Source organism: Herbaspirillum sp. NPDC101396 (assembly GCF_044767365.1).
Lineage (GTDB): Bacteria > Pseudomonadota > Gammaproteobacteria > Burkholderiales > Burkholderiaceae_D > Herbaspirillum.
Genome location: NZ_JBIWNT010000004.1, coordinates 623,702 through 677,901 on the forward strand (window position 1 = coordinate 623,702; position 54,200 = coordinate 677,901).

General features: G+C 60.9%; 59 protein-coding genes and 1 tRNA gene (2 of these 60 running past the window's edge). 29 read left to right on the forward strand and 31 right to left on the reverse strand.

Annotated elements, in window-relative coordinates; translation table 11 throughout:
- The 3 genes from pmbA to ACIROY_RS16650 all read left to right on the forward strand — a co-directional run.
- Positions 1-387, forward strand: the 3' end of a protein-coding gene (gene pmbA, locus ACIROY_RS16640; protein WP_402276424.1) for a metalloprotease PmbA. It extends 978 nt beyond the left edge of the window; 387 of the gene's 1,365 nt are visible here — the last part of the coding sequence; its start codon lies off the left edge, out of view; the stop codon is at positions 385-387.
- Positions 388-647: 260 nt separating this feature from the next.
- Entirely contained in the window at positions 648-1,412 is a 765-nt protein-coding gene (locus ACIROY_RS16645) for a carbonic anhydrase (RefSeq protein WP_402342507.1), read from the forward strand.
- A 181-nt stretch (positions 1,413-1,593) separates the two neighbouring features.
- Entirely contained in the window at positions 1,594-3,192 is a 1,599-nt protein-coding gene (locus ACIROY_RS16650) for an MDR family MFS transporter (RefSeq protein ID WP_402342510.1), read from the forward strand.
- Positions 3,193-3,269: 77 nt separating this feature from the next.
- Here the strand turns inward: ACIROY_RS16650 and ACIROY_RS16655 are convergent, their stop codons facing one another.
- The 4 genes from ACIROY_RS16655 to puuE all read right to left on the reverse strand — a co-directional run bounded on the left by ACIROY_RS16655 (position 3,270) and on the right by puuE (position 6,128).
- The gene (locus ACIROY_RS16655) at positions 3,270-3,452 is read right to left on the reverse strand and encodes a 4-oxalocrotonate tautomerase (protein ID WP_402276431.1); all 183 of its coding nucleotides are present in this window, start codon (positions 3,450-3,452) and stop codon (positions 3,270-3,272) included.
- A gap of 18 nt (positions 3,453-3,470) precedes the next feature.
- Positions 3,471-4,208, reverse strand: a complete 738-nt coding sequence (locus ACIROY_RS16660) for a class II aldolase/adducin family protein (RefSeq protein WP_402342513.1) — start codon at positions 4,206-4,208, stop codon at positions 3,471-3,473.
- A 64-nt stretch (positions 4,209-4,272) separates the two neighbouring features.
- Positions 4,273-5,118 carry an outer envelope protein gene (locus ACIROY_RS16665; protein WP_402276436.1) on the reverse strand — a complete coding sequence of 282 codons (846 nt, stop codon included), beginning with the start codon at positions 5,116-5,118 and terminating at the stop codon, positions 4,273-4,275.
- A 74-nt stretch (positions 5,119-5,192) separates the two neighbouring features.
- Positions 5,193-6,128, reverse strand: coding sequence for an allantoinase PuuE (gene puuE / locus ACIROY_RS16670; RefSeq protein WP_402276439.1), 936 nt, complete (start codon positions 6,126-6,128; stop codon positions 5,193-5,195).
- 154 nt (positions 6,129-6,282) lie between these two features.
- Between puuE and uraH the strand changes: the two genes are divergently transcribed.
- Entirely contained in the window at positions 6,283-6,636 is a 354-nt protein-coding gene (gene uraH / locus ACIROY_RS16675; RefSeq protein WP_402276443.1) for a hydroxyisourate hydrolase, read from the forward strand.
- Here uraH and ACIROY_RS16680 read toward each other — a convergent pair.
- The 4 genes from ACIROY_RS16680 to ACIROY_RS16695 form a co-directional block, all read right to left on the reverse strand.
- Entirely contained in the window at positions 6,633-6,845 is a 213-nt protein-coding gene (locus tag ACIROY_RS16680; protein ID WP_402342516.1) for a hypothetical protein, read from the reverse strand. The two genes, uraH and ACIROY_RS16680, sit on opposite strands and share 4 nt — an antisense overlap.
- Positions 6,846-6,870: 25 nt before the next feature.
- Positions 6,871-7,161: a hypothetical protein gene (locus ACIROY_RS16685; RefSeq protein WP_402276448.1), complete on the reverse strand. Its 291-nt coding sequence runs from the start codon at positions 7,159-7,161 to the stop codon at positions 6,871-6,873.
- Positions 7,162-7,256: 95 nt separating this feature from the next.
- Positions 7,257-7,817: a carbonate dehydratase gene (locus ACIROY_RS16690; RefSeq protein ID WP_016833314.1), complete on the reverse strand. Its 561-nt coding sequence runs from the start codon at positions 7,815-7,817 to the stop codon at positions 7,257-7,259.
- A 136-nt stretch (positions 7,818-7,953) separates the two neighbouring features.
- On the reverse strand, positions 7,954-8,088 hold the full coding sequence (locus ACIROY_RS16695; protein WP_402276452.1) for a hypothetical protein: 135 nt from the start codon (positions 8,086-8,088) through the stop codon (positions 7,954-7,956).
- Positions 8,089-8,179: 91 nt separating this feature from the next.
- On the opposite strand from ACIROY_RS16695, the gene ACIROY_RS16700 reads away from it, so the two are divergent.
- The 3 genes from ACIROY_RS16700 (at position 8,180) to ACIROY_RS16710 (ending at position 11,889) form a co-directional block, all read left to right on the forward strand.
- Complete coding sequence (locus ACIROY_RS16700) at positions 8,180-8,902, forward strand: DUF4198 domain-containing protein (protein ID WP_402342519.1); 723 nt, start codon at positions 8,180-8,182, stop codon at positions 8,900-8,902.
- 218 nt (positions 8,903-9,120) lie between these two features.
- A complete protein-coding gene (locus ACIROY_RS16705) occupies positions 9,121-9,528 on the forward strand; it encodes a DUF2946 domain-containing protein (RefSeq protein WP_402342522.1) in 408 nt (135 codons plus the stop codon).
- Between the two features lie 102 nt (positions 9,529-9,630).
- Positions 9,631-11,889 carry a TonB-dependent receptor gene (locus tag ACIROY_RS16710; protein ID WP_402342525.1) on the forward strand — a complete coding sequence of 753 codons (2,259 nt, stop codon included), beginning with the start codon at positions 9,631-9,633 and terminating at the stop codon, positions 11,887-11,889.
- Positions 11,890-11,959: 70 nt separating this feature from the next.
- Here ACIROY_RS16710 and ACIROY_RS16715 read toward each other — a convergent pair whose 3' ends face one another.
- Positions 11,960-13,342: an NAD(P)H-dependent oxidoreductase gene (locus ACIROY_RS16715; protein ID WP_402342528.1), complete on the reverse strand. Its 1,383-nt coding sequence runs from the start codon at positions 13,340-13,342 to the stop codon at positions 11,960-11,962.
- A gap of 147 nt (positions 13,343-13,489) precedes the next feature.
- On the opposite strand from ACIROY_RS16715, the gene ACIROY_RS16720 reads away from it, so the two are divergent.
- A complete protein-coding gene (locus ACIROY_RS16720; RefSeq protein WP_402342531.1) occupies positions 13,490-14,455 on the forward strand; it encodes a LysR family transcriptional regulator in 966 nt (321 codons plus the stop codon).
- Positions 14,456-14,478: 23 nt separating this feature from the next.
- Here ACIROY_RS16720 and ACIROY_RS16725 read toward each other — a convergent pair whose 3' ends face one another.
- The 4 genes from ACIROY_RS16725 to ACIROY_RS16740 all read right to left on the reverse strand — a co-directional run bounded on the left by ACIROY_RS16725 (position 14,479) and on the right by ACIROY_RS16740 (position 18,456).
- Positions 14,479-14,667, reverse strand: a complete 189-nt coding sequence (locus tag ACIROY_RS16725; protein ID WP_029363234.1) for a hypothetical protein — start codon at positions 14,665-14,667, stop codon at positions 14,479-14,481.
- A gap of 190 nt (positions 14,668-14,857) precedes the next feature.
- Complete coding sequence (locus ACIROY_RS16730; protein ID WP_402342534.1) at positions 14,858-15,508, reverse strand: DUF1120 domain-containing protein; 651 nt, start codon at positions 15,506-15,508, stop codon at positions 14,858-14,860.
- 228 nt (positions 15,509-15,736) lie between these two features.
- Positions 15,737-17,494 carry a methyl-accepting chemotaxis protein gene (locus ACIROY_RS16735; protein ID WP_402276475.1) on the reverse strand — a complete coding sequence of 586 codons (1,758 nt, stop codon included), beginning with the start codon at positions 17,492-17,494 and terminating at the stop codon, positions 15,737-15,739.
- A gap of 197 nt (positions 17,495-17,691) precedes the next feature.
- Complete coding sequence (locus ACIROY_RS16740; protein WP_402276478.1) at positions 17,692-18,456, reverse strand: YdcF family protein; 765 nt, start codon at positions 18,454-18,456, stop codon at positions 17,692-17,694.
- A 161-nt stretch (positions 18,457-18,617) separates the two neighbouring features.
- On the opposite strand from ACIROY_RS16740, the gene ACIROY_RS16745 reads away from it, so the two are divergent.
- Entirely contained in the window at positions 18,618-19,979 is a 1,362-nt protein-coding gene (locus tag ACIROY_RS16745; RefSeq protein ID WP_402342537.1) for an HdeD family acid-resistance protein, read from the forward strand.
- Positions 19,980-20,347: 368 nt separating this feature from the next.
- Positions 20,348-21,187 carry a lysophospholipase gene (locus tag ACIROY_RS16750; RefSeq protein WP_402276483.1) on the forward strand — a complete coding sequence of 280 codons (840 nt, stop codon included), beginning with the start codon at positions 20,348-20,350 and terminating at the stop codon, positions 21,185-21,187.
- Between the two features lie 660 nt (positions 21,188-21,847).
- On the opposite strand, the gene ACIROY_RS16755 is transcribed toward ACIROY_RS16750, so the two are convergent.
- From ACIROY_RS16755 to ACIROY_RS16765, 3 genes are all read right to left on the reverse strand, one after another.
- A complete protein-coding gene (locus tag ACIROY_RS16755) occupies positions 21,848-23,248 on the reverse strand; it encodes a diguanylate cyclase domain-containing protein (RefSeq protein WP_402342540.1) in 1,401 nt (466 codons plus the stop codon).
- Positions 23,249-23,516: 268 nt separating this feature from the next.
- The gene (locus ACIROY_RS16760) at positions 23,517-23,954 is read right to left on the reverse strand and encodes a hypothetical protein (protein ID WP_402276487.1); all 438 of its coding nucleotides are present in this window, start codon (positions 23,952-23,954) and stop codon (positions 23,517-23,519) included.
- A 119-nt stretch (positions 23,955-24,073) separates the two neighbouring features.
- Positions 24,074-24,745, reverse strand: a complete 672-nt coding sequence (locus ACIROY_RS16765; RefSeq protein ID WP_402342543.1) for a helix-turn-helix transcriptional regulator — start codon at positions 24,743-24,745, stop codon at positions 24,074-24,076.
- Positions 24,746-24,829: 84 nt separating this feature from the next.
- Here ACIROY_RS16765 and ACIROY_RS16770 point away from each other — a divergent pair, with 84 nt between their 5' ends.
- A complete protein-coding gene (locus ACIROY_RS16770) occupies positions 24,830-26,254 on the forward strand; it encodes an MFS transporter (protein WP_402342546.1) in 1,425 nt (474 codons plus the stop codon).
- 51 nt (positions 26,255-26,305) lie between these two features.
- Positions 26,306-26,464 carry a hypothetical protein gene (locus ACIROY_RS16775; RefSeq protein ID WP_233526683.1) on the forward strand — a complete coding sequence of 53 codons (159 nt, stop codon included), beginning with the start codon at positions 26,306-26,308 and terminating at the stop codon, positions 26,462-26,464.
- On the opposite strand, the gene ACIROY_RS16780 is transcribed toward ACIROY_RS16775, so the two are convergent.
- Entirely contained in the window at positions 26,404-26,994 is a 591-nt protein-coding gene (locus ACIROY_RS16780) for an IMPACT family protein (RefSeq protein WP_402342549.1), read from the reverse strand. The genes ACIROY_RS16775 and ACIROY_RS16780 overlap by 61 nt on opposite strands.
- A gap of 17 nt (positions 26,995-27,011) precedes the next feature.
- Positions 27,012-27,899: a hypothetical protein gene (locus tag ACIROY_RS16785; RefSeq protein WP_402276493.1), complete on the reverse strand. Its 888-nt coding sequence runs from the start codon at positions 27,897-27,899 to the stop codon at positions 27,012-27,014.
- Between the two features lie 153 nt (positions 27,900-28,052).
- Between ACIROY_RS16785 and ACIROY_RS16790 the strand changes: the two genes are divergently transcribed.
- Positions 28,053-28,694: a LysE family translocator gene (locus tag ACIROY_RS16790; RefSeq protein ID WP_402276496.1), complete on the forward strand. Its 642-nt coding sequence runs from the start codon at positions 28,053-28,055 to the stop codon at positions 28,692-28,694.
- 7 nt (positions 28,695-28,701) lie between these two features.
- Here ACIROY_RS16790 and ACIROY_RS16795 read toward each other — a convergent pair whose 3' ends face one another.
- The 3 genes from ACIROY_RS16795 to ACIROY_RS16805 all read right to left on the reverse strand — a co-directional run bounded on the left by ACIROY_RS16795 (position 28,702) and on the right by ACIROY_RS16805 (position 30,701).
- Positions 28,702-29,319 carry a gamma-glutamylcyclotransferase gene (locus tag ACIROY_RS16795; RefSeq protein ID WP_402342552.1) on the reverse strand — a complete coding sequence of 206 codons (618 nt, stop codon included), beginning with the start codon at positions 29,317-29,319 and terminating at the stop codon, positions 28,702-28,704.
- A gap of 153 nt (positions 29,320-29,472) precedes the next feature.
- Positions 29,473-29,625, reverse strand: coding sequence for a hypothetical protein (locus ACIROY_RS16800; protein ID WP_167321460.1), 153 nt, complete (start codon positions 29,623-29,625; stop codon positions 29,473-29,475).
- 209 nt (positions 29,626-29,834) lie between these two features.
- A complete protein-coding gene (locus ACIROY_RS16805; RefSeq protein WP_402276501.1) occupies positions 29,835-30,701 on the reverse strand; it encodes a LysR family transcriptional regulator in 867 nt (288 codons plus the stop codon).
- Between the two features lie 119 nt (positions 30,702-30,820).
- Here ACIROY_RS16805 and bla point away from each other — a divergent pair, with 119 nt between their 5' ends.
- The 6 genes from bla to ACIROY_RS16835 all read left to right on the forward strand — a co-directional run bounded on the left by bla (position 30,821) and on the right by ACIROY_RS16835 (position 38,933).
- Positions 30,821-31,726 (forward strand): class A beta-lactamase, encoded by a 906-nt coding sequence (gene bla, locus ACIROY_RS16810; protein ID WP_402276503.1) that lies wholly within the window; start codon positions 30,821-30,823, stop codon positions 31,724-31,726.
- 303 nt (positions 31,727-32,029) lie between these two features.
- Complete coding sequence (locus ACIROY_RS16815) at positions 32,030-33,643, forward strand: methyl-accepting chemotaxis protein (protein ID WP_116435191.1); 1,614 nt, start codon at positions 32,030-32,032, stop codon at positions 33,641-33,643.
- A gap of 426 nt (positions 33,644-34,069) precedes the next feature.
- Positions 34,070-35,404, forward strand: coding sequence for an MFS family transporter (locus ACIROY_RS16820; RefSeq protein ID WP_402342556.1), 1,335 nt, complete (start codon positions 34,070-34,072; stop codon positions 35,402-35,404).
- Positions 35,405-35,496: 92 nt separating this feature from the next.
- On the forward strand, positions 35,497-37,302 hold the full coding sequence (locus ACIROY_RS16825) for an ATP-binding protein (RefSeq protein ID WP_402342559.1): 1,806 nt from the start codon (positions 35,497-35,499) through the stop codon (positions 37,300-37,302).
- A 22-nt stretch (positions 37,303-37,324) separates the two neighbouring features.
- A complete protein-coding gene (locus ACIROY_RS16830; protein ID WP_402342562.1) occupies positions 37,325-38,659 on the forward strand; it encodes a sigma-54-dependent transcriptional regulator in 1,335 nt (444 codons plus the stop codon).
- Between the two features lie 133 nt (positions 38,660-38,792).
- Complete coding sequence (locus tag ACIROY_RS16835; protein ID WP_016833343.1) at positions 38,793-38,933, forward strand: hypothetical protein; 141 nt, start codon at positions 38,793-38,795, stop codon at positions 38,931-38,933.
- A gap of 35 nt (positions 38,934-38,968) precedes the next feature.
- Here ACIROY_RS16835 and ACIROY_RS16840 read toward each other — a convergent pair whose 3' ends face one another.
- Positions 38,969-39,424 (reverse strand): hypothetical protein, encoded by a 456-nt coding sequence (locus tag ACIROY_RS16840; protein ID WP_402276517.1) that lies wholly within the window; start codon positions 39,422-39,424, stop codon positions 38,969-38,971.
- A gap of 122 nt (positions 39,425-39,546) precedes the next feature.
- On the opposite strand from ACIROY_RS16840, the gene ACIROY_RS16845 reads away from it, so the two are divergent.
- On the forward strand, positions 39,547-40,578 hold the full coding sequence (locus ACIROY_RS16845) for a dienelactone hydrolase family protein (RefSeq protein WP_402276519.1): 1,032 nt from the start codon (positions 39,547-39,549) through the stop codon (positions 40,576-40,578).
- A gap of 16 nt (positions 40,579-40,594) precedes the next feature.
- Here ACIROY_RS16845 and ACIROY_RS16850 read toward each other — a convergent pair whose 3' ends face one another.
- Complete coding sequence (locus ACIROY_RS16850; RefSeq protein WP_402342565.1) at positions 40,595-41,254, reverse strand: thiopurine S-methyltransferase; 660 nt, start codon at positions 41,252-41,254, stop codon at positions 40,595-40,597.
- Between the two features lie 123 nt (positions 41,255-41,377).
- On the opposite strand from ACIROY_RS16850, the gene ACIROY_RS16855 reads away from it, so the two are divergent.
- Positions 41,378-41,812 carry a hypothetical protein gene (locus ACIROY_RS16855; RefSeq protein ID WP_402276523.1) on the forward strand — a complete coding sequence of 145 codons (435 nt, stop codon included), beginning with the start codon at positions 41,378-41,380 and terminating at the stop codon, positions 41,810-41,812.
- Positions 41,813-41,916: 104 nt separating this feature from the next.
- Here the strand turns inward: ACIROY_RS16855 and ACIROY_RS16860 are convergent, their stop codons facing one another.
- The 3 genes from ACIROY_RS16860 to ACIROY_RS16870 all read right to left on the reverse strand — a co-directional run bounded on the left by ACIROY_RS16860 (position 41,917) and on the right by ACIROY_RS16870 (position 43,477).
- Positions 41,917-42,186, reverse strand: a complete 270-nt coding sequence (locus ACIROY_RS16860) for a hypothetical protein (RefSeq protein WP_402342568.1) — start codon at positions 42,184-42,186, stop codon at positions 41,917-41,919.
- Positions 42,187-42,413: 227 nt separating this feature from the next.
- Positions 42,414-42,489, reverse strand: a tRNA-Lys gene (locus ACIROY_RS16865).
- 151 nt (positions 42,490-42,640) lie between these two features.
- Complete coding sequence (locus tag ACIROY_RS16870) at positions 42,641-43,477, reverse strand: spermidine synthase (RefSeq protein ID WP_402342571.1); 837 nt, start codon at positions 43,475-43,477, stop codon at positions 42,641-42,643.
- 92 nt (positions 43,478-43,569) lie between these two features.
- On the opposite strand from ACIROY_RS16870, the gene ACIROY_RS16875 reads away from it, so the two are divergent.
- Together ACIROY_RS16875 and ACIROY_RS16880 are read left to right on the forward strand one after the other, a co-directional pair.
- A complete protein-coding gene (locus ACIROY_RS16875) occupies positions 43,570-43,758 on the forward strand; it encodes a hypothetical protein (protein WP_402276723.1) in 189 nt (62 codons plus the stop codon).
- A 91-nt stretch (positions 43,759-43,849) separates the two neighbouring features.
- Positions 43,850-44,545, forward strand: coding sequence for a mobilization protein (locus tag ACIROY_RS16880; protein ID WP_402342574.1), 696 nt, complete (start codon positions 43,850-43,852; stop codon positions 44,543-44,545).
- A gap of 56 nt (positions 44,546-44,601) precedes the next feature.
- Here the strand turns inward: ACIROY_RS16880 and ACIROY_RS16885 are convergent, their stop codons facing one another.
- Positions 44,602-45,087 carry a DNA-deoxyinosine glycosylase gene (locus ACIROY_RS16885; protein WP_402276728.1) on the reverse strand — a complete coding sequence of 162 codons (486 nt, stop codon included), beginning with the start codon at positions 45,085-45,087 and terminating at the stop codon, positions 44,602-44,604.
- A 158-nt stretch (positions 45,088-45,245) separates the two neighbouring features.
- On the opposite strand from ACIROY_RS16885, the gene ACIROY_RS16890 reads away from it, so the two are divergent.
- From ACIROY_RS16890 to ACIROY_RS16900, 3 genes are all read left to right on the forward strand, one after another.
- Complete coding sequence (locus ACIROY_RS16890; RefSeq protein ID WP_402276730.1) at positions 45,246-45,995, forward strand: SDR family oxidoreductase; 750 nt, start codon at positions 45,246-45,248, stop codon at positions 45,993-45,995.
- Positions 45,996-46,023: 28 nt separating this feature from the next.
- Positions 46,024-46,467, forward strand: coding sequence for a DUF962 domain-containing protein (locus ACIROY_RS16895; RefSeq protein ID WP_402276733.1), 444 nt, complete (start codon positions 46,024-46,026; stop codon positions 46,465-46,467).
- Positions 46,468-46,633: 166 nt separating this feature from the next.
- On the forward strand, positions 46,634-47,086 hold the full coding sequence (locus tag ACIROY_RS16900) for a hypothetical protein (RefSeq protein WP_265215479.1): 453 nt from the start codon (positions 46,634-46,636) through the stop codon (positions 47,084-47,086).
- Positions 47,087-47,181: 95 nt separating this feature from the next.
- Here the strand turns inward: ACIROY_RS16900 and ACIROY_RS16905 are convergent, their stop codons facing one another.
- The 4 genes from ACIROY_RS16905 to htpG form a co-directional block, all read right to left on the reverse strand.
- On the reverse strand, positions 47,182-47,796 hold the full coding sequence (locus ACIROY_RS16905) for a GNAT family N-acetyltransferase (RefSeq protein WP_402342577.1): 615 nt from the start codon (positions 47,794-47,796) through the stop codon (positions 47,182-47,184).
- On the reverse strand, positions 47,786-48,292 hold the full coding sequence (locus ACIROY_RS16910) for an FUSC family protein (RefSeq protein ID WP_402276739.1): 507 nt from the start codon (positions 48,290-48,292) through the stop codon (positions 47,786-47,788). Before ACIROY_RS16910 ends, ACIROY_RS16905 begins: the two co-directional genes overlap by 11 nt.
- A gap of 82 nt (positions 48,293-48,374) precedes the next feature.
- The gene (locus tag ACIROY_RS16915) at positions 48,375-48,761 is read right to left on the reverse strand and encodes a DUF1090 domain-containing protein (protein ID WP_402276742.1); all 387 of its coding nucleotides are present in this window, start codon (positions 48,759-48,761) and stop codon (positions 48,375-48,377) included.
- Between the two features lie 162 nt (positions 48,762-48,923).
- The gene (gene htpG / locus ACIROY_RS16920) at positions 48,924-50,837 is read right to left on the reverse strand and encodes a molecular chaperone HtpG (protein ID WP_402276745.1); all 1,914 of its coding nucleotides are present in this window, start codon (positions 50,835-50,837) and stop codon (positions 48,924-48,926) included.
- A 642-nt stretch (positions 50,838-51,479) separates the two neighbouring features.
- Here htpG and ACIROY_RS16925 point away from each other — a divergent pair.
- From ACIROY_RS16925 to ACIROY_RS16935, 3 genes are all read left to right on the forward strand, one after another.
- A complete protein-coding gene (locus ACIROY_RS16925) occupies positions 51,480-53,018 on the forward strand; it encodes a TolC family protein (RefSeq protein WP_402276748.1) in 1,539 nt (512 codons plus the stop codon).
- Between the two features lie 17 nt (positions 53,019-53,035).
- Positions 53,036-53,818 carry a cell envelope biogenesis protein OmpA gene (locus tag ACIROY_RS16930; RefSeq protein ID WP_402276751.1) on the forward strand — a complete coding sequence of 261 codons (783 nt, stop codon included), beginning with the start codon at positions 53,036-53,038 and terminating at the stop codon, positions 53,816-53,818.
- A gap of 74 nt (positions 53,819-53,892) precedes the next feature.
- Positions 53,893-54,200, forward strand: the start of a protein-coding gene (locus tag ACIROY_RS16935; protein ID WP_402277001.1) for an HlyD family type I secretion periplasmic adaptor subunit. Its footprint extends 994 nt past the window's final position; only the first 308 of its 1,302 coding nucleotides appear in the window; it begins with the start codon at positions 53,893-53,895; the stop codon falls past the right edge of the window.

Genomic DNA, 54,200 nt, shown 5'->3' on the forward strand with positions numbered 1-54,200 from the left:
TATTTCCTGTCGACCTATTCCGCGCGCAAACTGGGCATGGAAACCACCGGCAACTCCGGCGGCTCGCACAACCTGTCGATCACTTCGTCGCTGACCACCGCATCCGACAACTTCAAGGGCATGCTCAAGAAACTCCATACCGGCCTGCTGGTGACGGAGCTGATGGGGCAGGGCGTGAACTACGTGACCGGCGATTATTCGCGCGGCGCGTCGGGCTACTGGGTCGAGAAGGGCGTGATCCAGTATCCGGTGGAAGAGATCACCATCGCCGGCAACATGAAAGACATGCTGCGCCAGATCGTCGCCATCGGTAACGACACCCTGATCCGCGGCACCAAGGAAACCGGCTCCATCCTGCTGGAAAGCATGACCATCGCGGGCGACTGATAGCGCCTTGGCTCTTGCATATCTCTCCTCGTACAGCCGCCTGATTTTTCGTCAGGCGGCTCGTCAGACACTCCGGTTATCAGCTTCCTGATAGCGACTCTCTCCCTACTTTTCTCAGCGTTGCCACAACGATAAAGACGTCGTTCGATTTCGAACAGGCCGTTGTATATCGGTTAATCCTCCTGACGCGACGTGTTTCGTACAAGCGCGCGACTAAAATTTCGGCCTCAGTGACGAACAACATGGGACCGAGGATTTTCATGAAATCAAAGATTTTTGCTGGGGCCGACAAGGCGTTGCCTGCGATGCTGTTATTGACGATCATGCTGGCCGGCGCTACGCCGGATGCGATGTCAGAAGGCACGCACTTTGACTATGCGCATCAGGCAGCGTGGAAAGAAGTGCACGGCGACCGCCAGTCGCCGGTTGCACTTGATTCGAACAACGCGATGCCGGATTTCGACGACGATGAAGACGACAGCATCAAGATAGCGCGCACGATCAGAGACGCCATCGTGGTGGACAACTCACACACGATACAAATCAACGTATTGCCGGGAAATTTTGCAAGCATTCGCGGGCGCCGCTTTCAACTGCAGCAGTTCCACTTCCACACACCGGCCGAGCATGTAATCGACGGCAAGCGATATCCGCTGGAGCTGCATCTGGTCTACCGCGCCAAAAACGGTCGCCTTGCAGTGATCGGCGTCCCGTTTCAGAAAGGCGCCGCCAACCCCGCGTTTGGCGCCATCATGCGACGCGTCGTACGGGCAGGGCAGGCGGAACCGATGCCGGAGTTTGACATCAGCCCCTTGTTGCCGGCAGACCTGAGTTACTTTCACTATCTCGGTTCGCTGACCACACCACCGCTGACCGAGAATGCGGAGTGGCATGTGCTGTCGCAGCCGGTCACCTTGTCGTCAGCCCAACTGGAAGATTTTCATCGCTACTACTCGGGCAACAGCCGTGATCTGCAGCCGCTGAAGGGTCGCGAAGTTCTTTATCACCGCGAGGTGAAGCGCTGATGCCGGCATCGTTGCCAAGACATTCTGCAGGGTACGTCCGCAATTGATAGAATGACGGTTCAGTCACTTCAGGCTGGCGCCTGTGATGAATGTGGTCGTGCACGACAAGTAATCATTTTCAGGTGCTTGTCGTTTCGCCAACATCAACATCTGCAAGCCCCGGCCAAACGATTTTCCCAACATGTCTCCACACAAAGAAGCCGCGCATTCGAGCGGTCAAGTCTTGCCTTTCCGCGAATCCCTGATGGCCACGCTCGGCATCTGCTTCGTCATCATGCTGGTGGCGCTGGACCAGACCATCGTCGGCACCGCCTTGCCGACCATCGTCGCCGAGCTCAAGGGCTTCGACCTGTACGCCTGGGTGGCGACGTCGTATCTGCTGACGTCGGTGATCACCGTGCCAATCTTCGGCCGGCTTGGCGATTATTTCGGCCGCAAGCCGTTTCTGATCGCTTCCATCATCATCTTCGTGATTGCGTCAATGCTGTGCGGCATGGCCGACAGCATGCTGTTCCTGGTGCTGGCGCGCGGCCTGCAAGGCATCGGCGGCGGCATGCTGGTTGGCACTGCGTTCGCCTCGGCGGCCGATCTGTTCCCCGATCCGCACATCCGCCTGCGCTGGCAGATCATCCTCAGTGCGGCCTACGGCATTGCAACTTCGGTGGGCCCATCGCTGGGCGGCTTCCTGACACAGTCGCTGGGCTGGCGCTGGACCTTCTACGTCAATTTGCCGGTGGGCCTGGTGTCGCTGTTCTTTGCGATGCGCTACATCCCCCACATCCGTCATCACAAGCACGCCGGCAAGGTTCGCCTTGACTGGGTGGGTGCGCTGCTGATTTCAGTGGCGCTGGGCAGTCTGCAACTGCTGGTGGAGCTCTTCCCCAAGCGCGGCCTGACCGGCGGCATGCTGGCGTTGCTGGTGGTTGCTATCGGCGCGTTTTACGCGTTGTGGAAATGGGAGCGCCAGGTCGAGCAACCGATCCTGCCGTTCGAGATGTTCAAGGATCCGGCGCTCTCCAGCCTGTTCCTGCTGTCGGTGCTGGCGGGCTTTTCGATGTTCTCGATGCTGATGTATGCGCCGCTGCTGTTTCAGGGCGGCTTCGGCATGTCGCCGCGCGAAGCCGGCTTGCTGATCACGCCGCTGGTGGCCTGTATCACCGTGGCGAGCATCGTCAACGGTCGCATCGTCACGCGCATTCCCAATCCCAACATGATGATGTACGTCGGCTTCGTGCTGATCGCGCTGTCCTGCCTGGGCATCGTGCTGTCGCAGCGCAATACGCCGACCGGTTTCATGCTGGCGACGATGCTGGCCGGCGGCTTCGGCCTCGGGCTGGTGCTGCCCAACCTGACCGTGTTCGCACAGCAGGCGGCCAGCCGCGAGCATCTCGGCATCGCCACCGCCTTGCTGCAGTCGCTGCGCATGATCGGCGGCATGCTCGGCACCGCCGTGACTGGCACGCTGGTCACGCAGATGTACGGCAGCGGCGTCGAGCGCGCGCTGGAAACCGATCACGCAGCACAATGGCTGGCCGAATTCAAGGACCCGGAAATCCTCGTCAACCACGATATCCAGTCGACCCTGCTGGCGCAAATGCTGCAAGCAGGGCATAACGGATCGGCCTTGCTGGACGCTGCCCGCGATGCACTGGTCGGCGCGATCCACATGGGCATTGCGCTGGCGGTCGTGTCGGCGCTGATCGGCTTGTGGATGGTGCGGCGGGTGCCGCTGATTCGCTTCACGCCGAATGAAAAGGTGGAGACGGTGCTGTCCGAATAGAACGATTTCAGGATTCGCAAAAAGAAAAACGGCGTGCACATCCAGCACGCCGTTTTTCTATTTCTGCAGTGTCGTGGTCAGTCCGACCACAGCTTGCCGGCGGTCGCCCAGTTTTCCTTGCGTACATCCTGAATGATGATATCGACCGATTCGGGACTGCATTGCAGCGTCTTGCAGGTGACCTCTGTAATCGCTTTCACGAGTTCGCGTTTCTGTTCGATGCTGCGACCTTCGAACAACTGGATGTTGAATGTGGGCATGTCGTCTCCTCAGTAAAATCAATTCTTGTAGGATGCGTCGATCGCATCCAGCTTGCGCAGCAACGCCGGCCATTCGAGCAGGCCTTCCGGGCTGCCGTCGCCAAGCAGTTGCCGGTGCGTCGTGCGGCAGATATCCGTCGCCGGCATGTGCAGCGCCTGCCCGCCGGCTTGCGCCAGCAGCTGGATGCGGCACGCTTTGTCCAGCGTATCCATCAGCACGTAGGCCTCGGCGACGGTGCGTCCGCACACCAGACTGCCGTGATTGCGCAGCAGCAGCGCCGGCAAATCGGCCAGGCGTTCAATCAGACGGGTCTGCTCGGCCGGCGTCAGCGCCAGCCCTTCGTAATCGTGGCAGGCGATGGCCTCGTAGAAGCGCAGCGCGTGTTGCGACAGCGGCAGCAAGCCCTGCGGCTGGGCGCTGACGGCCACCGCATGATCATTGTGCAGATGCATGACGCACAGTGCATCCGGGCGCGCCGCGTGCACCGCACCGTGGATGGCGAAGCCGCTGACGTTGATGCGATAGGGGCTGTCTCCAACGATGGCGCCGTGGCGGTCGACCTTGACCAGGTTCGAGGCGCAGACTTCATCGAAGCGCAAGCCGAAGGGATTGAGCAGGAAGTGGCCGGGCTCGTCCGGCACGGTGGCCGAGATGTGCGTATAGATCACATCGTCCCAACCCTGCAGCGCGCACAGGCGATAGCAGGCGGCGAGGTCCAGGCGGGTCTGCCATTCGTTGCGGCTGATGTCGGTCATGGGCAATCGGGTGTGTAATGAAAAAGGGGACGCAAATGCGTCCCCCGGTATGTTACACGCAGACTCAGAAGTGATATTCCGCGCGCAGCATCGGCGTCTTGGCGAGCGAGCCCGGCACCGTCGAACGGTTGCCGAACTTGTTGCGCCAGTACTGATATTCCACGCCGACGCGGAAGGTGTTCTTGCCCATGCCCAGCGGTGTGCCGACGTCGTACATGATCTGGCCATCGAAGTTTAGCTCCGGGCTGGTGCTGTTGCCGAACTCGTCCTTGCCCTTGGCGGCGATGTAGTTCAGGTAGCCTTCGAACGCGAAGCCGCTGGTGCCGAACGGAATGCCCCAGGCGGCGTTGAACATCGGATGGGTGTCGTAGGAGTAGCGGTTGGCGATGCCGACCGGCTTGTTGCTTTCCCATAGCGCGAAGATGCTCAGGTTGAGGAAGCCCGGCACGTCCATCATCAGCGTCGGACCGGCGACCCACATGCGCTTCTTGGAGCCGTAGCCCGGATCGTTCTTGGTGTTGAGGTCAACACCCAGCGTGAAGCCGACGCCGCGCGCCGGGCCGAACGCCAGATCCTTGCCGCTGATCTTGCCGATGTCGAGCGTGTGGCGATAAGTCAGATAGGCTTCCTGTGCATTGCTGTCCTTGTTGTCGGACATGAGGAAGTCGACGTTGAGGAAATTGGTGCCGTACTTGTAGCCGCTGGCATGGGTGAAGTTGATGATGTTCTTGCTGATGTCCTGCGTGTTGAACGGCTCTGCGAACTTGGTGCCGTAGCGGTAGCCGATGGAATTGTCGCTCCAGTCGGCGCCGTGTGCGTGCTGCACGGCGGCCAACGCCGACAGTCCGATCAGGCCGGCTGCGAGATGTTTGCCCAGTGGCGTGCGCACGATTGCGTTTGCTTGCTGCATGGTGTCTCCTCCATTGAATGGTTATGTGTACTGCTGTTTTTTATAGTGTTCCGTGGAGCCGCCACGGCGGTAGATCAAACTTTGAACGGATGAGTGGCGCGCCAATGGTCGGCGATGTCGATGCGGCGCGTGATCCAGACCTTGTCGTGCTTCTGTACATAATCGAGGAAACGCGCCAGCGCCGCTGCGCGCGCCGGCCGGCCGACGATACGGCAGTGCAGGCCGACCGACAGCATCTTGGGGCGGTCGAGCCCGGACGGGTCACCTTCGGCGTACAGCACGTCGAAGGCGTCCTTCAGATAGTCGAAGAATTGCGTACCGGTGTTGAAACCCTGCGGTGCGGCGAAACGCATGTCGTTGCTGTCGAGCGTGTAGGGAACGATCAGTTGTGGTGTGGCGCCGCGTGTGGTTTGCACCTTGTCCCAATAGGGCAGGTCGTCGGCGTAGCTGTCGGCGTCGTAGGCGATGCCGCCGTGTTCGGCCACCAGACGGCGTGTGTTGGGAGAATCGCGGCCGGTGTACCAGCCCAGCGGCGCGTTGTTGGTGATGTCCTTGATGATCGCTATCGCTTCGGCGATGTGGCGGCGTTCGGTGGCTTCGTCGATGTTTTGATAGCTGATCCAGCGCAGGCCGTGGCAGGCGATTTCGTGACCCAGTTCGAGGAAGGCGGCAGTGGCTTCCGGATTGCGCTGCAGCGCGCGCGCCACGCCGAATATGGTCAGCGGCAGCCGGCGCTCTTCGAACATGCGCAGCAAGCGCCACAGGCCGGCGCGGGAGCCATATTCGTAAAGCGACTCCATGCTCATGTGGCGCGCGGCGAAACTCTGGGCGCCGATGATTTCGGACAGGAAAGTTTCCGAGCCGGCGTCGCCGTCGAGCACGCTGTTCTCCGCCCCTTCTTCGTAGTTGAGTACGAACTGCAATGCGATGCGCGCGCCGTCAGGCCATTGCGCGTGCGGCGGCGTACGGCCGTAACCGGTGAGGTCGCGAGGGTAAGTGGAATCTGTCATGTCTCCTGCCTTGGAATCGTTTTTTGCATCTTCGCCGAATTATGTCTTCAGAATTGATTACAGATATAACGGCGAACGTATATGGACCTGATCTCTGCGGTATATCATTTGCGACTGAAATGATCTACAAAATTTGTCAACGAGAGGAAACACAATGGGAAAACTGAGCACCCACGTCCTGGACGTCACCCAGGGCAAGCCGGGCGTCGGCGTCAAGGTGGCCTTGTTTGCGGTCCGCGGCAACGAGAAGGTCCTGCTGAAAAACGCCGTCACCAACAGCGACGGCCGCTGCGATGCACCGTTGCTGCAAGGCGACGAATTGCTGGCCGGACGCTATGAACTGGTGTTCGGCGCAGGCGATTATTTCGCGGCGCAGGGCGTGCAATTGCCGGCCCCGCGTTTCGTCGATGAAGTGGTGCTGGCCTTCGGCATCGCCGACCCGGCGCAGAATTACCATGTGCCGCTGGTGGTGTCGCCGTGGTCGTATTCGACCTACAGGGGAAGCTAGGAGCGTTGGCCGAAGTCAGCATCCGCTTGCGGACGCTTCTTCAGTAGCAAGCGATGACTTCCCCAGGCGCCGCAACCGCAGACAGCCATCACGATGACCAGCGGCAGCGAGGTGCCGTCGTGCAAGACGCCGATCGCCATCCCCGCCAGCGTGGCGAAGAAGAATTTCAGCGCGCTGATCAATGCCGCTGCCGCTGCTCGCCGGGGCACGGCGCACTTCCGCGCTTTATTTGATTCATGCGGATGCCGAAATTGTCGGCAAGGCTGCGGCGAAGCTGGCTGAATGCCTCAAGGAAAGTGTTGCGCCCCGCAGTTGACCAATCCGTTGTATTTCGGGACGTAGTGCATGGGCATTTTCATCATTTCGTTTTGATGCCATTTTTTTAACGCGCAACGGTCCGCGTGCTTCAGAAATTCGCGTCGCGGCGTTCAAAGACACCGGCAAGTATCCCGGCAGCGCGTTGCTGACCATCGAACATTTCGCAGAACCGGGAATGGAAGTGGCAATCCAGGGTGAGGCAGTCATCGGCGATACCTACCAGGACGCAAAGTAAGTTTCACCGTACAAGACAGACGGCAAGAGCCGTCTGTCTTTTTCTTTTTTGGGCGTTGCAACGGCGCTCAGAATTCGTTCTGCAATTTCTTGTAGCCCTGCACCAGTTCATTGTTGGTGCGCGCCACGTCTTCCGAAAATTCCGACGCCTGCGCCGACACCCGCGGCAAGGCATCGAGATCGGTTTGCGGGCCGATTCGCAGTGTCGACGGGACATAGAAGCCCGGCGGCAGATGGCAACCATCCACCACGGCGTTGTAGCGCACCACGCAACCATCTCCGATCACACAGTTGAACAGTACGCTGTTGAAGCCGATGAAGGCGTCATGGCCGACGGTACAGGGACCGTGCACGATGGCGCGATGTGCGATCGACGTGCGCTCGCCAATGGTCACGGCGCCGCCAGACTTGGAGTGGATCACCACGCCGTCCTGGATGTTGGAGTGAGCGCCGATGACGATGGCGTCCATCTCGCCTTTCTCGTTGACTTCATCGGCTCGGATGACTGCGTAGGGGCCGATGAAAACATTCTCGTGGACGATGACCTTGCCGCACAGGATGGCGGTCTGGTCGACGTAAGCGGATTCGTGGACTTGCGGCATATCGCCGGAGGGATTGCGACGAAGCATGGGGGCTTTCTCCTTGAACTGGCCTTGATGATGCGGGCCGAAATTGAACTGCGGCTACCTGTGCCGGTGGAGGCGGACGGTTTTGCCGGTAAAGAGCGGCGCTCATTGTAGGGGGCTTTTCGGATTCAGGGTTTTGTCAGCTTCTGATATAATGATAATCATTCTCGATAATTAAAATTAACCGAGCCTCAAGCCAGGTTGGCGCCATACAGCGCTTCGCATGATCTCCCGTTTGTTCTTCATCTCCGGCAGGGTTTTGCTCGTTGTTCATCAGTCGATGCTCATTAGTCGATGCGCGCCGGAAGGAGAGAGTTTGTCGTTTTGCATCATAAAAACACCTAGCCCCTGAAAGGAAGCACTACATGAAACTGAAACGTCTCGTCATTCCCGCCTTGCTGTCCACCTTGCTGCTGGCCGCGTCCGCACAGGCTCACCACGTCTGGCTGCAGCAGGACGCCAAGTCCGCCAACCTGTACTTCGGCGAGTTCGGTGAGAACCTGCGCGAAACTTCGCCGGGCCTGCTCGACCGCTTCGTGCAACCGAGCGCCGTGCTGCTGGGCGCCAACGGCGACAAGACGCTGGACGTGAACAAGGGCAAGAACGCCTACGCACTGTCGGGGCGCGCCGGCAAGGGAGAATCCATTGTTGCTGAAGAAGCGCACTATCCCATCCTCGAACGCAAGACCGGCGAAACCGTAACGCGCACCCTGTGGACTCCGGCCGCGCGCCTGGTCACCGACTTCGCCGAACAGGCGCCGCGCCTGACGCTGGACATCGTGACCACCGGCAAGCCGGGAGAATTCAAGCTGGTCTACAAGGGCCAGCCGTTGGCCAAGACCAAGATCAGCATCATCACTTCGGCAGGCTGGGGCAAGGAAGGCCACACCAATGAACAAGGCCTGGTGAACTTCGACCTGCCATGGCAAGGCACCTATGTCGTTGAAGCGCATCACATCGACAAGACCGCCGGCGAACGCGACGGCAAGCCTTACGATGTCGCCAGCTTTGTCACCAGCCTGACCGTGGCGCAGACCAAGGGCATCAAGCCTCTGCCAACCTCGCCGGCCGCAACGCCGAACAAGTAATCCGGGCGATTCGCCCCTGCAAGCTTCCGGGCTTACAGGGGTGCGACAATTTGTCGCACCTGCTTTCATCCGGTCTTGCCGTGGCGGCTTGCATCGTTTGCAGACCGCCACCGGCAAGCCTTTCAAGCCTTTTTCTTCCCGCCGCGTACACCTTGCCGTCGGCCTGAACGCCAGTTCCGGCGCTGCATTGCCGCGCATCTGCGTGCTACATTCGCACGATGGGGAAGCAGACATCGGGCCGTTCGAGCCCATCCATCCGTAGCACAATCACCGCGTGGGCCGCCATTTTGGCGGTGCTGCTGATGGTGCTCGCCCCGACGTTTTCCGCGGCATCGCAAGCGTGGTCGCAGGAGCGCGGCGGTTCGTTCTGGATGGAAATCTGCAGCGCCTTCGGCGACAAGACCGCCAATGAAGCTGATCGCGACACCGGTAAAAACGCCGCTTCTTCCTCGCATTGCCCGTATTGCCTGATGCATGCCGACGCCGTCGCGCCGCCACGGCAACCGATGCTGGCCGAGACCGTCTTCACCATTTCACATTTCCTGCCGCGCCTGTTTTATCGCGCGCCGCAGCCGCTGTTTGCATGGACCGTCGCACTGTCGCGTGCGCCGCCGCCGGCCGTCTGAATTCAGTGGCAACCGCTGACGGTTTGACGGTTGTCTTCCCTGTTCAGTCAACTTGCGCAAGTACGGATCTTGTCCGCGCCTGCGCCGCCGGTCCGGATCAACATGAAAAATACCACTCCGTTTCCTTTCCCTTTGCGGCCTCTGCTGCTGGCGATGATCGCCGCGTGGAGCCCGCTCACCCAGGCTCAATCTCAATCTGAAGGCGCCGCCGCCTTGCCCGAAGTCGTCGTCAAGGAGTCGCGCTCGGTCAGTGAAAAGAACCAGCTGCCGACCACCACCGAAAGCATCACCGCCGCCAAGGCCGCCGACACCGTCAACGCGATGAACGTCGAGGACACGCTCAAGTACCTGCCCAACGTGCTGGTGCGCAAGCGCTACATCGGCGACACGCAGGCGCCGATGTCCACGCGCACCACCGGCATCAACGCCGGCGCGCGCAGCCTGATCTACGCCGACGGCATGCTGCTGTCGGCGCTCGTCAACAACAACAACGGCAACGGTTCGCCGCGCTGGTTCATGGTCGCGCCGGAAGAAGTCGAGCGCATCGACGTGCTGTACGGTCCGTTCGCCGCGCAGTATCCTGGTAATTCCTACGGCGCCGTGACCGAGATCACCACGCGCATGCCCGATCACTTCGAAGCCAGCGTCAAGGCCAATACCGCGTTCCAGGATTTCAGCCAGTACGGCACCAGCAACACTTATCGCGCACAGGAATTGAGCGCCACGCTGGGCAATCGCAGCGGCGACCTGTCGTGGTGGTTCAGCGCCAATCATCTGGACAGCTACAGCCAGCCGTTGGGATATGTGACGGGCACGGCGCCGGCCGGCAGCAGCGGCAGCTATGCGACCCAGGATCGCACGGGGAAAGGTATTGTCGTCCTGGGTGCGTCCGGGCTGACACACACCGTGCAGGACAATGCCAAGCTCAAGCTGGCCTATGATTTTTCGCCGACGCTCACGGCCACTTATACGCTTGGTTTCTGGCAGAACAGGGCTGATGCACATGCCGTCACTTATCTACGCAATGCTGCAGGTGCGCCGGTCTATACCAGTGCCAGCGGATTTTCCAGCAACACCGTCGAGCAAGAGCAGTGGATGCAAAGCCTGTCGGTCCGCAGCAAGACGCAGGGCGTGTTCGACTGGGAAGCAGTCGTGAGCAATTTCTCCATGTCCAAGGATCTGACACGTACGTCGACAGGCCTTTATCCCGCTGCACAAAACGGCGGTGCCGGCACTGTCGCCGACGCCGGCGGCACCGGCTGGAACACGCTCGACCTCAAGGGTGTCTGGCGTCCTGACGGTCTCAAGGGCGCGCACATCGTCAGCTTCGGCGGCCACTACGATCAATACAAACTGGTCAGCCCGACTTACCTGACCGGCAACTGGGTTTCCGGCAGCAACGGCGCCTTGTCGACCGACTCGCGCGGCAAGACCGAGACGTCCGCTGTGTGGGCGCAGGATGTCTGGCGCCTGGCGCAGGACTGGAAGGCGACGTTGGGTGGGCGCTATGAATGGTGGCGCGCCTTCGGCGGCTACAACTATGCGGTGGCCAGCGGCGGCATCAACCAGCCGGAGGTGCGTAACTCCGGCTTCTCGCCGAAGCTGTCGGTGGCGTGGACGCCCGGCGAGCAATGGCAGTTCACCGGCTCGTTTGGTAAGGCCTTGCGTTTCCCGACCGTGGGCGAGCTGTACCAGAACGTACAGGGCAGCGACGGTATCTTCCGCCAGCCCAATCCCAACCTGCAGCCGGAGCGCGTGTTGTCGAGCGAACTGGCGATCGAGCGCGTGCTCGACAAGGGCAAGGTGCGGGTGTCGCTGTTCCAGGAAGACGTCTCGAACGCCCTGATTTCGCAGACCGCGACGCTGGGCACGGTGGTGTCGTCCTATACGCAGAACATCGACAAGACGCGCCAGCGCGGCGTCGAACTGGTGCTGCAAAAAGACGACGCGCTGATCCGCGGACTCGAGATCAACGGCAGCCTGACCTATGTCGATGCGCGTATCCTCGGCAACAGCAGTTTCGTCTCTTCCACCACGACCTCGGTTGGCAAGCGCACGCCTTACGTGCCGGAGTGGCGCGCCACGCTGGTAGGTACTTACCGTCCCGACGACAAATGGGCCTACACGCTGGCCGGACGCTACAGCGGCCGCCTGTACGCCACGGTCGACAACAGCGATGTCAACACGCATACCTACCAGGGCTTCGACAGCTACGTGATTTTTGATGCGCGCGTGCGCTACAAGATCGACAAGCATTGGAGCACCGCCGTCGGCATCGACAACATCACCAACAAGGATTACTTCCTGTTCCATCCGTTTCCGCAGCGGACCTTGTTTGCGGAGCTGAAGTACGACTTCTGATACGTCGTCGCCAAAAGAAAACCGTCGTCCGGTGTCATGCAGGACGACGGTTTTTTCATGCCCATTCAGATCATGCGGCGATGCTGTTGCGCGGCGCCGCCAATCCCATTTCCTTGCGGAACAGGGCTTCCATTTCACGCCGCACCTGGATCGCCTGCACGCTGCTGTCGATGGCGACGTCGCTCCAGCGCACCGCCTGGCCCGCTGCGACCGGACGCTGCAACACGATGTGATGCGCCAGGCCGATCGGCAATGCTTCGGCGTTGAGCGAGTCGGCCGCCGGCATCAGTTTGCCGTAGACCATGTGACCTCCTTCGCCGTCCAGTTTTTCGCCTGGTTTGAGATCGCGCTTGGCGGTGGCGACGGTGTCGCCGCTGAACGCCAGCGTGCTGCCGGTGGCCTGGCCGCGCACGGCGATGTTGGCCACCGAGATGCCGAGCTCGAGGCCGATCAGGTGATACGGTTTGTACATGGTAGCGTAGCGGCCGCTGGCATCGGTCTTGAGTCCGTACTGGGCGAAGCAGTCGCGCACGTAATCGCTCGGCGCTTCGAAGGTCACGTACACGCCCCAGCGCAAATCGCGGAACACCGGACGGCCGTCACGTTCCAGCGAGGACACCACTTCCACCGTGCCCGAGTGCGGCAGAATGCCGCCCGCCGAAGCCGGCTTGAGCAGGTTCGGCAGATCGTCCACGCCGCACGGCGGGAAGGCCAGTCCGTCCGCGCCCGGCGTCAGGCCGCAGGCGTTGGCCACCGCGCCCATTTCCAGCGCCGACTTGGTGCCGTCGAGGAAGGAGTTGAACATCTGCGCATTGAAGTCGCCCGACGCCACCTGCGCCTCGCTGAAACCGTAGTGTCCCCATACCGTATCCGGTGTGGATTGATGGTAGATCGGGAGGTACTTGGTGCCCTTGCCGGCGCACACCACGTCGAAGCCCGAGGTGCGCGCCCAGTCAACCATCTCGGCGATCAGCGCCGGCTGGTCGCCGTAGGCCATCGAATAGATGATGCCGGCTTCGGCCGCACGGCGCGCCAGCAGCGGTCCCGCCAGCGCATCGGCTTCGACGTTGACCATGATGATGTGCTTGCGGTGCTGGCAGCACAGCAATGCGTGGCGGATGCCGGCGGCGGGACTGCCGGTGGCGTCGATGACGATGTCGAGTTGCGGATGCGCGATCATCGCTTCGGCATCGTCCTGCACGAAGGTGCTGCCGTCGCGCAGCGCCTCTTCCCACGAGCGTGCAGCGTGCATGTCGTCCTTCCAGCCGACGCGCGTGAGCGCCTGTTTGGCGCGCGCCGGCGAGAGGTCGGCGATGCCGAGCAGATGCACACCGGGTGTACGGGGGACTTGCGAGAGGAACATCGAACCGAATTTGCCGGCGCCGATCAGGCCGACCCGCACCGGTTTGCCGGCCTGGGCCAGGGCCTTGAGCTGATGGAACATGGTGGACATGCTGTCTCCTTTGTAGGTTTGTCGCCCGCATCAGCAAGAAAAGGAACGTGCAGGCGTAAAAGCAGAAAAAGAGTAGCATTGGGATTTTCCCCGGTAAATGCCGAATATCACACACTTCATGTGCAAAAAATCGCATACGAAAATCCCATGAACAAGTTCGACTGGAACGACCTGCAAGCCTTTCTCGCCGTGGTCCGTGCCGGCCGCCTGACGGTGGCCGCGCGACAGATCGGCATCGATCACTCGACGCTGAGCCGGCGCATCGCCGGGCTGGAGGCATCCCTCGGCGTGGCCTTGTTTGACCGCCGCTCGGCCGGCTATGCGCTGACCGTCGAAGGCGAGCGCCTGGTCCCCGAAGCCGAAGCGATGGAAAGCCTGGCAGTGCGCATCCATGCGCGCCAGGACGATCCGGCACAGGGGCTGACCGGCTCGATACGCATCGGCACGCCGGAAGCCTGGGGCACCTATTTCCTGGCGCCTCAACTGGACCTGCTGGCGCAGCGCCATCCCGAACTGGAGGTGGAACTGATCGCCAACCCGCGCATGTTCAGCTTGTCCAAACGCGAGGCCGATATCGCCATCAGCATGACGCGGCCCGAACAGGGGCGCTTGTACGCGCGCCGCCTCAACGATTACGAACTGGGCATCTACGCTGCACGCGATTACCTGCGCCGCAAGCCCGCCGTTGAAGACAAGTCGCAACTGGAAGCGCATCCCTGGGTCGGTTACGTGGAAGACCTGATGTGGTCGCGCGAGCTGGATTACCTGTCCGAGATTTCACCGGCGCTGCGGCCGCGCATCCGCATCTCCAACATCATCAGCCAGATGGCGGCGGTGGTCGGCGGGGCAGGCCTGGGCGTGCTGCCCTGTTTCATGGCACGGCGCGAGAAGAAACTGGTGCGTCTGTTGCAGCAAGTGAAACTGTATCGTTCCTACTGGCTGATTACGCATGCCGATGCGCGCGACATCGTGCGCGTCAACGTGGTGGCGGATTTCATTGCTGAGCGGGTGGAGGCGGAAGGAGTGTCGTTCTGGACCGACGACGATGGCGGAGTGGCTCGTGATGTCGCTCGGGAAGCGATGTCAAAAAAGAGACGCGGCAAGTCGGGCTAAGGGAAATGACGGCAGGCGGCGCGTCAATTGCTCCTGGCTTTTTCAATCGTGGAGCGGGCGGCTTCCATCAGCGCAGCCGGTTCTTCCGCATCGGAATCGAGGTATTGGTTTTCCAGATTGATTGCCAGATTGCTCATTTTTTCAGCAAGGTCGGCGAGTGCGACGCTGAGTTCGCACATCAGGCTGGACATTGTTTTTGGAGAGTTTGCCATGTCTCTTTCCTTAAACGGATTCGACAGGGCGGACCTGCCGGAACTGCTGGATTTTCACAGACGGTCGACAACTAAACGGCTCAATGCGCTGGGCAATGCTACTGGCTTATTTTAAGCCGATTCCAAGTTTGACTGTGGACTGCGCAAAAAGTGCTTGCAAGAAGCGTGCTTGCAACGCAACTCTGTCGCGTCAAAGATACTTGATCTCGATCGTGGCGGAGCCGTCCAGAGGCACGTCTTGATTCAATGGCAAGTTTTCCGGTTTGTTCAGCACGGCCTGAACATTGATGGTCGCGGCCAGCGTCTTGAGTGCAACCGGTGTCATGCCGCTTTGAGCGAACGAGAAATAAGCGCCGTCGTGATCGAGGTAGCCGGCGTTGCCGCTCCACGAAGCGCCTTTATCCTTGGACGAGATAGCGGAGACCGGTTGGCCGTCGGCCAGCGCGGCGGCGGACAGCATCATGGTGTAGCCACCGACGTTCTTGCCGGCAACACTGCCAAGGCCGAAGTTGTAGGCAGCGTCGGCGCGGATGCTGTCGACCACGCCGTCGATGCGTGAAGAAGCGCGGTTGTCGATCACCACCAGCGCAATCTTGGCGGCGGCGTCACAGGTCACCGACAGGCTGACTTGCTTGACGTCCAGCTTCTTGTATTGGCCGGGTTGCAAGGTCTTGGCCGGGATGGTGCCGTAGTCGGCCACGCCGCTGTTGCCCAGGGTCGGGGTGCAGGCGGAAGGACGGATCACGCCGGTCACGCGCAGTTCCACCGTCGGCGCTGCCTGCACGGCGGCAGTGGCGCACAAGGCGGAGGTCAGGACGATGAGGGCGGCGAGGCGGTTCATGGCGATTGTGGTTTCATGTGAGCGCCTTGTTTCAGCGCGATGTAACCATTCTCGCGATTCACGTCCTCAAATAATATGAGAAAACTCTCAAAAAATGACTGCTTCGACAAGCATGGCGGCATTGTCGCGGTGAAAGAAAATGTGCAGGATCAAGGCATGAAAAAAGGGCTTGCACTGAGATGCAAGCCCTTCGTTTTGCTGCCCGTCACGATGATGCAGGGACGTCCGTCAGAAGGTTTCCCAATCCGAATCGGAATCCGGCATCGTTGGTTTCGATCCTGCCGATTTGGCAGGCGCCGAGGCGATGCGTGGCGCTGCAGCAGGAGCAGTAGCAGCCGCCTTGGGTTTGCCGGCGACGGCAACAGGCCGGACCGGCGCCTTTGCCACCGCAGTACGTACCGGCGCGGCAGCACGCACGATCGGCGCCGCCTGCACGTGAGCGCCATCGAGCTTGAAGCGGCCGACCAGTTGGGCCAGCGTAGCCGCCTGGTCTTGCAGAGACTGCGCGGCAGCGGCGGCTTGTTCCACCAGTGCTGCGTTTTGCTGCGTGCCTTCATCCATCTGGGTAATCGCCTGGCCGACTTCGCCGATGCCGGCGCTTTGTTCCTGGCTGGCCGAACTGATTTCGCCGACGATGTCGGTCACGCGCTTGACGCTGGCGACCACCTCGTTCATGGTTTCACCGGCTTGCTGCACCAGCTTGCTGCCGACGTCGACCTTCGATACCGAATCGTCGATCAGCGTCTTGATTTCCTTGGCCGCAGCGGAAGAGCGTTGCGCCAGGCTGCGCACTTCCGACGCCACCACCGCGAAGCCGCGGCCCTGTTCACCGGCGCGAGCAGCTTCCACCGCCGCGTTCAGCGCCAGGATGTTGGTCTGGAATGCGATGCCGTCAATGACGCTGATGATGTCGACGATCTTGCGCGAGGATTCATTGATCGAGCCCATCGTGTCGACCACCTGGCTGACGACCGCGCCGCCCTGGATCGCGACTTCCGAAGCGGACACCGCCAACTGGTTGGCCTGGCGTGCGTTGTCGGCGTTCTGTTTCACAGTGGAGGTCAGTTCTTCCATTGCCGACGCGGTTTCTTCCAGCGAGCCGGCCTGCTGTTCGGTGCGGCCCGACAGATCCAGATTGCCGCTGGCGATTTCGCTCGATGCGGTGGCGATGGTGTCGGCCGACGACTTGATGTTCGAGATCGTGTGCGTCAGCGAATCGCGCATGCGCTTGAACGCGTACACCAGGCTCGAGGTGTCGCCCGGCGCGGTGTTGATGACCAGCGTCAGGTCGCCGTCGGAAATGCGGTTGGCGATTTCCGCCGCGTCGCCCGGATCGCCGCCGATGGTGCGCAGGATGCTGCGGTTGTTGACCACCACCAGAGCGATCAGAATGATGGCAAAACCGGCGAAGATCGCGATCAGCTGATAGACCGATTGCGTGAACGCCGAATTGACGTCGTCCATGTACACGCCGGTGGTGACGATCCAGTCCCAAGGTTCATAGCGGAACGCATAGGAAGTTTTCGGCACCGGGTCGGGTGAACCGACTTTCGGCCAGATGTAGTTGATGAAGCCGCCCTGCGGCGATGCAGCGGCCTTGGAGATGTTGACGAACACCTGGTTGCCGGCCGGATCCTTGAAGTTGGTCAGGTCCTTGCCGTTCAGCTCCGGTTTGATCGGATGCATGATGGTCACGGCGGACGAATTGGATACCGAGAAATAACCGTCGGTGCCGTAGCGCATCATCTTCACACGCGCCAACGCGGTCTTTTGCGCTTCTTCCTTGCTCATCGTGCCGTTCTTGGCCAGCTCGCCGTATTCCTTGATCGTACTCATGGCGACTTGCGCCACATTGATCAGGTCTTTCTTGCGTTCTTCAAGGCGGATGTTGTGCGCCTGGTAGGCGTTGAAAATTGAAATGGCGAGCAGAGCGATCAGGCTGATGACGAGCGGCGCCCACAGACGTTGTTTGAATGAAAGTTTCATTCCATGGTCTCCAGAGTTTTCTTTGATTAAAGTGGAAATGGTCGGCGTGTCTGCGCATGCCTTGAAAACTTGGATAAAAATACCCGAGTTGTCGTCCGGAATGCTGCCCGGACTGTGTCGTTAACGGCGCGACAACAGGATAACTTTAAACGTGGTAGGAAAAAAGAAAGCCCCGATTAGTGGGGCTTTCCTTGGCCTTATCGGCTCTTGTCAGCAATGCTCCGCAACGCATACCAGAGTGCGCCTATCCATTCGTGCAGCGCGTAGTTGCTGCGTCGCAAGCCTTCGCCACCTGGCAGCCAGTCGTTGAGCGTAAGGCGTTCATTGCTGAAAAAGACCGTCGGCGCTGGGATCACTCCGATGCCTTGTGCGCGAAAGCTGCGCAGCGCGCGCGGCATGTGCATGGCGTCGGTCACCAGCAGCACATGTTGTACCCCCGCGTTGCGCAAGATCGGCGCCGTCAACCGGGCATTGTCGGCGGTGGTGTCGGAGGCCTGCTCCTGCCAGCGCGTAGCGACGCCGAAGTCGTCGCGCAGGCTGCGCGCCATGACAGCCGCTTCGCTTTCAACCGAGCCGTCAGGCTTGCCGCCGGTGACCAGAATCGGCAGGCCGCTGGCGCGATGCAGGCGCACGGCGTATTGCAGACGTGCAAGCGTGATGAAACCGGGTTTGTCCTGATGATCGTAGTCCGGCGCATTTGACAGTCGTGCGCCGCTGAGTACGACGATGGCCTGCGCCGTCGGCGGTATCGATGCCAGCGGCGGCGTCTGCCATTCCAGCGGTGCGACCAGCAGCAGTGCGCCGGCTCGTGTGCTGAAGACCAGCAGCAGGGCCAGCGCCGTCCAGCTCAGCCATATCGCCGCAGGCCGGCGTCGTCGCAACAGCAGCCCGAGCGCGCCCAGCAGCGTCACGTTCAGAGGAAACAGCAGCATCGCGCTGACAAATGTGGAGAAGAGGAGCATGGATGGCACAGAGAGAGAAGACGAAGAAGAGGGAGAAGGCCGTCCATTGTCGTCGATTCTTTCCATTGGGAACAAGTGCGCCGACGACGGTAAAATGGACGCCGGGAAACAGAGGAAACGGGACCGGCCGCAAGGCCGTCATCAGAAATGGGGAACAAAACGTGATACGTCTGGTGTTGTTGTTACTGGGAGCGGATTTTATCCGGCGTTATTGGCATGTACTGGCATTGATCGGATTGGCCTGGGCGGTCGTCGGCGTCAGCCTGTGCATCGATGCGCTGGATGGTGTGCTGGTGTTTCCGTTGACGTTGTTCGGCTGGCTGCTGCTGGTGGAAAGCCTGGCCACGCTGTTCCTGGCGTCGAGTGGCATAGGTGCGCAGAAAACGCTGCGCTACGTCAAAGGCAGTCTGTTCCTGGTGATCGCGCTGCTGATCATTTCGGCCTATCACCACAGCGATATGCTGCTGGCGATGCTGTTCGGCACGGCTTTCACGATCGGCGGCGGCTTGCAGATCATCTCGGCCGCCATCGTGCGTTTTCCACGCTGGCGCATGGCGCTGGCCGGTGGCGTCGGCCAGATCCTGATCGCGATTTTTTTCTTCCAGCCTTACCCTACGCATTACAAAGGCACCGTGCCGTATTGCCTGGGCATGGGACTGATTTTCAGTGGCTGGAGCATGATCTGGCTGGCCAGTCGTTCACGCCGTTTGCCGCGTGATAGTTCATTGTCGCAGCTGGCTTATCGCAACGCCGATTCGGATCGGCCGCTCGATGCCGGCAGCTACGACGGCCAGCTGGCGGTGACGACGCCGGCAGCAATTGCCTCGGCAGCGCCGCTCACGGTGCACGTCTGGACGCCGGCCGGCTCGGCCCGGGAAGCGACGCTGCATCGTCCCATCGTCGATCGCTATATTGCCGCAGTCGACGCCAGCGGCCGCATTTCGACCGGCCACGCAGCGCTGGAGATTGCGCCAAGTCTGTATATCAGCCTGTATCCGGCGGTTGAAATCGATCGGTCACCGGGCGAGTTTTCACGCCTGCTGCGCGCCACGCCGGACAACAACGTGCGGGGCCGCTATCTGACCGACTATCCGTCGGAATCGGCGGCGTGGTGCGAATCGACCGAAAAGATTTCTTTCCGCGATTACGACGTGCGTCACTTGCAGCAGTTCTGGCAGGACTATCGTCGCGAAGAGATCTACAACCTGACTCATCGCAATTGTTCCAGCACCGTCGCGCATGCGCTGGAGGCGGCACTGGAAGGCGTGATCGGCAAGCGCGCCGATCACTGGCTGAGCTTCATCAAGATCCTGTTCTCGCCGGAAGTCTGGGTCGCCGGCCACATCCGCAAGCGCGCCATGACCATGGCGTGGACGCCGGGGCTTATCCTCGACTATGCGCGCGCCTTGCGCGCCGTAGTGCATCCGCGTCCGCTGTCATGGCTGGCCAGCGTGCAACTGGCGATCCGGCGTGTGCGTCGCTCACACCGTCGTCAGGACACCGGAATAGCGGGCCAGGATTGACCACGATAAGCGCGCGATAGCAGCAGGAACCGGCGCCACCGCGACAGGGGAGCTTGTCCTACAAGGCAATCCGGCATCGTCCGATTGGTGGCGCGCAGAGGCGAATTTATTATCTGGTCTCGATACCGGAGTTGGCGGTTAGAAAATATACCAACACCAATTCCCCGAAGCGCTGCATGCGGCGTTTCATCGCCGCCGGGCGATCAGCATATTTCCGCAGATCGCCCGGCGCGCTTGTTTTCCCATCGTGTTTTTCCCATTCTCTTATTGTGTCCCTGCCGTTTCGCCGAAACAGGGCGATGCTGTGCGTTGCCGGTTTTTAGGGCAATATGCAGACGTCCGTGATCCCTTCAAGGAAATGCAGCGCGATGTCCGACAACAATCAAAATACGGGATTTCTCCAGGCCGCCGATGGCGTCAAGCTTTTTTATCGCGAATGGGTGCACCCGCAGCCGCGCGGGGCCATTGTGCTGGTGCACGGACTCGGCGAGCACGGCGCCCGCTACGCCGAACTGACGCGGGTTTTCCATGATGCCGGTTTCTCGGTGCGCATTCACGATCATCGCGGCCATGGTCGTTCAGGAGGTGCGCGCGGTAGCGTGCAGGCGAACGATGATTTTCTTGATGACCTCAAGACCGTGTTCGACGATTTCGCCGCCGTCGCGCAGACCACGCCATTTTTGTTCGGGCACAGCATGGGCGGCCTGGTGGCGGCGCGCTTCGCCACCGGCGGCTGGTCGAAGGTGCGTGGGCTGCTGTTGTCGTCGCCGGCGCTGGCGATCCGGATGTCGGGCTTTCAGAAATTCCTGCTGGCGCTGACCACAAGGATTGCGCCGGGGGTGGCGGTGCCGACCAGCCTGCCGGCGCAGCGCCTGTCGCATGACCAAGCGGTGGTGCGCGACTTCCTCGATGATTCGCTCAACCATGGCAAGGTGTCCGCGCGCGTGGTCAATTTCATGCTGGGGGCGATGGCCTGCGTGCAGCGCGATGCCGGCACATTTACTTCACCGCTGCTGCTGCAGTTTGCCGGCGACGACGCTTTCGTCGATCCGGCAGGCAGCCGTGCTTTCTTCGCCCATGTGCCGCAAGTCGACAAGACGATGCATTGTTACGACGACGCTTTCCACGAGATTTTCAATGAATCCCCGGAACGCCGTTTGCACGCACAAAACGATCTCATTGCATGGTTGGAATCGCACGTGCATTGAACGCTTGCCGCCGGCGTTTTTGCTGCGTTGCGCTACAGGCCGTCCAAGGCGGAAAACTTAACTTCAATTTGCACGTGTAAATTCTCCTCAGGGTTGCCCGCTGGGCAGGTTGGTGAAGCCGCAGCGACTGTCGAAACCCACGAAACCGGGCACACAGGCGCAGCCGGTGATCGCCAGCGCCAGTGCTGTCGCGAGGAGGAGGGTCATGATGCGCGGCATGAGCAGTCTTTCTAAATGGACGGAAGCAAAATGAAGCGTGGAGTGTAAGGCCAAGTCGGCGCGGGCGCCCAGCTCCATAACGACGAAGGGGGCGGTTACTTGAATCGTGCGGGGAAATTGTAAAGACGCGAAAAGAGAGGCTTTTCTTCGGAGAAGAAAAAGCAAAAGGGCGGAAAAATCCGCCCTTTTTTTATTTCAGGCCTGCCTGCGGTGACCCGCAGCAGGCTTGCCGCCATGGATTAGCGTGTCGACGCGAAATAACGTGCGACCATTGCAGCGATCAGCAGGGTGTATGGCAGGACGTCGATCAGGATACGCATGGTGGGCTCCGCAAGAAAGTGATTTATGTTGCGTTGCAGTATGCGTGTTTCAGACATCCTTTTCCAATTTTGATTACCAATACCAGTTATGGGTTTGTTGAATATCTGAGCGCCCACGCACCTAACTCATGAGGAATGCGGGTGTCACTGCCGACGCAAATGATTCATGGCGGGCGATGCAGACCTGATTGCGGCCGCTTTCCTTGGCCTCGTACAAGGCTTTGTCTGCTGCCAGCGCCAGCGCAGTCGTACTGCCGCCGGGGCCTGGCACCATCGCCGACACGCCGATACTGAGCGTGACATGGCATAGCGGCTGGTTGTGGGCGTGCGGAATAGATGCTGCAGTCAGGTTAACCAGCAGACGTTCGCCGACAAGGCGGGCCCCGGCGGTATCCGTGTTTGGCAAAATGACCACAAACTCTTCACCGCCGTAGCGTGCCGCGACGTCGCCCGGCCGATTGATCACGCGCAACAACTGCTGCGCGATCTGGCGCAGGCAATCGTCCCCGGCCAGGTGGCCGTAGCAATCGTTGTATTTTTTGAAATGGTCGACGTCGATCATCAGCAGCGCCAGCGAACGCTTGTCGCGGCGGGCGCGATTCCATTCGATTTCCAGCACCTGGTCGAAGCAGCGCCGGTTCGACAGCGCCGTCAGACCATCCTGGTTGGCCTGCGTCATGAGGATCTTGTTGGCGCCGGCGATGCTGTGGTACAGCCGCGTGATGCCGTACAGCTGCGAAATCAGCACGGCCAGCGAGGTGAACAGGCTGGTCATCTTGGCGAAATACCAGCCCAGTGAAAAGCGTGCGCCGCCGTACAGCGTCAGCCAGACGTCGATACAGGCGGCGAACATGCCGACCATGACCCACAGCTGTTCCGGCTTTTCTTCGCGCATGCGCATCACGCACAGCAAGGCGATCACGTTGACGCCGAACACCAGCGCCGGCACCAGCATGGTCGAGTCGTCGAAGAAGTTGCGCCCGTTGCGGAATACTTCCGGCAAATAAGGCAGTCCCAGCGTCGCCGCCAGCGTCAGCAGCACCACCACGACGACGCAGGCGACGATGGATTTGCGCACGCTGGCTGTGGTGCCGGCGACCTCCACCGAACTGGTCGCGTAGCGGATGATCAACAGGCCGAAACCGGTGTGCCAGCAGCACCAGAGCCACACCGCGCTGCTGGTGCTGCCGATGATGGAGGCTTCCATCAGCCCGCCCGGGAAGGCGGCGATCAGCGGCACGAAAATCACCGTCACGAAAAAATACGCCGTGCCCAGCCTGATCGTGCGCTCCTTGCCTTCGATCAGCCCTTGGGCGAACAGCAGCGAAGCCAGGATGATGTTGACCACGATCATGGCAATGCCGAAGGCACTCATGTAGCCAGGAATCGGCAGCAGGGGAGTGGTCGCCAGCGGCGTGGCGATCGCCGCAGAGAGCAACAACACGGCGATGACGACGCGCGCCATGCGGATCTGGCGCGGACTGACGCCGGCATCCTTGATGAGATAGGGTTCTTGGTCCATGAGAGATTCTTGTTGTCGATTTTTCCACATCTTAGTGCCGAAGAAGCGCATCGGCGCGCGAAGAGTGATGACCGATTGATAATTTTTTTGAGAGTGTTGTTATTTGGCCGGGATAGTTTTTTCAAGGAAATTTTTGTGTCTCCCGGCTCCGAAAACCGCTCCTGACGTGCATTGCAAGGCGGCATCAATTTTCCTGCGGGCATTAAAAAAGCGCGGACTCTCCGCGCTTTTTATCAAGTTCGGGATGGTCCCGAACGGTAGTCCTGCTTCACTTTTCCTGTTGCAGGACGGGGCCTTCGTGGTCGCCGCCGATGACGATCTTGTAGATGCCGGGATTTTTCAGCTCCACAGTGATCTTCCTGGGCTGCGGATAGGTCGCGCTATTGAGTGAATGCACGGGCTTGATGCTGAAGTCATAGCTGGTGCCGGGCTTGAGCCAGATGCTGAGGCGTTCGCCCTTCTGTATCTGCGCCAGGACCACGTCGTTGATCGCCAGCTCCAGCGGCGCGTTCCCGTACAAGAACGACGTACCGCGCGAGAATTGCACCTCGGCCGTTCCCGACGATGGCGACAGCATGCTCTTGATGTAGACCCGCGCCGGCGGCACTTGTCCGGTCGACGTTGTTTGCTCGGCGGCCGGCTGGATTACGCAGGCGCTCAACGCCATGGTCAGCGCCAGCAGGCAGGCGGTCATCGGTGTCTTCATTGCAGCTTCCTTATGTGGGAGGTTTTTCATGTTGCGCGAGAGCGATTCTGACATGAAGCCGACGGCATTGCCTATACAACTTTACGCATGCCGCGCTCTTGTCATGCCTCAGGTACTCCTCATTGGCTCTTGACGCGATAGACGCAACGCCGCGCACCGGCCAGCAAATGCTCTTCGCGCGTCACCGAGGCGGCCTCGCCGATGACCTCGCGGAACAGCTGCAGCTCCGAGCGGCAAAAGCCCTGACAACTGGTTGCTGCCGCACAGATCGGGCAGTGGTCTTCGATGAGCAGCCAGTCCTTGCCATCCTTCTCGACGCGCGCCATGTAGCCTTCGGCAGCGCGCAGGGTGGCCAGCTTGTCGAGTTTTTTCGGAATCCCGGTAAGGCCGCTGCAGGCCTTCAGGTAATCCTTGCGCATCTCGCCTTCACGCTGGGAAATCAGGCGATCCAGTCCTTCTTCGCCGAACAACTGTCGGATCGACCCGATCAGCTGGATCGTCAGGTAGGCATGCGTATCGGGGAAGCGCGCGTGGCCGGCTGCACTCAACTCCCAGTTCTGTCGCGGCCGTCCGGCGCCGGCGGCGGCTTCCTGCACGCCGCTGATCAATTCGTCCGCCAGCAGCTTCTGCACCTGCAACCGCGCCGCTTCTGCCGTCATCCCGAGTTCCTGCGCCAACGTCGCGGTGGAGGCGGGGCCGCGCGTCTTCAGCCGGAGCAGGATGCGTTCAGCGGTCGGCATGTCGGGGTTAATGTCAATTTTATTTTCCAAGTGTTTACTTGTGTAATTCATGGTGCGGGTTTAACATGCGTTCAGACAATATCCAAACAAACGCTTGCATATTAGGCGTTATCCATCCGAATGTCGAGGTCAGTCATGAAATCCGAAACCGTTGTCGTCACATCCTGGAGCGAATTGCTGACCGGCAGCAATCTCTTGCGCTCGGTCGCCCTGACCGGCGGCGTTGCGCTGCACGCCATCAATGTCCACATCGTCACCACCATCTTGCCGTCGGTGGTGCGCGACATCGGCGGCCTGGCGTACTACGCCTGGAACATCACGCTGTTCGTGGTCGCCTCCATCGTCGGCTCCGCGCTGACCAGCAAGCTGCTCGACAAGCTGGGCCCGCGCCGCGCCTATCTGCTGGGACTGGCGGTGTTCACGCTCGGCTCGGTTCTGTGCGCGACGGCATTGTCGATGCCGTGGATGCTGGCCGGGCGCAGCGTGCAAGGCCTCGGCGGCGGTTTGCTGGCCGCGCTCGGCTATGCGCTGATCCCGGTGCTGTTCGAGCAGCGCCTGTGGTCGCGCGCGGTGGCGCTGGAGTCCGGCATGTGGGGCGTGGCGACCTTGCTGGGCCCGGCGGTGGGCGGACTGTTCGCCGCCGGCGGCGCCTGGCGGCTGGCGTTCTGGTGCCTGCTGCCGGTGGCGTTGCTGCAGGCGGTGATCGTGGCCGGACAACTGAACGGCAAGCCGTCGCAGGGCGATACTGCGGCTTCTGGTCCGGTACGTATTCCACTGCTCAAGATTGCCTTGCTGGCGCTGTCCGTGCTGCTGGTGGCGTTGGCCGGACAGGTGGAGGACATCGCCGGAAAATTGCTCGGCGTCGCGGCCGGACTGGCGGCGGGTGGGCTGGTCGCCTGGCTTGACCAGCGTCCCGGCGTAGCCTTGTTGCCGACCGGCGCCTATCAATTGAGTACCGCAATGGGGAAGGTATTCGCCTGCGTCTGCCTGCTCATGATCGGCAGCATGACCGAAATCTTCGTACCGTACTTCCTGCAGACGCTGCACGGTTACGCGCCGCTGCAGGCCGGTTACATGACGGCCGCCATGGCCGGCGGCTGGAGCCTGGCGTCGCTGCTCAGTTCGGCGCGCAGCGGCAAGGATGCCGATCGGATGGTGCATATCGGACCGCTGATAATGACCTTGTCGCTGGTGGCATTGGCGGCGCTGCTGCCCGGCGACGTCGATGTGGATGTTGGGGCAGAAGGACTGTGGCTGGCGCTGGCGCTCGGCGGAGTCGGTCTGGGCATAGGACTGGGCTGGCCGCATCTGCTGACGCGCGTGTTGAAATCGGCGCGCCGCGGTGAAGAAAACCTGGCCTCGGCCGGCATCACCACGGTGCAGCTCTACGCCATGGCCATCGGCGCCGCGCTGGCAGGCCTCACGGTGAACGCCGCAGGTCTGACGGAGCCGGGCGGTATCGACGGCGCACGCCATGCGGCTTACGCCTTGTTCGCCTGCTTCGCTGTAGCGCCGGCGCTGGCGATCGTGCTGGCGCGCCGCGTGGCGCGGGACAGGTAAGCGGACATGCTGATGCCGGCGACGACCGTAACCTGTGAGGAGCATGCAGCCATGGATCCCATCAGCGAGATTGAATACCACCTCGTGGTGGCCGAGTTCGATGCTCTGTGGGGACGTCCCTGCAGCGACGCCAACCGGCGCCGCATGGATTACATGATCTGCGTGATCGCAGCGTTTGAAGAAAGCCGCGGCAAGCTGTCCGCAAGCTGAGGCAGTTGCGTTGCCGGCAAGCGCACATGCAAGCGCGCCAGCGTGTCGTGACGGCTCCCGAGCAGGGCGTATTGCTTCTGTTGCAGCCAGTAGCGCAGCTGCGATTCATCGGCATAGACGATGGCGATTTCCACTTCGGCGTAGACGATGCGCTCAATGCGTTGCGCCTGTTTGAGCGCCGTGGCGATGGCGTCGGTGTAGGCGCGCACCAGGCCGCCGGCGCCGAGCTTGATGCCGCCGTAATAGCGCACCACCGCCGCCAGCACGCCGTCGAGTTCGTGATGGCGCAACACTTCCAGCATGGGCCGTCCAGCCGTGCCCGACGGTTCGCCGTCGTCCGACATGCCCGATTGGCCGCCAGCCATCAGCGCCCAGCATACGTGGGTGGCGGCGCGATGTTGCGCGCGCAGTTGTTCCAGTTGCCGTTGTGCGGCGTCGCGATTGTCCACCGGCATGACGATGCCGATGAAGCGGCTCTTGCGGATCTCGAGTTCGATCTCGACGGCGGCGGTGAGGGTATAGACCGGCAAGGTCGACTATCGTACGGTCAGGCGGTCACGCCGCGCAGTGCGTCGATCTCCGCCTGCAGGGCCTGGTTTTCCGCCGTCAGTGCGGCGACGCGGGCATTCAGTGTGGCGATTTCGGCGCGCAACGCGGCTGCATCGTCGCCGTCAACCGACCACGGCGGCGCGGCGCCGTCGTTGGCGCTGCTTGCCGCTGCAGTTTCAGTTTCTTTTTGGGGAGCGGCACGGGGCGTACGGTTGGCGGCTTGCTTTTCGCGCACCATCTTGGCGGCCTGGCGCAACTCCTTCTTGCCGCCGGCTACTGCCGTGATCTGTTCTTCGCTCGGCAGCGACGCCACTGCAGCGGCGGCGTTGATCGAGATGGCGCCGGTGCGCACTGCTTCGACCAGTTCCGGCGCGGCGGTCTTGCGGATCTTCTCGATCTGGCCGATGGTGTTGGAACTGATGCCGGCGACGCGGGCGATGTCTTCGCGGGTCTTGATGGAGGCGCTCGGGATCGAGGTGTCTTCTGCCTGTGTGTCGCTGCTTTGTTCCGACGCCGTGGTGTCCGCCTTGGCGGCGATGGATGCATCCATCTCGGCGCGCACGCGCGCGGAAATGATGTCGCGCTTGCGCAGCGCCAGCACGCCGCGCTGGAAGTCGGTCACGCTGCGGCGGCCCAGCTGGTTGTCGATCATCCACAGCATGACGTCGTCGATCGAACTGAAACCGGTGTTTTGCACGGTCTTGAATTCGATGTCGTACTTGCGGCAGATTTCGTAGCGGTTGTGGCCGTCGACCAGCACGTCGCCCCACAGCACCAGCGCATCGCGGCAACCTTCGGCCAGCAGGCTGCGCTCGAGGGCGGCGTATTCGTTGGCGGTGAGCGGATCGATGTATTGGAGAAGTTCGTTATTGATCGTGATATTCATGGCATCCCTGGACCGCTCCGGCGAATCGGAGGCGGACCGGAATTTTACACTACGGGTCGGGGCCGGATCCTGGTGCAAGGCGATCGTAGCGGCGTGAAAATCCTGCGGCTGATAAAATCGTTACTCCCCCAACGTTCAGGAAACGGAAGCAACATGGACGCCTTGTTCTTCATCCCCGTCGCGATCATGCTGGCGCTGGTGCCAGGTCCGAATAATTTTTGCGCGCTCAACAACGGCATTCGCCGCGGCGTCGGCGTGGCGCTGCTGGCCACGTTCGGGCGGGTGACGGCGTTTGCGATTTTCCTGACGGTATCGGCGGTGGGACTGGGCGCCATGCTGCTGGCTTCGGAAACAGCCTTCACGGCCGTGAAGTGGGTCGGCGCGCTGTATCTGTTCTATCTGGGCTGGCGCGCCTGGCGCAGCCGCGAATTCCATGGACTGGAACTGGCCGACGGCATCGAGTCGGGGGCGCCATCGTCGGCGCCGGCGCAGAAAGGCGTCTTCGCGCTGGTCATGCAGGAATTCCTGCTCGGCATCACCAATCCCAAGGCGATCATGCTGTTCGCTGCGATCTTCCCGCAATTCATCGATCCGTCGCGCCCGGCGGCGCATCAGTTCCTGGTGCTCGGCTCGATTTACCTGTGCGCCGAATTCGTCTCCAGTGCAGTGTATTCGGCCTGCGGCAAGCAGATCCGCCGCTACATCCGTACCTCGCGCGGCGTGGCGCGGCTGAACAAGGCTACCGGCGGTTTCTTCATCGGCGCCGGCGCTCTGCTGCTGGCGGCACGTCAGTAATTTTCAATCAGGGATGCGGCTTCGCTGCCGCATCCTTGTCCTTGCCGCTCGTCGCATTGATCTCCCCAAGCAACTGCAGGTGACGCTCGATTTCGAACACGTGCGGATCGTCCTTGCCCAGTTCGCGCAAGGCCACCGCCAGTCCCAGCAGGTAATCGGCATTGCGTCCGCTCGGCCCTTCCGCGCCGGCGATCTGGCGCGCGATGTCGCGTTCCGAGGCCGGACCGAGGAAGGCGGCGTTTTCTTCCGTGGCGATATAGATCAATCCTTCGGTACAGCTGCCGTCTTCAAACAGGATGTCGGTGGCCAGACGCAGATAGCCGTTCTTTTCGCGGTAGTCGAGATGGCCGAACACTTCCGGTGTAATCAGGTAAGCCATGCCGGCGCAGGTCGCACCTCCATCCCGGATCAGCGTCACGACACGGCCGGGCGCCTGCACGGTGCCGCGGTGATCGTGCGAGCCTTGCCAGAAGCGCCGGCTCCAGCCGACGATGTGGGCCGGACGGCGCTCGATGAAAGGGAAGTCGGCCTTGAAGATCAGCGACCCGTAGCCGAACAACCAGACGCTGTCGTGCTGGTCGAAACGGGTCATGGACTTGTTGCGGGCGATGGTGTTGTCGGACATTGCAGGCGATGCGCGCCGGGAAGGGCGTGACGGAATGTTGATCTGCTGAAATTATAAAGGCAAGCGCCGATGGGCGTGCCCGGCGGAGAAGGCCGGAGGAAGTGCGGAAAATACGGCTGGGCGGACCGCGGCCCGCCCAGGCAAAGTCGGACGTCAGTTCTTTTCGTGACCCTGTTCCATGTCGGACAGGCCCGAGTACATGCCACAGCAATGCGGCTCGCCGCGGTGCGATCCGGTCGTGAGGGCGCTGGAGTCGTTGAGGTAATCGACCAGTTTCCGATACAGCGCAGCGAAGTAATTTTTCATGATGTCCCCCGTTTCCTTGTTGGGTTGAGACACGTTGCAAGCCATCTGATCTCGTCAGTTTCTGACCTGCAATCCGCATTTGTAAACGATTACATCATCCTGGTGAAGCCTGATGCAGTGCGGATGTAAATAGTTTATATCATTTATTTTACGGTGTGTTCTCTTTTGCAAGTATCAGGCGTTTCCTGATATCGGATGTGGTCTTTTGTCTACGCCGCGCCGGTTGCATGTGCCAGCAGCCAGCTGCGGAAGACCTGCATCGCCGGCGTCTCCTGCCGCGATTTCAGGCGCGTAAGCCAGTACGCGCCGTCGCTGATGGAGATGTCGAAAGGACAGGCCAGCCGGCCCTGGCGCAGTTCGCGCTCGAACATGTTGACCGGCAGCAGTGCCACGCCTGCTTGCTGCGCCACCGCTTCGGCCATGGTCAGCGAGGAGTCGAACACGAAGCCGCGGATCGGCGGGCAGGGCGCGCCGGCAGCGGCGAACCAATGGTTCCATTCATCTGTGCGATAGGAGCGCAGCAGCGTTTCGCCGGCCAGGTCCTGCGGCCGCCGCAGCCGTGCCGCCAGCGCCGGCGCACACATCGGCGACTGCGGCGCGGCGAACAGGCGCTCGGCGTCGGTGCCGTGCCAGGCGCCATCGCCGAAACGGATCGCGTAGTCCAATCCTTCGCCGGCCAGGTCGACGCGGTTGTTGTTGGTCAGCAGGCGCAGATCGACGAACGGATAGGTCTGCTGGAATTCACGCAACCGCGGCATCAGCCAGCCGACCGCAAACGTGCCGACCGCGCCCAGCGTCAGCACTTCGCGCATGCGGCCGTTCTCGAACTGGCCCAGCACGGTGGCGATGCGTTCGAAGGATTCGGCCAGCACCGGCAGCAGCGCCAGGCCTTCGTCGGTCAGCGCGAGACCGCGCGGCAGACGACGAAACAGCGTCACGCCGAGGCGCTCTTCCAGATTCTTGACCTGCATGCTGACGGCGGTCTGGGTCACGTTCAGTTCGTCGGCCGCGTAAGTGAAGCTGAGATGGCGGGCGGCGACTTCGAAGGCCCGCAAGGCATTGAGGGGGAGATGCATAAGTTTTCCGAATTCATCCTGGGATCAGTTTTTCTGTGGTCTGGGGCAAATTATCGTGAATTGCGATGATCGTACTTGCTGCCTATCATTTCGCTTCGTCTCCAATTTTGCAAGGAAAAATGATGACAGACAGAAGACATTTTCTCGCCATGACCGGCGCGGTATTGGCCGGTTGTGCCGGCGGCGCGTGGGCAGCCGGTACCGCTGAGGCAAAAAAATCTAAGGACTCTGCTTCCGTTGTGGCGCGTCTGGCGAAACTGGAAGCCAGCGTCGCCGGTCGCCTCGGCGTGGAAATCCTCGACAGCGGCAGCGGTCGCCGCTGGGGCTACCGCGCCGACGAACGCTTTCCGATGTGCAGCACCTTCAAGTTCCTGGCGGCCTCGGCCGTGCTCAGGCGCGTCGACACCGGCGCCGAACAGCTCGACCGCCGCATCGTCTACGGCGAAGACGTGCTGGTCAATTACTCGCCGACCACCGGCAAGCATGTCGGCGGCGACGGCCTGTCCCTGGCGCAATTGTGCGAAGCGGCCATCACGCTGAGCGACAACACCGCCGCCAACCTGATGCTGCGCAGCCTCGGCGGCCTTGAGGCGTTCAATAAATTCGTGCGCTCTTTGGGTGACGACACGACGCGCCTGGATCGCTTCGAAACAGAACTCAACACCTCCATCCCCGGCGATCCGCGCGACACCACGACGCCCACGGCGATGATCGGCAACCTGCAAAAAATCCTGCTCGGCGATGCCTTGTCGGCTGCATCGCGACGCCAGATCACGGCCTGGATGCTGGCCAACAAAACCGGCGACCGCCGGGTGCGTGCCGGCATGCAGGCTGGCTGGAAAGTAGGCGACAAGACCGGCTCGGGCGACTACGGCACCACCAACACCGTCGCCATCATCTGGCCGCCGCAGGGCGCACCGTTGCTGGCATCGATTTATCTTACTGAAACCAAGGCGCCGGAAGAGCAGCGCAATACGGTGTTGGCGGAAGTCGGAAAATTGATCGTCGGCGGTCTTGATCGATAAGATGTGCGTATGCGATTTGCTCGTCGATTTGTTCGTTCGACAAGACCGTGGTTGTTCCGATAACACTTGCGACGCCAATCTTGTCGAAGCATTAATGCCATTCCCATTTTTTCGATGCCTTTTGCGCAACATATGCCTCAAAGCCCCGATCTGCGGGGCTTTTCATCGTATGTTGCGACGAATCAAATATCCCGTTTTGATTTGTAATGGCGACCTGCCCGGCGGTGCTGAGCGGATCGGGGTCGCCTCGAGAATTTAAAAACACGTCGCAGCAGCGACGGTAAAACGGGATTGAAAATAGCAATGAACATTATCGGAAACATGCGAATCGGCAAGCGCCTGGCGTTGGGCTTCGCCCTTATTCTGGCCTTCTCCATCGTGATCACGGCCATCGGCATCTGGCGCTTGCAAGCGGTATCGTCGGCCACGCGCGAGATGATGAGCCAGCCTCTGCTGAAGGAGCGCCTGATCGGCGACTGGTACGCCAACCTTGCCAGCGGCATCCGCCGCACGATCGCCATCGCCAAGAGCAGCGATCCGTCACTCGGCCCGTATTTCGCGGCGGAAGCGGCGGCATCGTCCAAGGGCTCAGGCGAATACCAGAAAAAGGTTGAGGCACTGCTGGAAAGCGACGAAGAAAAGAAGCTGTTCCAGAAGATCGGCGAACAGCGCAAGCTCTATCTGAGCTCGCGCGACGCTATCAACAAGGCCAAGGCGGCCGGCAACATCGAGGAAGCCGAGCGCGTGCTTGAAAAGGATTTCGTCCCGGCATCCAACGCCTATCAGGACACCATGCGCCAGTTGGTCGAGCTGCAGCGCAAAGACATCGACGACACCGCGAAACACATCGACGTCATCGCCGAAGACAGCCGTATCTTGCTGCTCGCGCTGGAAGGCCTGATCCTGGCGCTGGGCGTGCTGTGCGCCTGGTACCTGACGGTCGGCATCACGCGGCCGATCAATTCCGCCGTGACGATTTCGCGCCGTGTCGCCGAGGGCGACCTGACCAGCGACGTCCAGGTCAGCAGCAAGGATGAAACCGGCCAGCTGCTGCAAGCGCTGCAAGACATGAACCTCAGCCTGCGCGGCATCGTCAGCAACGTGCGCACCGGCACCGACACCATCGCCACGGCGTCCAGCGAAATCGCCGCCGGCAACCTCGACCTGTCCTCGCGCACCGAGCAGCAAGCCAGTGCGCTGGAAGAAACCGCGTCATCGATGGAAGAACTGATCTCCACCGTCAAGCAGAACGCGGACAATGCGCGCCAGGCCAACCAGCTCGCGGTATCGGCATCTGAAATCGCAACCCAGGGCGGCGGCGTGGTCGGCCAGGTGGTCGACACCATGGGCGCGATCAACGACTCGTCGAAGAAGATCGTCGACATCATCAGCGTGATTGACGGCATCGCCTTCCAGACCAATATCCTGGCCTTGAATGCGGCCGTGGAAGCTGCGCGTGCGGGTGAACAGGGTCGCGGCTTCGCCGTGGTCGCCTCCGAAGTGCGCAGCCTGGCGCAACGCTCCGCGGCGGCCGCCAAGGAAATCAAGGTGCTCATCAACGACTCCGTGGAAAAGGTCGGCAACGGCAGCAAGCTGGTCGAGCAGGCCGGCGCAACGATGGCGGAAGTGGTCAACAGCGTCAAACGCGTCACCGACATCGTCGCCGAGATCAGCTCCGCCAGCGAAGAGCAGACCACCGGCATCGAGCAGATCAACCACGCCATCACCCAGATGGACCAGGTCACCCAGCAGAATGCCGCACTGGTGGAAGAAGCGGCAGCAGCAGCCGCTTCGATGCAGACCCAGGCCGACAGCCTGGCGCAACTGGTCAGCGTATTTACGTTGAGCGGTACGCCGGCCTTGCCCTCCGCGCGCCGCACCATCGACATCACGCCATCGGAGCCGCGCCTGCGTTAATTCGACAGAGACGACCCGGCAAGAAGCCCGGCCCGGCAACGGACCGGGCTTTTTTATGGGCGTTCGCTTTGGCTGGATATCCGCAAAAAGGCTGTGCGGGATTCCGGATGTTCGCAAGGAAGTTGCTTTCCTTGTTGTAACGAAATTTTTAAAAATCCTTTGAAATCAGCATGTTGAGCGATTTCATCTGATTGGCACGATGCCTGCATATAGGTCTCCCAAAACAATAAAGCAGGAGACAGATGTGACGCCGCTTCCTTCGCCGTAATCCGGCAAATCAACGTCCTTTCTCGCTCTTGTCGCACCGTGCGCAACATGTTCGCGGCCGCGATTGCAGGCACACGCCTGGCACAAATACCAAACAGCCGGTTTGCCCCGTGATTTTTCGTGGAGCACCTCCGGCCGCTTACAAACCTGGAGATAGCAATGACTCAAACAGTTTCCACTACGTCGACCACACACGCTTCGGCTACGCCGGTCGCCGCCGGACCATCCACCACCAAGCAACGCATCCTGGCGATCCTCGGCGCATCGTCGGGCAACCTGGTCGAGTGGTTCGACTTCTACGTCTATTCATTCTGTGCCATCTATTTCGCGCCGGCCTTCTTTCCCAAGGGCGACACCACCACGCAATTGCTGAACACTGCCGGCGTGTTCGCCGCCGGTTTCCTGATGCGCCCGATCGGCGGCTGGCTGTTCGGCCGCATCGCCGACAAGCATGGCCGCAAGACCTCGATGATGATCTCCGTGCTGATGATGTGCGGCGGCTCACTGATGATCGCCTTCCTGCCGACCTATGCCGTGATCGGCACGGCCGCGCCGTTCCTGCTGCTGGTGGCGCGTTTGTTCCAGGGCCTGTCGGTGGGTGGTGAATACGGCACCAGCGCGACCTACATGAGCGAAATCGCGCCAAAAAATAACCGCGGCTTCTTCGCCTCGTTCCAGTACGTCACGCTGATCGGCGGGCAGTTGCTGGCGGTTCTGGTGCTGGTGGCCATGCAGCAGACCTTGAGCAACGAAGAGCTGCGCGCCTGGGGCTGGCGTGTGCCGTTTGTGCTGGGCGCATTCGGCGCGGTGATCGCGCTGTACCTGCGCAAGTCGCTGACCGAGACCACCACCGCCGAAACCCGCAACAAGAAAGAGGCTGGCACCTTCGCCGGCTTGTGGAAGCACAAGCGCGCCTTCTTCACCGTGGTCGGTTTCACGGCTGGCGGCTCGCTGATGTTCTACACCTTCACCACCTACATGCAGAAGTACCTGGTCAACACCGCCGGCATGGACCCCAAGACCGCCAGCGCAGTGATGACCGGCGCGCTGTTCGTCTACATGATCCTACAGCCGGTGTTCGGCGCACTGTCCGACAAGATCGGCCGCCGCAACATGATGCTGTTTTTCGGCGTGCTCGGCACCCTGTGCACCGTGCCCATTCTGCACATGCTCAAGGACGTCACCGATCCGTACGCAGCATTCGGCCTGGCGCTTCTGGCCTTGTGCATCGTCAGTTTCTACACCTCGATCAGCGGCCTGATCAAGGCCGAGATGTTCCCGCCGGAAGTACGCGCGCTGTGCGTCGGCCTGTCGTATGCGGTCGGCAATGCATTGTTCGGCGGCTCGGCCGAGTTCGTTGCACTGTCGTTCAAGGCGGCTGGCATGGAGTCCAACTTCTACTGGTACGTCTCGATCATGTGCGCGATCGCCTTGCTGATTACTTTCCGCATGCGTGATCCGAGCAAGGTCGGTTACCTCAAGGACGAGGACTGATGGCGTTACGGGAAGCAAGGGAGAGAGACGACAGAGCAGGGCGCGCCAGCGGGTATGATGGCGGCATGTATGTTCAGAGCACCTCTCCAGCCATGTCTTCCCGTAAATTTCCGATACTGATCGCCGTCGTCGCGCTGTGCGCGGCGGCGGTTTTTTTTGCATCGTATTTCGTCGCCGCGGAGAAAGCCCGCAGCGACCTGCATGCCGCCGGCGAACGCCAACTGCAGATCGTCGCGCTCGACCTGCAATCGATACTCGACAAGTTCGAGATCATGCCGTACGCGCTGGGCGCACTGGCCGACGTCGACCAGGTGCTGCATCATCCCGATGACGCAGCCGCGGTGCAACGCCTGAACCTGAGCCTGCAGGCGATCCAGAAGCAGTCGAAGGTGCTGGCGATCTACATGATGGATGCGCGCGGCATGACGCTGGCGGCCAGCAACTGGAATGAAGAAACCAGTTTCGTCGGCCGCGATTTCGGTTTCCGGCCCTATTTTGCCGAAGCGCTGGCGGGCGGCTCCGGACGCTTCTACGGCATTGGCAATATCTCCAGCGAACCGGGCTATTTCATGGCCCAGCCGATTTATCCGGCCGGGGCGCCGCGCGGTGAAGGCAAGCCGATCGGCGTGATGACGGTCAAGGTCGACCTGTCCGAGTTCGAACACACCTGGCGCAGCAATGAAGACCCGATCACGCTGGCCGATCACAGCGGCGTGGTGTTCCTGAGCAATCGGCCGGAATGGAAATACCACAGCCTGCGTCCGCTCGACGGCAAGCTGCAGCAGGAATTGGCCGGCACGCATCAATATGCCGACCAGCCGATCACGCCGGTGGCCGAGATGCCCAAGCCGTTGCGGCGTGGCTTCGGCGACCACGTCGCACGCGCGATCGACAAGCAGGGCTGGCAGCTGATGCTGTTTCCGTCCGAGGCCCGCATCACCCGCATCGCCATGCTGTGGTCCATGTGGGTCGCGCTGATCATGGCGATCGCAGCGATTTCGCTATGGGCGGTCTATCAGCGCAGACGACGCCTGCAGGAGCGCTTGGAATCGCGCGACGCATTGCGCCGTGCGGCCCAGGAGCTGGACGCCACCATCGCCGTGCGCACCCAGGAGCTGCGCGTGGCCAATCAGGCGCTGGAGGGAAAATACGTCACCCTGCAGCAGACCGAAAGCCTGTTGCGCACGACGCAAAATGAACTGGTGCAGGCCGGCAAGCTGGCCATGCTGGGACAAATGGCGGCGGGCGTCACGCATGAGCTGAATCAGCCGCTGGCGGCGATCCGCGCCTTCGCCGACAACGCCGTGCAATTCATGCGCCGCGGCCAGCTGCCGCAGGTGGAAGAGAACCTCGAGCACATCAGCGGCGCCAGCGCCCACATGGGCAAGATCATCGCGCAGCTGAAAGGTTTCGCGCGCAAGAGCGGCGACGCCATCGCCGTGGTCGACGTCGCGCAGACGGTCGAAGCGGCGGTGCTGCTGCTGCGCAACGAGTTCCGCCAGCAGGCGGTCGCCATCGAGATCGACGTGCGCAGTCCGGTGCAGGTGATGGGCGACGTGGTGCGCACCGAGCAGGTGCTGATCAACCTGCTGCGCAACGCCATCGATGCGGTTGAGACGGTCGAATACGTTGCCGACAAGCGCGTCACGGTGATCGTCGAGCACGACGCCGGCGAGGCCGTCATACGTATTCGCGACAGCGGCCCCGGCATTCCCGATGAAGTCGCACCGCACCTGTTCGAACCGTTCTTCACCACCAAGCCCAGCGGCAAAGGTCTCGGGCTGGGACTGGCGATTTCGTCGTCCATCGTGCAGGCGATGAACGGCCGCCTGTCGGCGCATAATCTGCCCGAAGGCGGCGCCGAATTCACCGTACGCCTGCCGGCGCCGGCCCCGTAACTGATGATTCATGGAGACCTCATTGAACGCACCCAACGCACTCGCCATCCTGATTGAAGACGAACAAAGCGTACGCAAGGCCACCACGCAAACGCTGGAGCTCGGCGGGTTCAGCGTGCAAGCCTGCGCCGACGCCGAGCAGGCCTTGCCGTTGCTGCACGCCGGTTTCGCCGGCATTGTCGTGACCGATGTGCGGCTGCCGGGACGTTCCGGCCTGGAAGTGCTGGCCCATGCGGTGGCTGCCGACGCCGACCTGCCGGTGATCGTGGTAACCGGTCACGGCGACGTCGCCATGGCGGTCGAAGCGATGCGTGCCGGCGCCTACGATTTCATCGAAAAGCCTTTCGCTGCCGACCGGCTGCTGGAGACCGCACGGCGCGCACAGGAGAAGCGCAACCTGGTGCTCGACAACCGCCGCCTGCGCGAAGCCTGGCAGGCCGATCCGGCCACGCCGGCATTGGTGGGGCAGTCGGCGGCGATGGAGCGGGTGCGCACGCTGATCCGCAGCGTCGGCCCGACCTCGGTCGACATCCTCATCAACGGCCAGACCGGCGCCGGCAAGGAAGTCGTGGCGCGCCAGCTGCACGCCGCCAGTGAACGCAAGGGGCCCTTCGTGGCGATCAATTGCGGCGCATTGCCGGAGAGCGTATTCGAAAGCGAGATATTCGGTCACGAAGCAGGCGCCTTCACCGGCGCGCAGAAACGCCGCATCGGCAAACTGGAATACGCCAACGGCGGCACGCTGTTCCTTGATGAAATCGAAAGCATGCCGATGGCCTTGCAGGTCAAGCTGTTGCGCGTGCTGCAGGAGCGCAGGCTGGAGCGTCTGGGCGGCAATGAGTCGATCGCCATCGATTGCCGCGTGATCGCCGCCAGCAAGGCCGACCTGCTGCAACTGAGCGCGCAGGACGCCTTCCGTGAAGATTTGTACTACCGCATCGGCGTGGTCAGCATCGACTTGCCGCGCCTGCGCGACCGGCGCGAAGACATCCCGCTGCTGCTGGCGCATTTCATCCATGCTGCGGCAATTCGTTACGGTCGTACAGCGCCGGCCTGGACCGCAGCGCTCATGGCGCAATGGCAGCAACGCGACTGGCCGGGCAACGTACGCGAGTTGCGCAACTTCGCCGATCGCTGGGTGCTCGGCGTGGCGGACAGCAGCACGGCTGCTGCTGCCTCGACCGCCGCCGCCAGCCTGCCGCAGCAACTCGACGCCTATGAGCGCATCCTGATCGAGGATGCATTGGCGGGAGCCGACGGCAACGTCGCGCTGGCGGCGGAGCAACTCGGCATCCCGCGCAAGACGCTGTACGACAAGATCAAGAAATACGACCTGGCGGCCGCGCGCGGCGCCTGAGCCAGGCAGCGCAGACGAGTTATTCTTTGTTTTTGGGAAGGGCTGGGTTAGACTCTTGTCCCAGGGAAATAAGGGTGCGATTCAAGCCGCAGCAACGACTCCGGCATCGGCCCATCACTATCGGGGAATAATCATGAAGCGTTTCATCGCCATTTCGCTGGCTGCCTGCATCGCCTTTATCCTGTGCGCCTGCGAACGCACCGAATTCGAAAAGAAATCCGAACGCGATGCTGATGCCCGCCGGGCCATCAACACCAAGCCGAAGTCGCAATAAACATCACCGGGCTTGCCGGCCTGAGGTCGCACCGTTCAATAGCGTTGCGGCCAGTTTTTTGGAGTCTTGTAGGCGTGGCTGACGACGATGCGGGTTGCCGCGATCAATCCGCTCAACCCAAGCACCAGCTGCGTCAGCGTATCGCCGGGCAGTGCCCACACCGATGACGACGGCGCCGCTACCCCGGTGGCCGCGCTGATCACCGGCGCCACCCATTCCGCTTCTTCTGTCACGTCCAGCAGGATGTCGCCTTCCGACGTCGTGTGCAGGTACACCTCGCCGCCCAGTTCCATGCAGAAGCAGATACCGTAACCCTTGGTGTTGTCCTTCTTCACCGCCTGTTGCAAGTCCCGGTTGTAGTTGTCGATCCACGCTTCCACGTCGTAAGTGGTGGTGAGCACGATCCACGGACGGGTCGGCTGCACTTCGGGAGAATCTTGATCGGGGTCTTGCATCGGCTGGGCGTCGTCGCTGGCTTGGGAAAGCAGCATTATCGCTTTATTTCGAGGTGCGTAGCCGTAAAAGGCATGCGCCATCTTCAACTCCTGACGAGCTTGTCAGCCAAGGCGTGGCGCTTGCTGGCATGATGGAGGGCAATTTTTTGAAGGCCGACATGAACTCGAAAAAAATACCCGCTCCGTTACGTCGCCATCTGCAGGCACTGATGTGCGTTCTTGCAGCGTGTTGCCTGCTCTGGTCGGGCCTTGCCTCTGCCCAGCAAAAGATCAGCTTCCCTTCGGCCGAATACGCCAACAAGTTCGAAATGGCAAAGCGGGTGGGCAAGCCGCTTGAGATTTTCGGCTACCTGACGCTGCCGCCGAATCCGCCGGCCGGCAAGATTCCCGTGGTTGTGATTGCGCATGGCAGCGCCGGCGTACAAGCCAAGGACACCGGTTTCTGGGCGCCGTATTTCAACAAGCTCGGCTTCGCCACCTTCGTGGTCGATTCGTTTACCCCGCGCGGCGTCGAGAGCACGGTGGATGACCAGAGCCTGGTCAGCAATGCCGCCGACACCGCCGATGCCTTCTTTGCGCTGAAATTCCTCGCCGCCGATCCGCGCTTCGATGCCGACCGCATCGGCATCATCGGCTTCAGCCGGGGCGGCACCGCCGCCAACGAAACGGCGGTCAAGTCCTTCCGCGACAACGTGCTGCGCGAGAATAAAAACCTGCAATTCGCCTTCCATATTCCCGCTTATCCCGGCTGCCAGAATTCGCGCTTCCGCAAAAACGGCAGCTTCGACAAGACCGGCGCGCCGATGCTGTTCCTGATGGGTAGCAAGGACGACTACACGCCGGCGAAGTTCTGCCTCGACCAGATCAAGGGCATGCAGGAAGAGTATCCGGGCGTCATCGATTATCGCGTCTACGACGGCGCGCATCACAGTTTCGACGGCAACCAGGGCGTGCATTACCTGAGGCTAGGCACCTCCACCCGCAACTGCCCGATGACCGAAACCGACATTCCGAGCTGGGCGCGTAGCCTGGTCGGTAGCGGCGACAAACTCTCGCCCGCGGACGAGCGCAAGCTGTACAAGGACTGCCAGGCCGTGGGCGTGACCGTCGGTTCGTTCGACAATCGCTACCGCGACCAGGCGAGCAAGGACGTGGAAGAGTTCCTGCGCAGGATCGGACAGATCAAGTGACGCGTGATGAGGGCAATCAGCGTTTGCGCTGCAGCTGATACACCACGGTGTCGAGCCGGCTGACGCCACGCTCGCTGAACTTCGGTTCCTTGTCGAGGATATCGCGACGGTCGATGACGAGCGCTTCGGAATGCGCCGCGAAGATCGCCTGCACTTCCGCATCACTGACCGAGAACGGCGGACCGTCCATCTGTTCTTGTGGGTAGTCGAGCGTAATGAGGATGCCGCGATATTGTGCGGACAACTGGCCATAGACGTGCTGCGCATAGCGTGCGCGCATGTCGGCCGGCAGCGCCACCAGCGCGGCGCGGTCATAGACGCCGACGCAGGCCGACAGTAGCGCCGCATCCAGCTTGAAAATATCGCCGCAGATGATCTCGACGTCGCCGGCTGCATAATGGCGACCGTAGGCCGATTCACTGATCTGCGGCTGCAAGCGGTTCTCGTCGAAGAACTGCTCGACCGCCAGCTGCGACAATTCCACGCCCAGCACGCGATGTCCCTGCGACGCCAGCCACACCATGTCGAGCGACTTGCCCGCCAGCGGCACCAGCACCTGGCTGCCCTGCGGCAGCGCCAGTGTCGGCCAGTATTTTTGCAGCAGCGGCGTCACGCGGGTTTGATGAAAATGCGTGCGCCCGTCGCGCCAGCGCTCCAGCCAGAATTCTGCGTCCATGAACTTGTCCCGTGAATTTGTTTGACGCATATTGTAGCCGTCCCCGGTACGGAAGCGGGGTTGCCTTCATGCAAGAGGGGCATATGCTACGATGGCTGTTAATTATTTATTGAGGCAGAAACAATGGCGCAGTACGGTTCCACCCATCGCGGCAAGCACTTCATCGTGATCGACAGCACGCAGCCCGGCAAGAAGGGCGTGTTTTGCAGCATCAAGGTCGACGGTGAAGAAGAATATCCGAATATCAAAGGCTCCCCCTTCGACACGGTCCACGCTGCCCAAATGGCCGGCGCGGCATTCGCACGCGCGCTGATCGACTCCGAACTCGACCTCGACTCCTACGAACACAAGGGCTACTTCATCCGCGCCAGCGGCAGCGAACAACGCGACGGCACCTGGGTCGGCGCCTATCAATTGCATCGCAACGACAACCCGGTGCCGTTCCGCCGCGCCAACGTCCCGACGTTCCGCGGCAACACACGCAAGGAAGCGGAAGACAACGCGATAGCGGTGGCGCGCGAGGCGATTGATGAGGATGTGGCGGCGGGGAAGTTGTAGGTCGCCACGGAATCAGAAACCCGCGCAAGAGAAGTGATTTGCAAAATATCCCGCCTGTTGGCGGGATGTTTGTTTTGGGAGTCAGTGTGACTTGGCTTAGCGGATCACTTCGTGCCAGCTTTTTCCGTATCGGGATTGGTGTTCCCTTTCGTTGACCAGTTATTCGTTGTAGTGTGGTCTTTGGTTGAACGGTTATGGCTTTTGACCTGAGTGCCGCTGTGAGTTGTGTAGTTGCTCACATGCTGTCGTGAAGAGCTTGATCCCGTTCCGGTAGCGGCTTTATACGAATGGCCTCCACCGCTGCTTTTCGCGATGCCGGATGAACTTGTGATGACCAGCGCGACAATTGCCAATGCCTTGCAGACTTTCTTCATGCATGTCTCCCTTGGTTGGACCGCAGTCCGTTTTGTTATTCTTTCAGCTGGATGTCGGCGTTTGCTATTGGGCGGTATTACCCGTCGACATTCATTGCATTGTGGCGAATTGGACGCTACGCGTCTTCATTCAAACGAATGAGAGAAGGGCTCAAGGGAGAGGGGCTTCTTTTGCTGTGGGCAAAAGAAAAGGACCTGAATCTTTCGATTCAAGTCCTTGTATTCTTTGGTGGGGCGTGAGTGACTCGAACACTCGACCTACGGATTAAGAGTCCGCTGCTCTACCAACTGAGCTAACGCCCCCCGATGAAGAGGCGTGATTATAACCCGATTATTTTCAAACTTGGAAGCCCCTTTTTGAAAAAATCTAAAAAATATCCATCTCCCTCTGAAAACCCGCCCCGGCGCAGCAATCCGGCCGCACATGCATGGGTTCTGCAGCGCGGGCCGGCGTTCAGAAATTGCTCTTGATCCCGTTCACCCACGATTTCGCCGGCAGCTTGGTGGCGGCCTTGATTTCTTCCGCGCGCTCGTACAGCGACGGGAAATCGAACTCCACCGCGTTCCTGAAGGCGATCGCGACGACGTTGCCGTCATGGACTTCGGGCAGTGAGATGACCTGGTCGAAGGCGTAGCGCATGGCCTTGAGGTTCTTGGCGTAGCTGGGATGGTCGCCGAACAGGTTGACCGTCATGACGCCGTTTTCGCTGAGGCTGTCGCGGCAGGCTTTGTAAAACTCCGGCGTGTCGAGCATCGGGCCGCGCGCGGTGGCGTCGTACAGGTCGACTTGCAGCGCGTCAATGGTGGCGTGGCGCTGCTCGTCGTGGATGAAGTCATTGGCGTCCATTTCCAGCAGCGACAGGCGGGCGTCTTCGGGCGGCAGCTTGAACATGCTGTGGCAGATCGCGATCACCGATGGGTTCAGTTCGACCGCCGTGACGTTCGCCTTTGGAAACTGGCGGTAGCTGAACTTGGTCAGCGCCGCCGTGCCCAGGCCCAGTTGCACGATGTGTTGCGGCGCCTGGTTGAACAGCATCCAGCTCATCATCTGTTGCGCGTATTCGAGCTCGATCCAGTCGGGCTTGCGGATGCGCATGGCGCCTTGCACCCATTCGGTGCCGAAGTGCAGGTAGCGCACGCCGTCCTGCTCCGACAGCGTGACCGGCGCAAAACGCGGCTTGCGCGGCGCGGCGACTTTCGGCTTGGATTTGGCCCTGTCTTTATCCTTGTCCGGACCGGGACCGGCTTTGGTGTTGGCTTGCGCCTCGATGGATTTGCGTTTGATCAGCATGACGTTGCCCGAATTCGAATTGCCGAATGATACCTTGCCGGGAGGCTTGCCATGCACAACGGACCGGTTCGCAGGCCGGAAAATCCTTTTTGATGCCTGCGCTTGACGCCCGGCGCGCAGGTTCAGCTACACTTGCGTCCATGCTCAAGAAAATACTCTTCATCCTCCGGCTCGCCATTGTCTTTGGGGGCATCGTGCTGTTCGGCCGGGCGGTGCAATATCTGATTCTGAACGGCGGCTTCAACGGCTCGTTCTACGATATCCTTTTCTTCCGGTCATAGTCCTGATTTGGTTCGTTGCTGGCACGCTCATTGCCTGCTGTTGACGTTCTCGTCTCTGCTCAACATTTACTCGTTTAAAGGATCCACAGCAATGAGTCACATTCACTTCATCGGTGGTGAAAAAGGCGGCGTCGGAAAATCGCTGGTTTCCCGGGTGCTGGCGCAATACTTCATCGACTGGAATATTCCTTTCCGCGGTTTCGACACCGACAAGTCGCACGGAGCGCTGCTGCGTTTCTACGGCGATTTTTCTGCGCCGATCGCGCTGGATCAGCATGACAGCCTCGATCCTCTGATCGAGTGTGCGCTGGAGGATCCGCAGGGCCGCATCCTGGTCGATCTCGCCGCCCAGACGCAGCAGTCGCTGGCGGCATGGATCGAAGACTCCGGCGTGCTCGACTTCGCAGCCGAGCACAACATGACGCTGACCTGGTGGCATGTCATGGACACCGGACGCGATTCGGTTGACTTGCTGCGCAAGTGGCTCGATCAGTTCGGCGGGCGACTCAAGTTGGTGCTGGTGCTCAACGAAGTCCGCGGCGATCGCTTCGACATCCTGAATGCTTCGGGCGAGCGTGAGCGCGCAGAGCAATTGGGCGCGAGCGTGATCCACCTGCGCCGCCTGCCGGACACCACCATGCAAAAGATCGATCAGCAAAGCGCCAGTTTCTGGGCTGCGCTCAATCACCCTGACCGCGCCACTGCCGGGCTGGGCATGCTGGAACGGCAGCGCGTGAAGGTGTGGCTCAATCGCGCCTATGGCGACATTAGCAAGCTCGCACTGTAAGCTGGCATGCGACCGCAGGAGACGACGCGCAGATGTCGTCTCCACCGATCATCCGTCTACGTCCTCAAGCTAAGCCACTGCTCCAGCTTCTTCGCATATGCCATCGTATGCGCCGGGCTGCTCGACGGCAGCGGTACGATGCGGTAGTTCGCCGCACGCGCTCCCAATACTTTCAATCCGAGTTTCGCGGCGGTGCCGCCGTTGAAACCTATCGTCGTCAAATACGGCAACCGGTCAAGCAGGCCCGTCAGGTCGTTGCCGGCATGATCGGCAATGTTGCTGTCAAGGCTACCTTCGCGGCGCGCTTCGGCGATCACATCCCATAATCCAACGCCATGGGTGAGCAAGGTCAGCAGGCGCCGGTCGTATTCCATCGCGCGTAAATCTGCACTGATCACTTCCGACATCAACTCCCAGAATTTATTTTGCGGATGCGCATAGTACTGGCTCTGCGCCAGCGAGGCGTCGCCCGGCAGGCTGCCGAGAACCAGCACGCGGGTATGGGCGTCGGTGACGTGGGGGAAACTGCGTTTGCGCGTCATGAATTCGTGGTGGAGAACCGATGGCAAGTTGAAATCGAGTTGAAATCTTTTCAGGCCCGGCCCTCGAGACGGAGCCGGGGGAATAAGGCTACACTATTTGGCGAAGGTTTTACTCTCGCCATCAAGGCGCCTCACGACCACATACAAGGATAAAACACATGGGACAACCAGTCATTATCGTCACCGGCGGCAGCCGCGGCATCGGTGCTGCAGTTGCACAATCGGCCGCCGCGCGCGGCTACGCAGTCGCCATCAGTTACGTATCGAATAGCGCTGCGGCCGACGCCGTGGTGGACGGCATCGTCAAGGCCGGCGGCCGCGCCATTGCGGTGAAGTCGGACGTGGCGGTGGAGGCCGACATCCTCCATCTGTTCCAGACCGTCGACAAGGAACTCGGCACGCTGACCGCGCTGGTCAACAACGCCGGCATCCTGGAACACCAGTCCCGCTTCGATGAACTGAGCGCCGATCGCATCAACCGTGTGCTGCTGACCAACGTCACCGGCAGCCTGCTGTGCGCGCGCGAAGCGGTGCGCCGCATGTCGACCAAACATGGCGGCAAGGGCGGCGCCATCGTCAACCTGTCGTCGATGGCAGCCAAGCTCGGCGGTCCCGGCGAATACGTCGACTACGCCGCGTCCAAAGGCGCGATCGACGCCTTCACCATCGGCCTGGCCAAGGAAGTCGCGGCCGAAGGCATCCGCGTCAACGCCATCCGTCCGGGCCTGATCTACACCGACATCCACGCCAGCGGCGGCGAAGCGGGGCGCGTCGACCGTCTCAAGGACGCCGTGCCGATGAAACGCGGCGGCAGCGCTGAAGAAGTCGCCAATGCGGTCATGTGGCTGTTGTCGGAAGAAGCATCGTATGCGACCGGCACCTTCATTGACGTCTCGGGCGGCCGCTGATTTTTCTTCGTTCCGTCTGGAGGCAGACATGGACACTACGACCCATCGCCGCATCGACGTGCTGCTCACGCGTTACGCCGAAAGCCATCAGCATCGCACCAACGAGCTGATCCATTGCCTGTGCGTGCCGGCCATCGTGCTGGCGTTGCTCGGCCTGTGCTGGGCGCTGTCGCCGTTGCTGGCGATCGCTCTGGTGCTGGCGTCGCTGGCGTACTACTCCACCTTATCGCCGCCGTTCGCGCTGGGCATGCTGCTCATGGCCGGCGCGATGCTGCTGGTGCTGGCGGGCTTGCCGCCGCACGCGGTGTTGCCGGCATCGGCGGCGATCTTCGTGATTGCGTGGATAGGGCAGTTCATCGGGCACAAGATCGAAGGCAAGAAGCCGTCGTTTTTCGAAGACGTGCGCTTCTTGCTGATCGGTCCCTTGTTCGTGCTCAGCTTGCTTTATCGACGCTTCAGGATCCGATATTGAGAACCGCTGAAGAAATGAACGAAAGCGCGGAAAGCCGGTCAAGAAGCGGTCTGTATTAGAATGTAAAGAGTTGTTTGCCGTGCCTGAAATGTTCAGAATGGGGCATGCAGCACGAACGCCGCCCGCTGTTCCCAATGACCGGGCAAATTTTCCGTTGGAGTCTTGTATGAAGAAATTGCTTTTAATCGCCGCCATCAGCACGCTCGCCGCAGGCTGCGCCGTTACCCCGAATTCCGCCAGCGTGTACAACACGCGCCAGGCGCAAGGTGAACAGACGGTGCGTATGGGCGTGGTCGAGTCCGTCCGCAACGTCACCATCGACAAGGGCGCCACCGGCGTCGGTACCGTCGCCGGCGGTGCATTGGGCGGTATCGCAGCCGGTTCCGCCATCGGCGGCGGCAACGGCGCGCTGGCGGCAGGCATTGTCGGCGCCCTGATCGGCGGCGTCGCCGGCAACCGTGCGGAAGCCAGCCTGGCCAACAAGCCGGGCCTGGAAATCACCGTACGTCTGGACAACGGCGAACTGCGCGCGATCACCCAGGATGCGGATGAGCTGTTCCGCGTCGGCGAGCGTGTGCGTCTGTTGTCGTCGGGCCGTACGACGCGCGTAACGCACTAAATACTTACCAAGTACGTACTTGATACGTACCAAGCAGGATTATTAGCAACACGAACCGTTGTGTTCAGGCCATCAAGCCTGACCCAGCGGTTTTTTCATGGGCCTCGTGGACCTGAGGTACGAACAGGGAGCGGTTGTTCAAAGCCGTCGTAGGCCGCCTGCAGCAGCCACTGTTCGCGCCGCAGCCGGTACAGCACATGTACGCAGAGCGGATGGCCGGTAGGCAGGCGCGGGTGTTCAAAATTCTCTTCCGCGCGCGTGTACATGCCGAGGCGCCGCATGACCGCCTGCGAGCGTTTGTTGCCGGCGGTGGTGAAGGACACGATCTCTTTCATGCCAAGCACATTGAAGGCGTGGCGCAGCACCGTCTGCGCGGCCTCGGTGGCGTAGCCTTTACCCCATGCGGCAGGGACCAGGCGCCAGCCGATTTCCACCGCGGGCGTAAAGTGCGCCTCGAACGCCACGCGCAGCAAGCCGACGAAGCCGGCGAATTCCAGCTCACCGGGGATTTCCAGCACCCACAAGCCGAAGCCGTGTTCATTGAAGTGTTCATCGATGCGCCTGACCAGCAGGGCATTGTCGGCCGGACTCAGAACGGATGGGAAATAGCGCATCACCTCCGGGTCGGCGGTCATCGCCGCACAGGCTGCGGCGTCGCCTGCGCGCCAGGGGCGCAACAGGATGCGCGAGTGGCGCAGTTCAGTCACCATGGCGCAGGCGATTGACGAAGCCGATATAGATCACCGTCTGCAGCAGGGCGACGGTGCTGCCCGCGATCACTTCGGATACGCGCAGCAGCGCGAGGTGAAGCTCTTCATGGAGACCGCCACCGGCAAATGCCGCCGACATCAGGATCACCACCGTGGCCGGTCCCAGCCGCCAGTTGCTCGGATAGTTCTGCCACAGCATGGCCACCAGTACCGCCGTGGTCAGGGCAATCAGCATCGATATGAACGTGGCGCCGAAGATCACCAGGCACAGGCAGGCGATGATGGCGCCCGAAATGGTGTTGATCAGGCGCGCACGGAAATTCGCCTTGGCGACGATCATATCCGGCTCGGTCACGATGATCAGCGAAATCATTGCCCAGTACGGTTCGGGCAAGCCGCAGGCACGCAATCCGTACCACAGGATCAGCGAGCCGGAGAGGATCTTGATGAGGTAGACCAGCGCGTTCTTGCGCGGATTGATGAAGTTGAATTCCATGTTCTTCGGGGTGCGGCATTGGCATCGGCAGCGGCAGCGTTATCGAGGTTGTCGAAGCTGCCGGTGCCGTTTGCAGGGACGGTTACTTCGCCAGCTCTTCTTTGGCCTTCGCCAATTCGGCTTCGGCGTCCTTCAGTTTCTTTTCCTGCTGGGCGATCTTCTTCTCTTTGCCCTTGGCTTGCGCCTTGTCGAGGTCGGCCTTGCGCGCCGCGACCTTGTCTTCCTTCTTCTTCACGTCGGCTTCGCGTTCACGGCGCAGGCCTTCATCGGTGCAATTGCGTTCCAGGTTCTTCTGCGCAATCTTGAGCTTGGCTTCCTGCGCCTTGTTGCCGTGTGCGTGCGCTTGTTCAAGCTGGCTTTGCACGTCCTGTTTCTTTGCCGCGCAACCGGTCAGCGCATCGGCGGCATGCGCCGAACCGAGGCTCAATCCAGCGATGAGAACCAGCGAGGTCAGGGGGCGTTTTTTCATGAATGGCTCCTTGCCATGAGGGAATGTCGCCTTACTGTATAGGATCATGGCCCGCCGTGGCAACCGGAAATCGCCGCCCTTGAACGGTAGCCGTAAACGACAGCGGCGACCTGAAGGCCGCCGCATTGCTTAGTGCTTTTTCATTGCCTTATCGGCAAGAACTTACTTCGACGCCATGCCCAGCAACATGTCGTTGAGGCGTTTGACGAAACCGGACGGATCCGTCAACGCGCCGCCTTCCGCCAGCAAGGCCTGGTCGAACAGGATGTGCGACCAGTCGTCGAACTTGGCGTCTTCATACTTTAGGCGCTGCACCAGCGGATGCTCCGGATTGATTTCCAGGATCGGCTTGGCTTCCGGCGCGTCCTGGCCGGCGGCCTTGAGCATGCGCAGCAAGTTGCCCGACAATTCGTTCTCGTCAGCCACCAGGCATGCCGGTGAATCGGTCAGGCGGAACGTCACGCGCACGTCCTTGGCCTTGTCGCCCAGCGAGGTCTTCATCTTTTCGACGAGGTCCTTGAACTGGGTTTCGGTTTCTTCGTGCTGCTTCTTCTCGGCTTCGTTTTCCAGCGAGCCGAGATCGAGGCCGCCCTTGGCCACCGAGGCCAGTTCCTTGCCGTCGAAATCCTGCAGGAACGACAGCATCCATTCGTCGACGCGATCGGTCAGCAACAGGACTTCCACGCCTTTTTTGCGGAAGATTTCCAGATGCGGGCTGTTCTTCGCCGCGTGGAAGTTTTCACCAGTGACGTAATAAATCTTGTCCTGGCCTTCCTTCATGCGGCCGATGTAATCGGCGAACGAGGTGGTCTGAGCGTCGGAGTCGTTATGCGTCGATGCGAAGCGCAGCAGCTTGGCGATGCGCTCCTTGTTGGCGGCGTCTTCGCCGATGCCTTCTTTCAGCACCTGGCCGAACTCGGTCCAGAAGCCGGCGTACTTGTCCTTCTGTTCCTGCTCATCGCTGTTGGCCAGTTCTTCCAGCAGGCTCAGCACGCGCTTGGTCGAGCCTTCGCGGATGGCCTTGACGTCGCGCGACTCTTGCAGGATTTCACGCGACACGTTCAGCGGCAGGTCGGCCGAATCGATCACGCCCTTGACGAAGCGCAGATACACCGGCATCAGTTGCTCGGCATCGTCCATGATAAACACGCGCTTGACGTACAGCTTGATGCCGCCGCGCTTGTTGCGATCCCACATGTCGAACGGCGCACGGGTCGGGATGTACAGCAGTTGTGTGTACTCGCTGCGACCTTCGACGCGGTTGTGCGTGTACGCCAGCGGCGCGCCGAAGTCGTGCGAAATGTGCTTGTAGAACTCTTCGTATTGTTCCGGCGTGATGTCGGACTTGCTGCGCGTCCACAGGGCGCTGGCCTGGTTGACGGTCTCGAGCTCGTCCTTCGCGACGGTTTCCTTCTTCTCTTCGTCCCATTCTTCCTTCTGCATCAGGATCGGCAGGGAGATGTGGTCGGAGTATTTGCGAATGATGTTCTTCAGCTGCCACGACGACAGGAACTCGTCCTCGCCTTCGCGCAGGTGCAGGATGACGTCGCTGCCGCGACCGGGCTTGTCGATGGCTTCGATCGAGAACTCGCCGGCGCCTTCGGATTCCCAGCGTACGCCTTCATTGGCCGGCGTGCCGGCGCGGCGGGTTTCGACGGTGATGCGGTCGGCGATGATGAAGCCGGAGTAGAAGCCGACGCCGAACTGGCCGATCAGCGCCGCATCCTTTTGCTGGTCGCCCGACAATTTCGAGAAGAATTCCTTGGTGCCGGACTTGGCGATCGTGCCCAGGTGGGAGATCGCTTCCTCGCGGTTCATGCCGATGCCGTTGTCGGAGATGGTGATCGTGCGGGCCGCCTTGTCAAAGCTCACTTTGATTTTCAGTTCCGGATCGTTCTCGAACAGTGCGCTGTTGTTGATCGCTTCGAAGCGCAGCTTGTCGGACGCGTCGGAGGCGTTGGAGATCAGTTCGCGCAAGAAGATTTCCTTGTTTGAGTACAAGGAATGGATCATCAACTGCAACAGTTGTTTGACTTCGGCCTGGAAGCCCAGGGTTTGCTTCTCGGGTGCTGCCATGTGTACTTACCTCATGATTGAAAAGGAGTGGCGGGGAGTGGCGGATTGCATCTCAGGGAAAGCCTGAATGTAACGACCGCGTATTTTAAGGAGAATGCGGATGCTTGGGCGAATTTCAATGCTTTTCAGGAAAATTTCCCGCGGGAAATGGCGATGGCACGCCAATTGCTGACAATGTCATACGCACACAATAATTTGTCAGGACAATGCCGGCTGGGCTGTGACATCATCAAATTGGTGCACGCATTTGTCGACAATCAAGGAAATTGAAGTGAAAATTACGGTAACTCGTTGATTAAATATGTGTTTTTATAATGCGAGCAGATTCTTGGTGTTGTCTAACGTATAATGCGGCAGCAACAATAAAGGTCCCACCAACAATCACAATAAAAAGATATGGCATTTTCCGGGGACGATTGAAGTCGGTCAGGTTGCAGGCTCGTTGAATTTCATTCGTATGATGGGAGGGTGATCAGTCTCCGGATTGATCAGTTGTATCTAATAATGACATATAGAAACAAGACGTTAGTCGTTGGTGCGCTGTTCTTATCGATCGTTTCGGACGTACTTGCAGCATCGGACTCCATTACATTGCCTGCGCTTTCCAGTGGAAAATTTCTCTCCGGAAATTTAAACTCCGGAATGCCCCTGCTCGCGCAGGCAAAACCCGGTCCCACCGCTCTGGACATGCCGCCTCAAATGCGAGTAAATCCTGCGCGTGATGAGGATGCAACGCCGCAGCCCCCTGCTGGTGCGGCGGCGACCAATGCAGCCGTCAAAGCCGAGGCTGTCGCTGCATCCAGCGATGAAATCCTGGCCTTGTTGCGCCAGTCCGATTCCAGCTTCACCGGCAGCGCGATCGATCTGCCCAATGTGACCTCGGAAACCGTCGGCGATGAACAGGTGCCTTTCCTGACGCTGGATCAGGTCATCGACCTCGCGCTCAACAACAGCTACAGCTACGCCGCCACCTCGGCCCAGGCCGATCAGGCCGACTATGCCGCCAAGGCGTCGCTGGGGCAACTGGGGCCGACGCTGGATGTGCGTACCCAAAAAGGGCGCGAGTATTCTTCGCCGGCCTCGTTCCGTGATGGCAACGGCGACATCGTCCAGGCCGACCAGCACAAGCGCTGGGACGCCACATTGATCGGCCGTCAGCCGATTTTCGCGCCCGGTTCCTTCTTTGACTTCCAGAAACAGCGCGCCATGTCGCGCGCCGCCGACCAGCGCCGCGACGACGCGCGCGAGTCGCTGTATTACGCCGCCATCAAAGCCTATTACGACGTCCTGCGCGCTTACTCTTCGCTGTCGTTCGCGCGCAGTTACTCTCAGCGCATGTCGGACTTGCTGGAATACATGCGCAAGCGGGTCGAAGGCGGCGGCGCCAGTAAACTCGATTTTGACCGTGTACGCGGCCGCTCGCTGCAGGCTGAATCCACCGTCGCAGAAAGCGAAGGCACGCTGGAAAGCACCATGGTGACGCTGATTCAACTAATTGGCCGGCGCGTGCAGCAGGTGCAGGTGCCCGAACGCATGATGCCGAAAGTGCCGCCGACATCGCGCCTGGCCTTGCAGGACGTCTATGAAAACAACCCCGGCATCCGCGCCGCGCGCAGCGATACCGAGGCAGTGCGTGAAGAACTGAAGTCGGCGCGTTCCAAATTCTCGCCGTCCTTCGCGGTCGAGTGGACGCAGGCCAAGACCCGCGGCGCCGGCGGCGACCAGACGCTGGTGACCGATCGCCGCCTGATGCTGGTGATGACCATGAACCTGCTCAACGGGGGGTCGGACGTCTACTACCAGAGCCAGATCGGCGCCAAGCTGGTGGAAAAGAGCAATACTGCCTCCGACCTCGAGCGCAAGCTCAAGGAGCAGGTCGAGATCAATTACCGCACACTCGATGCGGTCAGGAAGCGCATGACGATTTCGCGCGACACCTATGTGACCAACGCCAACGTCGCGGATGCCTTCCTCGAACAGCTGTCGGCCGGCAGCAAGCAACTGCTCGACGTGCTCGATGCTTATCAACAGGCTTATCAGACGCGCATGGATTTTGCATTGCTGCTGTTTCAACAAGCCGATATCAGTTACCAGATATTGCGCAACACCGGGCGCTCGTGGACGCCGCCCGACGACAAATCGCGCGACCGGTTGAATGACCAGTCGCGTAACGGCAAATAGGGAAGGCTGGGGACGCAATGGATGCGGGAAGCAAGGAACAGAATTTCTGGCCGGGGTTCGTGGATGCGTTGTCCAACGTCGTCCTGGTCATGATTTTCGTGGTGGTGGTGTTCGTCGTGACGCTCTTCTACTATTCGCAGAAGCTGGCGGAAATGCGCGTCAGCAAAATGGTTTCCAAGGGCCAGGTGCAGGTCCAGAGCGGCTCCACCAAGGTCAAGCCGGATGCGATCGACGCGCCGCAAGGCGCCGACGCCGATACCGCTCGGCTCAAGAGCGAGAGCCGCGACAAGAGCAGCGAAATCGACAAACTCAAGCGCGAGATCGCCGATCTCAAATCGCGCCAGGCCGCGCCGCCGTTGCAGGCCGATGCAGGCAGTCTGCGCAGCGACGCCGCGGCAGCGGGCGGCAACAACAACATCCAGGTCCGCGTCGAGAAGGCCAAGGAAATTGCTCCGGGCACCAACAAGGTCGACGGCGACAGCAAGGCAGTGGTGCTGCATTTCGAAAAAGAAACCACCGAGCTTAACGCCGAAGGCGCCAAGACCCTCGACGCCAGCATCGGCGACTGGGTACGGCGTGTGAAGTCGCAGCAGGGCAAGATCGTCATCACCGGCGTGATCGGCTCGGCCGAGTTCACCGAAGCGCGCCGTCGCGCCTACTACCGCACCGTGGCGGTGCGCAATCACCTGATTGACGCCGGCGTCGACAAGGAGCGGGTGGTCAGCCGCGTTGCCACGTCCGAGAACAGCGCCGAAAGTAATGCGCGCGTGATCATTCAATACCAGGCGGGTCAAAAATGACCAAGCTGCCCAACGACAATTTGCGTTGGGATTTGCGCCTGCGGTTGCAGCTGCAGGCGAGCAGTCGTCGTCTGATGCGTCTCATCGCGCCGCGTCTTGATCGACAACTGGGCGATCATAGTGAACTCGCGCGCCCGCGCCAGTTCATTCTCGTCACCGTCTTCCTGCTGCTGTGCCTGCTGGTGTGGTCGTGGTTCGCCCAGATCGACATGGTGGTGCGCGGCGCCGGTCGCATCGTGGCTTCCGAACATAATCAGATCATCCAGCATCTGGAAGGCGGCATCGTCTCCGCCATCCTGGTACGCGAAGGCGCCGCCGTGAAGAAGGGGCAGACCCTGATTTCGATCGCCGACGTGCGTGCCAACGCCGACCTCGGCGAAGG

What these genes read in the sequence shown, in the direction of transcription:
- ACIROY_RS16755 (WP_402342540.1), bottom strand. Translation starts at nt 23,248, where the DNA reads ATGGACCAAGAACCCTATCTCATCAAGGATGCCGGCGTCAGTCCGCGC.
- ACIROY_RS16880 (WP_402342574.1), top strand. Translation starts at nt 43,850, where the DNA reads ATGAGTCACATTCACTTCATCGGTGGTGAAAAAGGCGGCGTCGGAAAA.
- ACIROY_RS16725 (WP_029363234.1), bottom strand. Translation starts at nt 14,667, where the DNA reads ATGGCAAACTCTCCAAAAACAATGTCCAGCCTGATGTGCGAACTCAGC.
- bla (WP_402276503.1), top strand. Translation starts at nt 30,821, where the DNA reads ATGATGACAGACAGAAGACATTTTCTCGCCATGACCGGCGCGGTATTG.
- ACIROY_RS16700 (WP_402342519.1), top strand. Translation starts at nt 8,180, where the DNA reads ATGAAACTGAAACGTCTCGTCATTCCCGCCTTGCTGTCCACCTTGCTG.
- ACIROY_RS16765 (WP_402342543.1), bottom strand. Translation starts at nt 24,745, where the DNA reads ATGAATTACACAAGTAAACACTTGGAAAATAAAATTGACATTAACCCC.
- ACIROY_RS16900 (WP_265215479.1), top strand. Translation starts at nt 46,634, where the DNA reads ATGAAGAAATTGCTTTTAATCGCCGCCATCAGCACGCTCGCCGCAGGC.
- ACIROY_RS16925 (WP_402276748.1), top strand. Translation starts at nt 51,480, where the DNA reads ATGCCCCTGCTCGCGCAGGCAAAACCCGGTCCCACCGCTCTGGACATG.
- ACIROY_RS16815 (WP_116435191.1), top strand. Translation starts at nt 32,030, where the DNA reads ATGAACATTATCGGAAACATGCGAATCGGCAAGCGCCTGGCGTTGGGC.
- ACIROY_RS16720 (WP_402342531.1), top strand. Translation starts at nt 13,490, where the DNA reads ATGAACAAGTTCGACTGGAACGACCTGCAAGCCTTTCTCGCCGTGGTC.
- ACIROY_RS16835 (WP_016833343.1), top strand. Translation starts at nt 38,793, where the DNA reads ATGAAGCGTTTCATCGCCATTTCGCTGGCTGCCTGCATCGCCTTTATC.
- ACIROY_RS16820 (WP_402342556.1), top strand. Translation starts at nt 34,070, where the DNA reads ATGACTCAAACAGTTTCCACTACGTCGACCACACACGCTTCGGCTACG.
- ACIROY_RS16790 (WP_402276496.1), top strand. Translation starts at nt 28,053, where the DNA reads ATGGACGCCTTGTTCTTCATCCCCGTCGCGATCATGCTGGCGCTGGTG.
- ACIROY_RS16750 (WP_402276483.1), top strand. Translation starts at nt 20,348, where the DNA reads ATGTCCGACAACAATCAAAATACGGGATTTCTCCAGGCCGCCGATGGC.
- ACIROY_RS16730 (WP_402342534.1), bottom strand. Translation starts at nt 15,508, where the DNA reads ATGAACCGCCTCGCCGCCCTCATCGTCCTGACCTCCGCCTTGTGCGCC.
- ACIROY_RS16860 (WP_402342568.1), bottom strand. Translation starts at nt 42,186, where the DNA reads ATGAAGAAAGTCTGCAAGGCATTGGCAATTGTCGCGCTGGTCATCACA.
- puuE (WP_402276439.1), bottom strand. Translation starts at nt 6,128, where the DNA reads ATGACAGATTCCACTTACCCTCGCGACCTCACCGGTTACGGCCGTACG.
- ACIROY_RS16735 (WP_402276475.1), bottom strand. Translation starts at nt 17,494, where the DNA reads ATGAAACTTTCATTCAAACAACGTCTGTGGGCGCCGCTCGTCATCAGC.
- ACIROY_RS16785 (WP_402276493.1), bottom strand. Translation starts at nt 27,899, where the DNA reads ATGAATATCACGATCAATAACGAACTTCTCCAATACATCGATCCGCTC.
- ACIROY_RS16695 (WP_402276452.1), bottom strand. Translation starts at nt 8,088, where the DNA reads ATGAACAACGAGCAAAACCCTGCCGGAGATGAAGAACAAACGGGAGAT.
- ACIROY_RS16775 (WP_233526683.1), top strand. Translation starts at nt 26,306, where the DNA reads ATGGATCCCATCAGCGAGATTGAATACCACCTCGTGGTGGCCGAGTTC.
- ACIROY_RS16795 (WP_402342552.1), bottom strand. Translation starts at nt 29,319, where the DNA reads ATGTCCGACAACACCATCGCCCGCAACAAGTCCATGACCCGTTTCGAC.
- ACIROY_RS16645 (WP_402342507.1), top strand. Translation starts at nt 648, where the DNA reads ATGAAATCAAAGATTTTTGCTGGGGCCGACAAGGCGTTGCCTGCGATG.
- ACIROY_RS16710 (WP_402342525.1), top strand. Translation starts at nt 9,631, where the DNA reads ATGAAAAATACCACTCCGTTTCCTTTCCCTTTGCGGCCTCTGCTGCTG.
- ACIROY_RS16845 (WP_402276519.1), top strand. Translation starts at nt 39,547, where the DNA reads ATGAACTCGAAAAAAATACCCGCTCCGTTACGTCGCCATCTGCAGGCA.
- ACIROY_RS16840 (WP_402276517.1), bottom strand. Translation starts at nt 39,424, where the DNA reads ATGCTGCTTTCCCAAGCCAGCGACGACGCCCAGCCGATGCAAGACCCC.
- ACIROY_RS16715 (WP_402342528.1), bottom strand. Translation starts at nt 13,342, where the DNA reads ATGTCCACCATGTTCCATCAGCTCAAGGCCCTGGCCCAGGCCGGCAAA.
- ACIROY_RS16870 (WP_402342571.1), bottom strand. Translation starts at nt 43,477, where the DNA reads ATGCTGATCAAACGCAAATCCATCGAGGCGCAAGCCAACACCAAAGCC.
- ACIROY_RS16665 (WP_402276436.1), bottom strand. Translation starts at nt 5,118, where the DNA reads ATGCAGCAAGCAAACGCAATCGTGCGCACGCCACTGGGCAAACATCTC.
- ACIROY_RS16855 (WP_402276523.1), top strand. Translation starts at nt 41,378, where the DNA reads ATGGCGCAGTACGGTTCCACCCATCGCGGCAAGCACTTCATCGTGATC.
- ACIROY_RS16890 (WP_402276730.1), top strand. Translation starts at nt 45,246, where the DNA reads ATGGGACAACCAGTCATTATCGTCACCGGCGGCAGCCGCGGCATCGGT.
- ACIROY_RS16905 (WP_402342577.1), bottom strand. Translation starts at nt 47,796, where the DNA reads ATGGTGACTGAACTGCGCCACTCGCGCATCCTGTTGCGCCCCTGGCGC.
- htpG (WP_402276745.1), bottom strand. Translation starts at nt 50,837, where the DNA reads ATGGCAGCACCCGAGAAGCAAACCCTGGGCTTCCAGGCCGAAGTCAAA.
- ACIROY_RS16660 (WP_402342513.1), bottom strand. Translation starts at nt 4,208, where the DNA reads ATGACCGACATCAGCCGCAACGAATGGCAGACCCGCCTGGACCTCGCC.
- ACIROY_RS16705 (WP_402342522.1), top strand. Translation starts at nt 9,121, where the DNA reads ATGGGGAAGCAGACATCGGGCCGTTCGAGCCCATCCATCCGTAGCACA.
- ACIROY_RS16805 (WP_402276501.1), bottom strand. Translation starts at nt 30,701, where the DNA reads ATGCATCTCCCCCTCAATGCCTTGCGGGCCTTCGAAGTCGCCGCCCGC.
- ACIROY_RS16895 (WP_402276733.1), top strand. Translation starts at nt 46,024, where the DNA reads ATGGACACTACGACCCATCGCCGCATCGACGTGCTGCTCACGCGTTAC.
- ACIROY_RS16825 (WP_402342559.1), top strand. Translation starts at nt 35,497, where the DNA reads ATGTCTTCCCGTAAATTTCCGATACTGATCGCCGTCGTCGCGCTGTGC.
- ACIROY_RS16650 (WP_402342510.1), top strand. Translation starts at nt 1,594, where the DNA reads ATGTCTCCACACAAAGAAGCCGCGCATTCGAGCGGTCAAGTCTTGCCT.
- ACIROY_RS16685 (WP_402276448.1), bottom strand. Translation starts at nt 7,161, where the DNA reads ATGACTGCCTCACCCTGGATTGCCACTTCCATTCCCGGTTCTGCGAAA.
- uraH (WP_402276443.1), top strand. Translation starts at nt 6,283, where the DNA reads ATGGGAAAACTGAGCACCCACGTCCTGGACGTCACCCAGGGCAAGCCG.
- ACIROY_RS16915 (WP_402276742.1), bottom strand. Translation starts at nt 48,761, where the DNA reads ATGAAAAAACGCCCCCTGACCTCGCTGGTTCTCATCGCTGGATTGAGC.
- ACIROY_RS16850 (WP_402342565.1), bottom strand. Translation starts at nt 41,254, where the DNA reads ATGGACGCAGAATTCTGGCTGGAGCGCTGGCGCGACGGGCGCACGCAT.
- ACIROY_RS16740 (WP_402276478.1), bottom strand. Translation starts at nt 18,456, where the DNA reads ATGCTCCTCTTCTCCACATTTGTCAGCGCGATGCTGCTGTTTCCTCTG.
- ACIROY_RS16800 (WP_167321460.1), bottom strand. Translation starts at nt 29,625, where the DNA reads ATGAAAAATTACTTCGCTGCGCTGTATCGGAAACTGGTCGATTACCTC.
- ACIROY_RS16655 (WP_402276431.1), bottom strand. Translation starts at nt 3,452, where the DNA reads ATGCCCACATTCAACATCCAGTTGTTCGAAGGTCGCAGCATCGAACAG.
- ACIROY_RS16770 (WP_402342546.1), top strand. Translation starts at nt 24,830, where the DNA reads ATGAAATCCGAAACCGTTGTCGTCACATCCTGGAGCGAATTGCTGACC.
- ACIROY_RS16910 (WP_402276739.1), bottom strand. Translation starts at nt 48,292, where the DNA reads ATGGAATTCAACTTCATCAATCCGCGCAAGAACGCGCTGGTCTACCTC.
- ACIROY_RS16875 (WP_402276723.1), top strand. Translation starts at nt 43,570, where the DNA reads ATGCCTGCGCTTGACGCCCGGCGCGCAGGTTCAGCTACACTTGCGTCC.
- ACIROY_RS16885 (WP_402276728.1), bottom strand. Translation starts at nt 45,087, where the DNA reads ATGACGCGCAAACGCAGTTTCCCCCACGTCACCGACGCCCATACCCGC.
- ACIROY_RS16930 (WP_402276751.1), top strand. Translation starts at nt 53,036, where the DNA reads ATGGATGCGGGAAGCAAGGAACAGAATTTCTGGCCGGGGTTCGTGGAT.
- ACIROY_RS16760 (WP_402276487.1), bottom strand. Translation starts at nt 23,954, where the DNA reads ATGAAGACACCGATGACCGCCTGCCTGCTGGCGCTGACCATGGCGTTG.
- ACIROY_RS16690 (WP_016833314.1), bottom strand. Translation starts at nt 7,817, where the DNA reads ATGCTTCGTCGCAATCCCTCCGGCGATATGCCGCAAGTCCACGAATCC.